The sequence below is a fragment of the Brachybacterium paraconglomeratum genome, from assembly GCF_039541415.1.
GTDB classification, from domain to species: domain Bacteria; phylum Actinomycetota; class Actinomycetes; order Actinomycetales; family Dermabacteraceae; genus Brachybacterium; species Brachybacterium paraconglomeratum_A.
The window spans coordinates 1-57,076 of record NZ_BAABGE010000012.1 but is presented as its reverse complement, the minus strand read 5'-3'; the positions used below and the strand labels follow the sequence as shown (position 1 = coordinate 57,076).

Below are 57,076 nucleotides of genomic sequence, written 5' to 3'. Positions count from 1 at the left end.
GCTCCGCTCCATCAGCGGGACGGCCGCGTGCAGGATCTGCCGTCGGCGCGCATCGGACCTGGCGGCGCGGGCGGCTTCCTCCGGAGCGATCGCTGTGTCAGCGCGGAGCATGACCTCCCCTTCGGTGGGTGAGCGAGCTGGGTGAACATCATTCATCAGAAGTGAATGGTGATTCACTGACGAGTCTGGCGCGGTCGGGGCGGCGCGTCAAGGGGTGGGGATGGCTGACTCGAGTGCGGGGGGCTGCTGCTGCTCGTGGAGCGCACCGGGAGGGATGTGCACGTTGTTGCGTCTTTTTCAGAGTCGGCGTTGAGGAATTGTGGGCTGCGGGATGTGGTCAGATTCCGATATTTCTGAGTGGTGGGCAGATGTGGGCCTGGCCATGGCTGTTGGTTGTCACCGTTCCTCCACAGCGCCTGGTTGTCCACATTCTTATCCACAGCGCTAGGAGGCCCGCCAGAGTTATCCACAGGGATGGAGGGGTGCTGGTTCTGCGATTCGAACCTCCGTACGATCGAGGCATGGACGCGAAGATGCCGAACGACGATGGGGACAGCCCCGGTGGGGCCGAGCCCCGCCATGGTGCTGCCTCGCCGTCAGCGGACGTCCTGAGCTCCGTCGCCACCCAGTACGCAGATATCGATGCGAGTGGACCCGCGCGGGTACTGCTGGCGCAGGTGCTCGCCGCGACGCTCGTGGCCTTCACCGATACCCGCGCGGTTCGCGATCCGCTGCCAGAGACGGCACCCGGCTCCCCGGAGGAAGCACTGGCCGTCCTCGCGGGGCTCGACCATCTGCGCGCCTCTCTCGCCGCGGTGGATGCCACCTGGCAGGTCGCCGCGGAGCAGCGGATCCGCGCGGCCGATCGGGACCGCGGGATCCCTGCGTCGAAGCAGGGCAAGGGGGCGAACCAGGAACTCGGCCTGGCACGTCGGGTCTCGCCGGCCGCCTCGGCCTTCTCGCTCGCCTCGGCGCGGCGTCTCACCCAGCACATGCCCGGCATGGTCGACAGCCTGTGGGAGGGCTCCGTCGCCGAGCAGCAAGCCTCCGTGGTGGCAGCCGCTCTCGCGGGGGCGAGCCCCGACACCTGTGCACGGATCGACGAGATGATCCATGAGAACCCCCATCTCTTGGAGGGGAAGGGCAAGAAGCGCCTCCGCTCAGACATCGACAAGCTGATCCAGAAGCTCGAGCCCGAAACTTCCCGTGCACGTGCGGAGCGCGCTGCCCGGGCCCGGCACGTGACGATGACTCCGCTGGCAGATGGGATGGCGCGCGTGACGGCCGTGCTGCGCGGGATCGACGCCGCTGGCATGATGCGTGCGCTCGCCGCCAAGGCCAGGTCCTTGAAAGCTGCGGGGGATCGGACCCCGGCCCCGGCCCTTGAGGCAGATCTGATGGTCGACGTCATCCTCCACCCGCACCCGCACCCGCACCTGCACCCGACTGAGTTGCAAGAGCGGAGTTCCTCCGACTCCCAGGAGCGAACTTCCGAAGAGTCTCCGGATCACGGCGACGCCCAGTCTCAGGCACCGACGACCTCGGCACCCCGCCAGCCTCGCCCGACCCCGAATCTCGACATCGGAATCGTCATCACCGATACCGCTCTGCTGGGCCGTGATGGAGATGCCGAATGCGCACAGCTCGAGGGATACGGGACGATCCCTGCCCACATCGTGTCCGACACTCTGTTGGGCAGGCCTCCTGGCCAGGTGCAACCAGCCGCTGAACTCCACCCCGACGACGAGGTCTCCGCGGTGTTCCGCCGTCTCTACACCAGCCCCCGCACAGGCGAGCTGGTCGCGATGGAGTCCCAGGCGAGAGCATTCCCTGCAGGCCTTGCGAGGATGATTCGATGGCGGGACACGACCTGCCGTACGCCCTGGTGCAACGCTGTGATCCGCCAGAGCGACCACGTCATCCCGTATCACCGCGGCGGGCCCACCAGCTTTGCGAACGGCCAAGGCCTGTGTGTGCGCTGCAACCTGCTCAAGGAGCTCGGGCTGTGGGTGCTCACGGCTGTCACGTCAGTGGAAGGTGACGATATCGGGGACGTGGATGGCCGCGTCGCGACGACAGCGATCACGCCGAATCCCGTCACACCGAGCCGTGTCGAACCGAGCCCTGCCGAGCCCATCCGTGTCAGGCCGAGTCCCGTCGAACCGAGCCCTGCCGAGTCGAGCCCGAGGCCGCAGGCAGCACCGCGAACGCGGGGGACGGCGGCATCGCAGCGAGAGAACTCTTGGCCCTCGCAGTCACCGCCGGCCGCCTGGATCTGGACCAGTCCACATGGCGCACAGGGCATCTCTCCGACACCGCCGCTGGTGGCCCCGCATACATCGACGGCTGAGGACAGACCCTCCGATGAGGGCGGCTCGGACCAGCCGAAGGGCCAGGCGGCAGACCCACCTGATGCGCCCGGGCCCGCATCTCCGGCGTGAGCGCGGGACGCTTGCACGTCGTCCGGCCACGTCCCGGTGTCGCCTACTCGCCGATGCTCACCACTCCCAGCTCATAGGCCCGGATGACAGCCTGGACGCGGCTGGGCACATCGAGCTTGAGAAGGATCCGGCCGAAGTGTGCTTTGACCGTGGACTCGCTCAGGTGCAGCGTCTGGGCGATCTCCGAATTGGTGAGACCTCGACCCACCAGGAGGAACACCTCACGCTCGCGCTCGGACAGCAGCGAGAGCTGGTCCTCCACCTCACGGCTCGTCGGCCCGGGAAGATGCGGCACCGCGAGCTCGATCAGCTTTGCCGTCACCCGCGGTGAGATCACCGCATCGCCGGTCTGCACCGTGCGCACTGCGGCCACCAGCTCGTCGGGCCGGGTGTTCTTCAACAGGAACCCGGCTGCGCCTGCCTGCAATGCCCCGAAGGCGAACTCGTCGCGATCGTAGGTGGTCAGCACCAGCACTCGGACGTCCGGCACCGCGACCGAGAGCTGCTTCGTGGCCTCGATGCCGTCCATCCCGGGCATGCGCACATCCATCAGCACCACATCGGGCAGGAGCTGGCGGGCCGTGCGCACGGCTTCCATGCCGTCGGACGCCTCGCCCACGACCTCGATATCGGGTTGGGCATCGAGCACCAGGCGCAGCCCGTACCGGATGAGCTCCTGGTCATCGACCAGCAGCACACGGATGCTCGCAGCCGCATCGGCCGGGCCAGCCACGCCAGCCACGCCAGCCACGTCAGCTGCCGCAGCCGCGTCAGCAGGGTCGGCTCCGTCTGCCATGGCAGTCTCCTCGCTCATCGGTTCTCGGCGGGCAGACGCACCGCCACCCGCCACCCGCCGCCGGCGCGAGGGCCGGCTGTGACGTGCCCATCGTAGAAGGCGGCCCGTTCCCGGATGCCGACCAGGCCGCGTCCCGGATCGGTGGCGGGAAGAGCCGGCGCCGAGGTGTCCTCGACCAGGATCGTCACCTCGTCCGCCCCGATCAGGATCCGCACCAGCACGCCCCGCACCTCGCGCGCGTGACGCAGTACATTGGTGAGCGATTCCTGCACGATCCGGTAGATCGTCAGGCCGATGACCGCGCCCGGATCCAGCTCCCCGCGGCACTCCAGCCGTACCGGCAGGCCCGCCGCCCGGAACTCCTCCACCAGTGCGGGAAGCTCCTCGACCCCGAGGGTTGCCGGCAGCGAGGATTGCCCAGAACCCTCCAGACCGCGCACCGGTCCGAGCAGCCGGCGCACCTCACCGAGGGTGCGCCGCCCTGTCTCTGCGACTCGACCGATCGCCCGCTGCGACTCCTCAGGGTGCTGCGAGGCGGAGGCCTCAGCGCCGTCGGCCAGGGCGATCATCACCGACAGGGAGTGCGCGATGACGTCGTGCATCTCGCGGGCGATGCGCTCCCGTTCCAGCGCCGCGGCGATGCTCGCCTGCTGGTCACGCTCACGCTTCATCTGCTCGGCGCGCTCGACCAGCGCGGCGATGTGCCGCCGGCGGTGCCCGATGTTGATCCCCAGCAGGGCTGTGATCAGCGTGAAGGCGAGGAAGAGGAGCGTGAGGCTGAACCAGTCCAGCGGCCAATCCTCGACCGCGGCCCGCGGGGCCAGGCCCAGCAGCGGCGGACCGAGCCGTGTGCGCAGGGCGAGCACCAGTGCGGCGATCACCGCGACCACGGACGTGAGGCCGAAGCATGCCCACGCTTGACGGGCGCTGCGGGTCACCCCGGCGCGATACAGCGCAGGCAGCACCAAGAATGCTTCGGCCATGCTGCCCACCGCGGCCGTGAGCGGCAGCAGCACGAGCATCGCCGTGAACGCCGCGCCGGGATGCCGGGGCCGGACCAGCACGGTGGTGACCCCGGCCAGTCCCAGCAGCATGATCGCCCACGCCGGCGCGCGCAGAGACGACTCGAGGGAGAGGAACCCCAGCGCGATCGCGAGCAGCAGGTAGGCCGGCAGGATCACGACGTCGGTCCGGCCCCACCGCACCACAGGGGTGGTGAGGAGCCGGTCCGCGTCTGGAGGGGTGCTCATGCGTCGCGATTCTGCAGGGCGATCGCTCCCGCCGCCAGCGCGAGCACCACCCAGATCGAGACGATCAGCCAACCCGCAGCGGTGCTGATGTGCCCGTTCCAGATGTCGAGGAACGGACCGCCGGGGGTCTCGACCCGCGCCATGGTGTCTCCGGCATTGCCGAGCAGGGTCACCCGGGCGACGCGCGAGAGCAGGCTGTAGGGGAGCGCGGAGGCGAGGATCGGACCCAGCAGGGTCGCAGCGAAGATGAGGATCGCGCCGACGGTGGTCGAGCGCACCAGCATCCCGATGCCCACGCCGACCACCGCGCACATGCCGAGATAAGCCGCGGCACCGAGCAGCGCCACCAGCACCCCCTGGCCGTTGAGCGGAGCCTCCAGGCCGTGCTTCACATAGAAGGGGTAGGTCGCGGCCCACGCCCCGAACACGGTGACCAGCGCAGTGGCGGTCACGGCGATGAACTGCACGGACGCCTTCGCCCACAGCACGCGCAGCCGCGTCGGCGCCGCCATCAGGGTGGTCTGGATCGAGCCGGAGGAGTACTCCGCGCCGACGGACATGACCCCGAGAATCCCGGCGATGATCTGGCCGAGCACCACCATCGGGATGGTCACGTCCCCGATCGTCCGCTCGAGCGATGGGACCGACGGGACCCCGGAGGATTCCAGGGTGGCGCCGAGGAACAGGCTGCCGCCGAGGCCGACGGCGAAGATCCCGATAAGTGCCAGGACGGCCGAGGGCAGGCTGAGCAGCTTGATCCATTCCGAGCGCAGGGCGTCGCCGAAGGAGGGCCGACGGGCGAGTGCAGCGCTGTGCTGAATCGTGCTGGTCGCAGGGTCGAAGGTGGTCATCGCGTGATTCCTTCCGCTGCGGCGGTGACCGCGCGGTACTCGGCGGCGTCCGCCGTGAGGGACAGGTAGGCCTCTTCGAGGGAACCCTCAAGGGTGGTGAGCTCGAACAGGACCACGCCCGCGGTGGCGGCGATGCCGGCCACCTGTTCAGCGGTCAGCCCTGAGATCTCGACGGCGCCGTCGGCCGTGTGCGAGACGGCGACTCCAGCAGAGACCTCAGAGGATCTCACCGCGGCGGTCAGCTCCGGCCCGTCATGGGAGCGGGCCCGGACCAGGGTGCGGGTGGCGCCGGAGATGACCTCGCGCATCGGCCCGTCGGCGCGGATCCTGCCGCGCCCGATGACGATGAGGTGATCGGCGGTCTGGGTCATCTCGCTCATCAGGTGCGAGGAGAGCATCACCGTGCGTCCCTCGGCGGCGAGCTGACGCAGCAGCGCGCGGATCCAGAGGATCCCCTCGGGGTCCAGACCGTTGACCGGCTCGTCGAGGATGACCGTCTGCGGGTCGCCGAGCAGCGCTGCCGCGATGCCCAGGCGCTGCCCCATCCCGAGCGAGAATCCGCCGACGCGCTTGTGCGCCACGGACTCGAGTCCGGCCAGCCCGATCACCTCGTGCACCCGGGCGGTGGGGATGCGGTGGGTGGCGGCCAGGGCGAGCAGGTGCTTGTATGCGCTGCGGCCGCGATGCGCGGCGCGGGCATCCAGCAGCGCTCCCACCTCGTGCAGCGGCGCGGCGAGGTCGCGGTAGGCCGTACCGTTGACCGTCGCCGTGCCGCTGGTGGGGCGGTCCAACCCCATGATCATCCGCATCGTCGTCGACTTCCCGGCACCATTGGGGCCGAGGAAGCCGGTCACCGTTCCGGGTGCGATGGTGAAGTCGATCCCGTCGACCGCCACCTTCTTGCCGTACTGCTTCGTGAGGGCGTGAACCCGGATCATGTGAGCACCTTTCGTCCTGGCCGACGCTACGGGCGCTCGCGCATCCCGCACATCGGTCTGCGGTGCGGACTTCCGGCACTGACCAGTACCGGGGTACACATGCTCAGCGGGCGCGCCGCCTCCCTGCGGGAGCCCGCGAGCGTCGTCTGAGGATCGGCCTGCTCAGCAGGGAGCGGGGACCTCGGCCATGTGCGGCACCTCTGCTGCGGCCCGCGTCTGCTGGCGGCGGTGCACCGCGTACGACCAGCCGGCGATCCCCAGGCCCAGCACGGCCAGCACCACGCCGGTCCACGCCGGGGCGAGCAGGCCCCAGCCGGCGGCGAGCACGCCCGCGCCGAGCGCAGCGCCGAGGGAGTTGCCGATGTTCAGCGCCGAGTGGTGCAGGGCAGCGGCCAGCGACGGGGCGTCCGGGGAGGCGTCCAGCAGGAACAGCTGCAGCGAGGGGCCCATCATCTGGGAGGTCACGGCGATGGCGAGCAGGAGGAGGATCCCGGCGATCGCGTTCTGGGCGACCAGGCCGAACACGGCGAGGCTGATCGCCATGCCGGTCAGGCCGAAGAAGATGGTGCCGTAGATGCTGCGGTCAGCAAGACGCCCTGCGAGCAGGTTCCCGAGCGTCATGCCGAGACCGAAGACGAACAGCGCGAGCGGCACGGCGCGCTCGCCGAGGCCCATCACGCCGGGGACGATCTCGCCGATGTAGCTGTACACCGCGAACATGCCGCCGAAGCCGATCGAGCCGATGCCGAGAGCGAACCACACCTGGGCGCGGCGGAGCGCACCGAGCTCCCCGCGGATCGAGCTGGTCGAGCCGGCGCCCTCAGGTTCGGGCACCAGGCGCCAGATGGCCAGTGTGGTCGCCGCGGCGATCACCACCACGATCACGTACGCCGAACGCCAGCCCACGATCTGGCCGAGCGCCGTCGAAGCCGGCACCCCGATCATGGTCGCGATCGTCAGCCCCAGCATCACCAGAGACACCGACCGGGCACGGCGGCCGGGAGGGGAGAGACGGGAGGCGACCAGCGAGGCGACTCCGAAATAGGCGCCGTGGGGGAGCCCGGCGACGAAGCGGGCGACCGCCAGCGTCGTGAAGTCCGGGGCCATCGCCGAGAGCAGGTTCCCGAGCCCGATCAGGCCGATCAGCAGCACCAGCAGTCGGGCGCGCGGGATCCGCACCGCCGCGATCGTCACCAGCGGCGCACCCACCACCACTCCGAGCGCGTACAGGGTGATGAGCATTCCGGCCTGGGGGATGGACACCTCGAGGTCGCGGGCGATCTGCGGCAGCAGTCCCATGCTCGCGAACTCGGTGGTGCCGATCGCGAAGGCGCCCAGCGACATCGCCAGGATCACCAGGCGCAGCCGGCCGGGGGACAGCGGCGCGGAGGACGTGGGGGTGGACGGGCCCGACGTCGGGGAGCCCGGCGCCGGGGAGCGCGGCGCGGGCGAAGGGATGGGATGCGAGGTCAAAACAGCTCCGGCGCGGGGATCGGGTGGGATTCGCTGCCGACGCTGGAAGCGGTGAGTACCCCTTGATCGTAGAGGCGGGAGTGCGGTCGGGGCCAGGGAAGGTGAGCGACGCAGTCGTCATGCGCGTGTCGCCTCCGTTCTGCCCAGCCCTGTCGCGCGCCGCGGGGCTGCTCAGCCGCGGGGCTACTCTGCCGCGGGGCTACTCTCCGGTATCCCCTCCCAGCTGTCGCCTGGTCGCGTCCCAGGCGACAGCTCAGAGGGGGTACCTCCGGGTAGTCCTGGTGGAGGGCGGCCCCCTGGACCTGAATCGTTCTGCACTGCCACGCTGGCCCCGGGCGGCGCGAGCGCGGGCTCATGCGCCCCGATCGACAGGAGGGGCCCCGATGGCGGCGATCCCGACCCGCATGCAGGCGATGCGGCTGATGGGCCACGGCGGTCTGGACCAGCTGGTCCACACCCGCGAGGCCCGCACCCCCAGCCCCGCACCGGGAGAGGTGCTGATCGACGTCCACGCCTGCGGCATGAACAACACCGATATCTGGGTGCGTGAGGGTGCCTACGGCAGCGACACCGACCCATCGGAGATCTCCAGCTGGCGGCGCGGCCGCCCCACCCTCGCGTTCCCCCGCATCCAGGGCGCGGACATCGTGGGCCGCATCGCGGCCGTCGGCGGCGGGATCCCCGCCCGCCGGATCGGCCAGCGGGTGATGGTCGACTTCAGCCTCTACCACCGCCCCGAGGGCGATGACTCCCTGGCCGACATCGACTACATCGGCCACGGTCGCGACGGTGGCTACGCCGAGTACGTCGCGGTGCCGGCGGAGAACGCCCACGAGATCACCGCCGACCTCACCGACGCGGAGCTGGCGACCTTCTGCTGCGCCTATCTCACCGCCGAGCGGATGCTGGACCGGGCTCGCCTGGTCGAGGGGGAGCGGATCCTGATCACCGGTGCGTCCGGCGGCGTCGGCTCCGCGCTGCTGCAGCTGGCTCGGGTGCGGGGCGCGATCCCCTACGCGGTCACCAGCGCCGGCAAGGAGCAGGCGCTGCGCGAGATCGGCGCCGAGGAGGTGGTGCTGCGGGAAGACGCGGACCTGGTCGCGGAGGTTGCCCGGGTGGCCGACGGGCCGATCGACGTGGTCGCCGATCTGGTCGCCGGGCCCCTGTTCAACGACCTGCTGCGGCTCCTGCGCCCCGAGGGCCGGTATACGACCGCCGGCGCGATCGGCGGGCCGGTGGTGCAGCTGGACCTGCGCACGATGTACCTCAAGCACCTCGAGCTGCACGGCTCCTCGCAGGGCACCCGCGCCGCGTTCCGTCGGCTCCTCGGCTATATCGAGACCGGGCAGATCCGGCCGCTGCTGGACCGCACCTTCCGCCTCTCCGCGCTGCACGAGGCCCAGCGCGCCTTCCAGGCCAAGACCTACATCGGCAAGCTGGTGGTGGTCCCGGACCGCCACTGGGACACGGTCGGAGCGCCCCATGCGCCGTGAACGCAGCATCACCCTGATCGACACCCAGTCCGGCGGGGACGTGAGCCGCGTGGTCACCGCCGGGATCAAGGAGCTGCCCGGCGACAGCGTCCTCGAGCAGGCCCGCTACCTGCAGCGGGAAGGGGACGGGCTGCGCCGGCTGCTGCTCTCGGAGCCCTACGGAGACCCCGCGATGTCGGTGGACCTGATCGTGGCGCCGCGTCATCCCGAGGCCCAGGCGGGGTACATCATCATGGAAGCGATGGGCTACCCCCTGTACTCCGGCTCCAACACGATCTGCGTCGCGACCGCCCTGCTCGAGAGCGGGATGATCGAGATGACGGGCGGGGCGCAGGGCGGGGGTCACGGCGGGGAGCAGCAGATCACCCTGGAGTCCCCATCGGGCCTCGCCCGGATCACCGCTCGCACCGCCGACGGGCGGGTCGAACAGATCACCACCCAGGGTGAGCCCGCCTTCGTCGCCGAGCGGGGGCTCACGATCGAGGTCCCCGAGTACGGGCCGGTGGGATTCGATCTGGTGTGGAGCGGCGCCTACTACGCGATGATCTCCGCCGCCGCGCACGGCTTCGAGCTCACGGCCGACGAGCAGATCGCACTCGCCGCCTTCGGGGACGCGTTCGTGCGCGCCGCCCGGCCGGGGCTCCGCCAGGAGCATCCGTCGCTGGGGGATGTGGGCCCGCTGCCCTTCGTCCACTTCATGGGTCGGGTGCGCACCCTCGAGGATGGCAGCGTCGAGTCCCGTTCGGCGACCTACGTGCACCCGGGCGTGATCTGTCGCAGCCCGACCGGGACCGGCACCTCCGCGCGACTCGCGCTGCTGGCCGGTGACGGAGTGCTCGGGCCGGGGGACACGCTGGAGACGATCTCCCCGCGCGGCAACCGTTTCATCGGCACCGTGCTCGGGCAGACCGACGTGGGGGACTTCCCCGCCTGGAACTCAACCACCACCGGCTCGGCGCGGCTGATGGCCCGTTCGAAGCTCACCGTGGATCTGGACGACCCACTGGTGGACGCCTCCGATCTGGAGGGGCTGCTGGGGCCCTGAGGCGATGAGGCGATGCTCGCTTCGCGACCGGGCGGGACCACGTCGAAGCGGCCACGGAGAGGTCAGCGTGCGCTGTATAGTCACTGCATGCTGACCAGAGCCTCCCGTCTCGACGTGATGAACCGGCTGGGCCGCGCGATGGCCGACCCCACCCGCTCCCGGATCCTGCTGTCCCTGCTCGAGGAGCCCGGTTATCCGGCCGCCCTCGCCGCGGAGCTGGATCTGACCCGCACCAACGTCTCCAACCACCTGGCCTGCCTGCGCGACTGCGGGATCGTGGTCGCCACCCCCGAGGGCCGACGCACCCGGTACGAGATCGCCGACGCCCACCTCACCGCGACGCTGGGGGCCCTCGTCGAGACCGTGCTCGCCGTCGACGACGGTGCGCCCTGCCTCGACGAGAACTGCACCGTCCCCCCGTGCTGCGATGCGACTGCTGCGGCTTCCGATTCCCTTGAGACCGCCGAGCACCTCAGGGCCGCCGAGGCTGGCGTGGTCTCCCGATGAGCGACGACTGCTGCGGCCCGGTCGTGACGGAGGCGCCGCCCGCGCCGGTCGTCGAGGACGCCTGCTGCGGGACCGTGGCCCCGGCCGTCCCCTCTGCCGTGCTCGAGGTCGAGCAGCCCACCCCCTGGTGGCAGGACCGCTCCCTGGCCCTCCCGCTTACCGCCGGGGTGCTGTGGGTCGCCGGCCTGCTGCTGGGCTGGGCAGGAACGGACCTCCCCGCGCTGATCGCGCACGTCCTGGCGCTCGCCGCCGGCGCCTGGACCTTCGTGCCCGGCACCCTGCGCCGACTGGTCCAGGGCCGCGGCCGCAGCCGGCTCGGCGTCGGCCTGCTGATGACGATCGCGGCCCTCGGCGCGGTGCTGCTGGGCCATGTCGGGGAAGCCGCCGCGCTCGCCTTCCTGTTCTCCCTGGCTGAAGCTCTCGAGGACCGCTCGATGGACCGCGCGAAGCAGGGCCTGCGCTCCCTGCTCGCCCTCATCCCCGAGACCGCTCGCGTGTCCCGACCCGCCGGTCCCGAGCTCATCCCCGCCGCCGAGCTGCGCGCCGATGACCTGCTCCTGCTCGGCGCCGGCGACCGGGTCGCGACGGACGGTGTGATCATTTCCGGCCGCTCCTGGCTCGACACCTCCGCGATCACCGGCGAGTCGATCCCGGTCGAGATGGGCCCCGGAGACGCAGTGCACGCCGGCTCCCTGAACGGCTCCGGCTCCCTGACCTTGCGCGCCACCTCCGACGGCCGCGACAACTCGCTCACCCAGATCGTGCGCCTGGTCGATCAGGCCCACGCCGCCAAGGGAGAGCGGGCGCGCCTGGCCGACCGGATCGCCCGGCCCCTGGTGCCGGTCGTGCTCGTGGTCTCCGCGCTGATCGCGCTGTTCGGCGTGCTCACAGGCGACCCCGGCCTCTGGGTCGAGCGGGCGCTGGTGGTGCTGGTCGCCGCCTCGCCCTGCGCCATGGCGATCGCGGTGCCGGTCACCGTGATCTCCTCCATCGGCTCGGCGAGCAAGCTCGGCGTCGTGATCAAGTCCGGGGTCGCCGTCGAGCAGCTCGGCACCATCCGCACCGTCGCGTTGGACAAGACCGGGACGCTCACCCGCAACGAGCCGCGGGTCGTTGCGGTGGCGACCGTGGGAGGCCGCTGCGAGGAGGAGGTCCTCGTGCTCGCCGCAGCACTGGAGGCCGCCAGCTCCCACCCGCTGGCCGCTGCCGTTCTCGCAGCGGCCGACGCCACGGGAGCGGCCGCCGCGGAGGCGACGGAGGTCCAGGAGGCCCCGGGACACGGCATCACCGGTCAGGTCGCCGGTCGGGAGATCCGAGTGGGCAGTCCGCGCTGGATCGTCCCCGGTGACCTCGCCGTTCGCGCCGAGGAGATGGCCTCGCACGGGATGAGCCTGATCATGGTCGAGGAGGACGGCCTCGTGATCGGGGTGCTCGGGGTGCGTGACGAGCTGAGGCCCGACGCCGCCGAGATGGTCGCTGCCCTGCATGTGCAAGGTATCCGCACCGTGATGCTCACCGGTGACAACACCCTCACCGCTCGTGCCATCGCCCGGGAGGCGGGGATCGACGAGGTCCACGCCGAGCAGCTGCCTGCCGACAAGGCCGCCCATATCCGTCGGCTGTCCGCGGAGGCGCCGACGGCGATGGTCGGCGACGGCATCAATGACGCGCCGGCCCTCGCCTCGGCAACGGTGGGGATCGCCATCGGCGTCACCGGCGCGGCCGCCGCCGTGGAATCGGCCGACGTCGTCTTCACCGGCACCGAGCTGCGTCAGCTGCCTGTCGCGCTCGCGCATGCCCGCCGCGGCCGACGGATCATGACCGGGAACATCGCCCTCGCTCTCGTGATCATCGTCGTGCTCTTTCCCTTGGCGCTGTTCGGGGTGCTGGGCCTGGCCGCAGTGGTGCTGATCCATGAGGTGGCCGAGGTGGTGGTCATCGCCAACGGCATGCGTGCTGCGCGCACGCGGGTCATCACGGGGGAGAGGGGTGCCGCCCGCCCGCGGAGGGCCGTTCGCCCGCGATTGCTGACAGGCCGCGGAGGAGCGACATGACCATCATCGGCATCATCGGCGCGGGCGAGGTGGGCAGCCAGCTGGCCCGGGCCGTGATCACGCACGGCCACCAGGTCGTCATCGCCAACTCCCGCGGACCGGAGACCCTCGCCTCCCTGATCGACGAGCTCGGCCCCTCGGCGCGTGCCGCGACGGCGGCCGGAGCCGCCGAAGCGGGGGAGCTCGTCATCATCGCCGTGCCCCTGATGCTGGTGAACAACATGCCCACCGCCCAGCTCGCGGGGAAGATCGTGCTGGACACCAACAACTACGTGCCCTGGCGCGACGGGGCCTACCCCGCCGTGTACTCCGGGGAGAAGACCGAGCACGAGCTGCGCCAGGAGCAGCCGCCCACCTCGAAGGTCGCCAAGGCCTTCACCCACATCCAGGCGCCACGGCTGTTCCACCTCGCCCGACCAGCCGGAACTCCCGGCCGGCATGCACTGTCCGTCTCGAGCGACCACCCCGAGGCGGTCGATCGGGTGACAGAGCTGTATGACGAGCTCGGGTTCGACACCGTGGACAACAGCCCCTTGGATCAGGCCTGGCGCACCGCGCCAGGGCAGCCGGCCTGGAACGCACACCTCGGCCAGACCCGTGAGGAGCTGGCTGCGAACATCGCCCACGCCGAACCTCGGTGAGGAGTCCGCCGCGAGGCCTCGGCGCTCGACCCGGGGATGACCCTACGGTCACGTTTCGGTAACAATGCTTGGACGCCCTCACTTGCAATCGGTTGCATGGCAGTGTGGTTCTTCAGCGCTTCCGACAGGTGAGGACGAACGATGGCTGTGATGGAGGGGGCGATCATCGCGGGGTGCCTCGTGGTGGAGGTCCTGAACGGCCTGACGGTCGCGGAGAGCCAGGAGGCGGTGCGATGAGCGCGCTGCGCCCACCTCTCGAACTGCGCCCACACCTCGAACGCGAGGTGCTCGGCTGGTGGGACCGGGAGGGAGCCGACGACCGCCTCGGGGGCGTCCGCACCTGCTTCACCAATCGGGGGGAACCGGTCAGCCGCGAGAAATACACCTGGTCGCAGGGCCGCTGGGCCTGGACCTGCGCACTGGTGGCCGAGCAGATCGAGGCCGGTCGGCTGAGCGGCGACAGCGCGCTGTGGCGTAGGCGCTCCCTGCAGACCGCCGACTTCCTCGTAGGCCATGGCTTCCTCCCGGACGGCCGCACCAGCTTCCGCCTCAGCGAGAGCGGTGAGCAGCTGGCGGACGAGGACGGGGAGCTCGCCATCAGCGTCTTCGCGGATCTGTTCGCGGTGCTGGGCCTCGCCGGCGCGGCGCGCACGGCACCCGGCGGGATGCCCGGTGCGGTGCCAACAGCGGTGCCAGCATCGGTGCCAACAGCGGTGCCAACAGCGGTGCCAACAGCGGTGCCAGCATCGGTGCCAACAGCGGTGTCAGCGGCGGTGTCAGCCGCCGGGCCGGCTGCGGGGCAGAACAGCGAGCGCTGGCTCAACCAGGCGCGACGCACCCTGCTCGGCGCCGAGACCTCGATCCGTGACCGGACCGCGAAGAGCGCCCCGTATCCGGTCCCCGCCGGGTTCACGGACCTCGCCGGACCGATGACCCTGCTCCACGTCGCCGCGGAGCTGTACCGGGCGGCGCCGAGCGATGAGGTGCTCGCAGTGATCACCCGTGCCCGGAACTCACTGCTCGGTGGAGAGACATCTTTCCTCAGCACCGAGATCTGGTGGGAGTTCCGCCCCGACCAGCCACGGGACCGGGACACCCTGCTTGCCCGGCACGTCACGCCCGGCCACCTGCTCGAACTGCTGTGGATGCTGGTCCGCGTCGGCGACCAGCACCCGCAGCTGGCGGTGCCGGATGCCACGCTCACCGCCCTCGCGCTGCGGGCCCTGGAGACGGGCTGGGACACGAGCGAGGGCGGTCTGCTGCGCTATGTGGATCGGGAGAGCGGCGGCGCGCCCGTCGGCCGCCTGCTGGAGACCCCCTACGAGGCGCTCGTGCAGCGCACCTGGGATACCAAGCTCTGGTGGGTCCATGCCGAGGCGATGTACGCGACCGCTCTGCTCGCCCGCCGCACCGGCTCTGTGGAGCTCGCCCGCTGGGCGGAGCGGGTGCGCGAGTACACGCTGGGCACCTTCCCGGATCCAGGCGGCCAGGAGTGGCTGCAGAACCGTCGCCGCGACGGCAGTCCGCTGGATGAGGTGGTCGCCCTGCCCGTCAAGGACCCCATGCATATCGCCCGTTCGCTCCTGCTGCTGAACGCCCTGGAGCACGACCCCGCACCGACCGAGGAGAAGACATCGTGAGCATTGCCGAGACCGCCCTGGAGATCCACGCCCACCCCACCCGCCAGGAGATGGGCGCCGCTGCTGCCGCGGCCGCCGCCCCGATCCTGCGCGAGGCGATCGCAGAACGCGGCAGCGCCCGCCTGATGCTCGCCGCCGCCCCCAGCCAGTCCGCCACGCTCCGAGCCCTCGCCGCCACGGAAGGGCTCGACTTCTCGAAGATCGACTGCTTCCACATGGACGATTACATCGGCCTGACCCCGGACGCCCCGCAGGGATTCGGCAACTGGCTCGCGAACGCACTGTTCACCCTGGTCACGCCCCGGACCTTCCACCGCATCGACGTCACCGCCGCGCCCGAGGGCGCCGCCGCGGCATATCGCGAGGCGATGGGGGAGGAGCCCTTTGACGTGACGCTCTGCGGCCTGGGCGTGAACGGCCACCTCGCCTTCAATGACCCGCCCGCAGACTTCGCGGACCCGCTGAGCGCGCGGGTGGTCGAGCTCGATCCCGTCTCCCGCCAGCAGCAGGTCGACGAGGGGCATTTCCCGGACCTCGAGGCGGTGCCGGTCCACGCCATCACCGTCACGATCCCGCGGCTGCTGAACGCGCGCCGTATCGTCGTCTCCGTCCCCGCGGCGGTCAAGCGCCAGGCCGTCCACGACACCGTGAACCAGTCGATCTCCGGTGCGCACCCCGGCACGGCGCTGCGCACCCATCCCGATGTGCACCTGTTCGTCGATGCGGAGGCAGATCCCCGATGACCTCGGAACCCACCCGCACTGCAGGGCCCGCCAGCCCCGCAGCGGCCGCTGGCCCCGCAGCGCTCGCGGCAGAGTACTTCGAGACGATCACCGCGCTGATGGGCCGCATCCGCGACGAGGAGCAGGCCGCGATCACCGAAGCCGCGGAGCTGCTCGCGGAGCAGATCGCCGGGGACCGCCTGGTGCACGTCTACGGTCCGGGCGGGCATTCGAACCTCGCCTCGCAGGAGGTGTTCTTCCGCGCCGGGGGGCTCATGCACGTCTCCGCGATGCTCGACGAGGGCACCCTGCTCTCCAGCGGGGCGCTGCGCTCCATGGCTATCGAGCGCACCCCCGGTTACGGCCGGATCGTCATCGAGGATCACCAGCTCGGCGAGGGCGACCTGCTGATCCTGGTCAACGCCTACGGGATCAACGCCGCGCTGATCGACGCCGCGCTCACTGCGAAGGAGCACGGCTGCACTCTGATCGGCGTCTCGAGCCGCGAGCACGCCGATTCCACTGCGCCCGAGCATCCCGCCCGCCACCCCTCGAAGCAGAACCTCCACGACGTGGTGGATCTGCACCTCGACACCAAGGTCCCCATCGGCGATGCGGTGATCGAGATCGATGGGGTCGCCGAGCGCACCGGCGCGGTCTCCACCTTCGCGAGCGCCTTCGCGATGAACTGGATGATGATGAGCACCGTCGCCGCGCTCGCCGAGCGGGGCATCGACCCGCCGATCTGGCGCTCCGGGAACGCGCCCGGCGGCGACGAGGCGAACGGCCAGTTCATCGCCCGGTTCAAGGGAAGGGTGAAGCATCTATGAGCACTCTCGTGCGCGGGCTCGACCCCGCCACCGGCCAGCTGCTCGAGGTCACGATCGACACCGCGATCACCCGCATCGACCGTCGGCCCGCGGCGCCCGGAGAGGCCGGGGAGGCAGGGCGGGAGCTTCCCTATCTCGCCCCGGGGCTCATCGATCTGCAGGTCAACGGCTTCGCCGGGATCGATGTGAACGGGCCGGAGGTCACCGCCGAGAGGATCCTGGAGATCACCGCGGTGCTCGCACGGCGCGGCGTCACCACCTGGGTGCCCACTGTCATCACCGGCTCCGAGGAGGCGATCTGCCGTTCCCTGCGCGCCGTCGCCGAGGCCCGTGCCACCTCACCGCAGCTCGCCCATGCGATCCCCTTCGCCCACGTCGAAGGCCCATTCCTCTCGGCGCAGGACGGCCCGCGCGGAGTCCACGACGCCGCCCAGATCCGCCCGATCGACGCCGACGAAGCCGCCCGCTGGCAGCAGGCCGGGCCCGTCGGCATCGTGACGCTCTCCCCGCATACGGACGATGCCCCCGCGCAGATCGCGCGCATCGTGAATCTGGGGATCCACGTCGCAGTGGGGCACACCCACGCCAGCGGTCCCCAGCTCACCGCTGCTGTCGATGCCGGGGCGACCCTGTCCACGCACCTCGGCAACGGGATCTTCCCACAGCTGGCCCGCCACCCGAACCCGCTGTGGACCCAGCTCGCCGAGGACCGCCTCACCTGCGGTCTGATCGCCGACGGGCACCACCTCCCTGCGGAGACCCTCGAGGTCATGCTCCGCGCCAAGGGCGTCGGCCGGGCCTTCCTGGTCTCCGACGCGACCGAGCTTGCCGGCAAGCAGCCCGGCCGCTACGAGACCGCGGTGGGCGGAACGGTCGAGCTCAGCGCCGACGGCCGCCTGTCGCACGTGGGCACCGAGCTGCTGGCCGGGGCGGCGTCCGACGTCGCCACGGGCCTGCGCTTCGTGCTGCGCGCGACCAGCCTGTCCCTGCGGGAGGCGCTCGTGCTGGTCACCCGTACCCCGGGCGCGGTGCTCGGCCGCGAGACCACGCTGCACGTCGGCGCCCCGGCGGACCTGGTGACGCTCGATGCCGACGGGACCGTGCAGTGCATCTGGCAGCACGGCACGGAGCTCACGCCCGCATGAGCGGGCGCCAGGGAGGGCGCCGGATCTCGGTCGGAGCCGCTGTTCGGGCGCCGGGGTGAGAGGGGATGTGAGGAGACGGGTGCATCCTCCTGAGGGCGACGCGCCTATCCGGCGGTAATCGGCCTCGTGAGCGTTGCTGCTGTGGCGTCGGCCGTGGAAGCATCGGTGGCGGGAGGGGGCTTCCCGGTACTGTGCAGGTGAGCCGGTCGCAGCAGCCCGGCACCCGCGCGCCTGCCGTTCCGGTGAGCGGGTCTACGACTTGAGGGGATCCCCATGGAACAGATCACCGTCGCCGGCCACCCCGACCCGATTCCCGCTTCTCCGGTCGCTGAGCGACTCCTGAAGGAACGGCTCGCGACCACCCGCCAGAAGCGCGGCGACGAAGCGGCCGACGCCCTCGAGGTCCTGGTCGGCCAGCGGATCGGCACCCTGCTCGAAGGCGGGATGCCGAGTATCGATGTCGCGACGATGCGCTCGATCGTCGACTTCGTGGAGACCCCGGTCGAGGACGAGAGCACCTCGAACCTCGGGCGCATGGTGCAGGGACTCAAGGACAAGGCCGCCCAGCGCGGGAAGCGGACTATGGGCTGAGTCCGAGCGTCTCACGCGCTCATCGAGGGTTCTCCTTATGGCGCTCATAAGTTAGCGTGTTCGGATGATCCTCACCGGCCTCCTCCTCGGCGCCGTGCTCGGCTATGTCCTGCAGCGTTCGCGGTTCTGCGTCACCGGCGCCTTCCGCGACCTCTACATGACCCGTTCCGCGCGCTACTTCACCCCCTTCCTCCTTGCGATCGCGATCCAGGCCGTCGGCGTCGCCGCGCTCACCGGCGCGGGCGTCATCGCCCCCGAGCCCGCGTCCTTCGCCCCGCTCGCGGTGATCGGCGGCGGCCTGCTCTTCGGCGTCGGCATCATCATGGCCGGAGGCTGCGCGACCGGCACCTACTACCGCGCGGGCGAGGGCCTCATCGGCTCCTGGGTGGCGCTGATCTTCTACATGCTCTTCGCGGCGGTCATGAAGTTCGGCCCTCTCGGCGGCTTCACCGAGGCCGCCCGTGCCCGCACCACGGCCGACGCGACTCTCCAGGAGACCCTCGGAGTGAGCGTCTGGGTGCCCACCATCGCGTTCTCCGCCCTGGTCGCCGTGCTGGTGGTGCGCCAGGTGCGCAGAAGCGCCGCACGCAACGCCGGCAAGAAGAGCGTGCGCCTGCCCGCCCGCCGCAGCGGCCTCGGCCACTACCTCGCTGACATCCCCTGGAACCCCTGGGTGGGCGGGGCGCTCCTGGGCGTCATCGCGATCGCCGCGTGGGTGCTCTCCACGGCCGCCGGCCGCAACGGCGGCCTCGGCATCACCACCCCGTCGGCCAAGATCATCACCTTCCTCACCACCGGGGACGTGACCCTCGTGGACTGGTCCGTGATGCTCGTGCTCGGCATCCTGGTGGGCTCCTTCATCGCCGCGAAGCTCGCCGGCGAGTTCCGCTGGCGGGTGCCGGATGCCAGGACCATGCTCAACAGCGCCGGCGGCGGCGTCGCGATGGGCGTGGGCGCCGCGCTCGCCGGCGGCTGCACCATCGGCAACTCGCTCGTGGAGACCAGCCTGTTCAGCTACCAGGGCTGGGTCTCCTTCGCCGCGATCATGCTCGGCACCTGGGCTGCCGCCTGGTTCTTCCTGGTGCGCCCGCAGAAGGCCGCCGCGAAGAACCGTCCCGCCCCCGTGCTCAGCCCCGCCGCCTGACAGCGGCCTCACACACCACCCCGACAGAGAGGACCTCTCATGCCTGCCTACACCCTTCAGACCAACGGCGCCGTCTGCCCCTTTCCGCTGATCGACGCGAAGAACGCGATGGAGCAGCTGACCACGGGCGATGACCTGATCATCGGCTTCGACTGCACCCAGGCCACCGACTCCCTGCCACAGTGGGCCGCGGACGACGGCCACGAGGTGGTCGCCTTCGACCGCGTGGGCGAGGCGGGCTGGACGATCACGGTGCGCAAGGGCGCCTGACTGCCGCCTTCCGCCGCTGGTCGGCGGATCGGCAGGCGCTCTCAGCGCACCGGGCCCCGCATCGCCACGTGGACCGTCGGCTCCTCCTCCTGGCCCACCACGACCACGTAGGCGATGGGCTCGTGCGCGCCGGTCGCCACGCGATCGCCCTTCTTCTGCACGCCCTCGCCCAGTCGCGCCACCACGACCTGCAGGTCATCGCCCTCGGCGCGGGAGTCGATGCCGCCGGGGAAGTTCTCCTCCACCCAGTCCTCGACCTTCAGGGTGGGGCCGCTGAAGGTGATGATGGGGTCCCACCGGTCGGCGTCCTGGAGCGGGCTGTCGACGATCTGCATGTCGAGGTCGGGTGCCGTGAAGCCGCCCTCGGACAGGAGCATGCCGGGGTCGTCGGCGATGCTCGGCACGTCGGTAAAGCTGCAGGCTGAGGCGAGCAGGCTCATGGCCGCGCAGGCCACGGCACCATGGAGGAAGTGGCGTCGGATCACGGGGCGGTCCCTTTCCAGAGCTGCGCACATGCAGGAGCGTGGTGTGGCGGGGGTGCTCGACGTCCCTGGCGCAGCGTAGGTGCGACGGTACTCGCGGCGTCCCGCCGGCCGTGGGACGCTGGAGACCGCGTACCCGCCCCCACAGAACGGAGCACCGATGTCCTCCCGCTCAGGCACTGTCGTCCGCGCCCTCCTCGGGGCGGTGGTCTCGATCGCCATCATCGCCTTTGGATTCGCATGGGCGACGACCGGCGTCTCGCTCGAGCAGAGCGTGCTCTTCGGGCTGATCGTGGTGGTAGCAGGGCTGCTCCGCCTCGGCGATGCGGCCCGGCAGGTGTTCCGGACCGTGGACGGCGCGGACTGAGAGCTCTCGAGCCCAGACCGGAGCTCCCGAGCCCACACCGACCGCCAGAGACGACGGAGAGAGACCACCATGGATGACGCCGCACGCTGGAACGCACTCCCGCAGCGACTGCCCGACTGGTTCCGCGACGCCCCGCTGGGCATCTTCATCCACTGGGGCGCCTACTCCGTCCCCGCCTGGGCGGAGCCCACCGCCGAGCTCGGCGCGGCAGATGATGGCGCCGACCGGCTCACCCACAACTCCTACGCCGAGTGGTACTTCAACACCATGCGCATCGAGGGGTCCCCGGCCGCCGAGCATCACCGGCAGGTCCACGGCGGAGCGCCCTACGACGACTTCCTCGACCAGTGGCAGGTGGGCGCCTTCGACCCGTCCGCCTGGAGTGACCTCTTCGCTCGCGCCGGTGCGAGCTACGTCGTGCTGACCACCAAGCATCACGACGGGATCACCCTGTGGGATGCTCCCGGCACTGGGGACCGGAACACCGTCCGGCGTGGGCCGCGCCGAGACCTCGTCGGCGAGATCGCCGCAGCCACCACGGAGGCCGGGCTGCGCTTCGGGGTCTACTACTCCGGCGGCCTGGACTGGAATGTGCGGCCGACGGAGCCGCTGGTCGAGGGCAGCGAGGTCGCCGGCTCGAAGCGGCCACGCGATGACGAGTACGGGACGTACTGCAGCGCCCAGGTGCGCGACCTCATCGACCGCTACGGCCCGGACGTGTTCTGGAACGACATCGGCTGGCCGGATCAGAACCTGCACTTCGGGCCGGGCGGGCTCGGCGAGCTGCTGGAGCACTTCTACCGCGAGCGCCCCGAAGGGCTGATCAACGACCGCTTCTCCGGTGCGCATCACAACTTCGTGACCACCGAATACCAGTCCGGGGAGATCCCCGAGGGCCAGGTCTGGGAGAACTGCCGCGGCATCGGACTGAGCTTCGGCTACAACCAGGTCGAGGACGCCGCCCAGTACATGAGCGGCGCGCAGGCGGTGCGGCACGTGGTCGACGCCGTCTCCCGCGGCGGGCGGGTGCTGCTGAACGTCGGGCCTCGGGCCGACGGGTCGCTGCCCGAGCCGCAGAGGCAGGTGCTCGAGGAGCTCGGTGAGTTCATGGCCGAGCATCGGGCGCAGCTCACCGGTGCCCGCGGCCTCGGCGAGCTCTCGCTCCCGGGCGCTGCGTGGGCACGTGCGGTGGAGAAGGACGGGCAGTGCCATGTCTTCGCCTCGGGGGAGGCGGGGACGCTGCGGGTTGCTGCGGCGGATCTGTCGGTCGGCTTCGACTGGCCGGCATCAGGCGTCGAGCTCGTGCTGGAAGGGCCGGATGCGGCGCCGGTCTCCGTCTCCGCGCGGGCTGCTGGCGCTTCCAGTCGCTGAGCCCGGGCACCGGTCCGTCTGAACCGCGGTTCCTTCGTCGGACCCCCGCGCTACCGTTCCTCCATGACGACCACGACCACCGCTGCTGACCGCGCCGCCGGAGCCCTGCTGGGCCTTGCCTGCGGCGATGCCGCCGGCGTCCCGTACGAGTTCGCCTCCGCCCTCTACGACCCGCACCAGGGTCCGCAGATGATCGGCGGCGGGCTCGGCCCGTACGAACCGGGGGAGTGGTCCGACGACACCCAGATGGCGCTGTGCATCGCGCGGGTCGCGGCGTCCGACGTCCCACTCGACTCCCCGGAGGGGCTCGACGCGATCGCCCAGGGCTTCCTGGACTGGTTGCAGCGCGGTGCGAGCGACGTGGGCACCCAGACGCGCCAGGTGCTCAGTGCACTGCACAGGGATGACGGCCATCCCGGTCTTGCCCAGCGGATGACCGCCGTCGCCGCGGAGCTGCACGCCCGTTCCGGTCGGACCGGAGGCAACGGCGCCCTGATGCGCACCGCCCCGGTGGCCCTCGCCTTCCCGGATGATCCCGAGCGCACCGCCCGCGCGGCACGATCCATCGCCGAGCTCACCCACGCCGACCCGCTGGCCGGCGACTCCTGCGTGCTCTGGTGCGAAGCGATCCGGCGCTCCGTCGTGGACGCCATGCGCGGCCGGCCGGAGGACGGCCTCGAGCTGCTCCCCGCAGAGAGCCGCGAGGCGTGGGCGGCGCTCGCCGAGGGGACCTGGCGTGCGGGCGCTCCAGCATCGCTGTCTCCCAATGGGTTCACCGTCACCGCGCTCTTTGCCGCGCTGCACGCGGTGGAGCAGGCGGCCTCGGCCGACGAGGACGGGCCGACGGCGACCTTCCGCGCGGGCATCGCCGCAGCCGTCGCGCTCGGGGATGACACCGACACCATCGCCGCGATCACCGGGTCGCTGCTGGGGACCTGGACGGGCGCCGAGGAGATCCCGCAGGAGTGGACCGACATGGTCCATGGCTGGCCGGGGTATGACGGGCCCGGACTGGCTGCGGTGGCGACGATGATCTTTCGCCACAGCTGATCAGGAACGGGCTCCCGAGCAGAAGCGCCACGAGCGCACCACCCGAAGACACCGACAGCATCGCCGCGATGTGTTCGAGTCCTCCGCACGTGTCAGGGCTGCCTGGAGCAGGAGCAGCGTACGGAATTGTCCGGGACGATTTCCGATTTCGGCCATTCACCCCATTTGAGAGGTTCCCCGCCTAATCTGAGATCAATCACCCCAGGATGCGGAGGGTTTTTATGTCTCGTACGGAACCGAGTGCTCACCCGGACGGTCCTGAGCCCGCAGCGGCGCCTGTTGCGGCGACCTCCGAGGTGCAGGCTTTGCCGGACGGCCCGCACGAGGCGGCCTCCGAACGCCGACAACGACTCGAACACGCTGCGACCGGAGGCCGCGCCGGGATCGCTGCGGCGCTCAACGAGGCGCGACAGCGGCAGGGGCTGTCCTACCGGGCCCTCGACAAGCGTTCCGAGATCCGGGTGGCCACCCTCCAGGGCTGGCTCTCCGGGAAGTACGCGCCGCAGGTGGGGATGCAGCAGGACTTCATCCGACTGGTCGGCGTGCTCGATCTTGCGGATCCTCCGAATACCCCGGGTGCCGTGAGCGCGATCAACTGGTGGGAGGCGATGCAGGAGCCGGCCGCCAGGCCTGTCCGTCCTGCAGACAGTTCCCCGCCCTATCCGGGGCTGCTCCCGTACGACCTCTCCACCGCCCACCTGTTCGCCGGGCGCGAGCGGCCGCTCGCGGATCTCCGCGGTCGGCTGCAGCGCCGGCTCGACGGGCGGGAGCGACCGCTGCTGCTGGTGACCGGGCGCTCCGGGGTCGGGAAGTCGTCTCTGGTGGCAGCCACCGCCGCGCAGTTCGCCCCCGAACTGCCGACGGTGATCTTCTCACCCTCGACCGAGGCGCTCGAGACCCTGAGATCGCTGACGCCCGCTGTTCAACGGATCGTGGTGATCGATCATGCCGAGATGCTATGGACCAGCTGCCCGCCGGAGCTCGCACAGCAGCTGCTCGACGAGGTCGCGACCGTGCAGGAGACGCTCTCGGGGGTTGCCCTCGTCCTGGTGATGAGGGCCGATTCGATCGCCCCGGCCACCGACGTGCCGGTGCTGCGGGACGTGCTCGAGCATGCCCACTTCGTGCTGGGCCCCATCGAGCGGAGTGACGTCGTGCGGATCCTGGAGACCCCGACCTCCGGTCGAGGGGTCACCGTGGAGCCCCGAGTCGTCGACGTGGTCCTCCGCGATCTCGGCGTCGACTTCCCGCACTCCGCACGTGGAAGGAACGACGGTGCACTCGTGGGCGCGCTGCCGCTGATCTCCCAGACCATGCGGATGCTGTGGGAGGAACGGCGCACGGCCGACGCGATCACGATCGCCGACTACCACCGCACCGGAGGCATCGCGACCTCGGTCGAGACCACGGCGGAAGCGGCATACGAGCGCCTATCGCCGTCTGCGCGAGCGGTGTGCTGGCCCGTCCTGCAGGAGATGATCCGGCTTGACGAGGACCGCCCGGTGCGGACACCGGTCGCGAAAGAGGCCTTCGCCCAGACATCGGAGCAGGAGGTGCTGAGGGTCTTCCTCGAGTCGCATCTGCTGCTGAGCAGCGATTCCGGCATCACCATCGGTCACGACCTGCTGTTCACCACCTGGCCCCGCCTGACGGAGTGGCTCGTCTCGGCCAAGGACTCCTCTGCCGCCCGGCGCATGCTCACGCGATACGCCCACTTCTGGCACGACTCCGGCCGGCCCGACGATCTGCTGCGCACCACGGACGCCTCCTTCATCCTCGATGCCGAGGATGAGGCCGCCGATGACGATCCGTCCCGAGCACCTCTGCCACGCGTCGAACGAGACTTCCTGGTGGCAGGAAGGGAGACCCATAACGCCCAGCTCCGGGAGGCTGCAGCAGAGAACTCGACCCTGAAGAAGTCGGCACGACGATTCCGCCTGGTGACCGCGTTCGCCAGCTCCTTCGCCGTCGTCGCCCTCCTGCTCGCAGTCACCGCGGCCATCAGCGCCGAGCGTCTCAACGACGCCCGCTCCACCGCGCTCGGCAGCGAGATCGCGAGCAGATCAGAGGTCGTGGCCGAGACTCTGCCCGCCCAGGCGGCACAGCTGGCCGTGGCTGCCTTCGGGATTGATGACAACGCCTCCACCAGATCCCGCCTGCTCTCACTGAGCACCACCGCACTGCCCCGGAACCTGCAGGCCACTGCCGGCCCCGGCGCTCTCGCCGCACTCCCGGACCTGGTGGCCCACGGTGGTTCCGACTCCTCCGTGCTGCTGATCGACCCGGCCACCGGTGACATCCTCCAGCGGATCGCGACACCCGCCACGCACACCTATGCGCTGAGCCTCGTGGAGACCGGCGGGCGCGTGCTGCTCGCGGCCAGCGGCGAGGACGCCTCCGGTGACCCCGCCCAGGGCTGCGTGTGGGAGGTCAGCGCGGAGCCGCGCAAGCTGGGCTGCCTCACCGTGCCCGCCAAGTCTGATGCCGTGACGGTGCTGCCGGACGGCAGCGGGGTCCTCTTCGGCTCCGCGGACGGCACCATCCAGCGGATGCGTCTGCAGGGCGACTCGGTCGAGGCCCTTGCTCCGCTCCGCGGCCCTGTCGGGGCAGATGCCGAACCGTCGGCGGTGATGGGCCTGGATGCCGCCGGAGCCACGGTGATCGCCGCCGCGGAGGACGGCACCGTCGCCACGCTGAACGACCCTCTCGGTGCTGGCACCTGGTCGGCACCGCTCCAGACCGGACTGGTCCAGTCGGTCGATCTCTCCGCAGACGGCACCCGCTTCGCCGTTGCAACCCGGGACCACACGATCGTGCTCGGGGAAATGACCGGCGGCGGAGAGCTGCGGCAGACGGCCGTCTCGAGGGCGTTCGAGTCCTGGGCGAACCAGTCGGTGTTCCTGCCCGACGGACGGATCGCCGCCGTCGGCTCCGATCAGACTCTGCGCATCATCGACGAGGACGGTGGGGTGACCCGCACCCAGACGCTGGCCTCGCTGCCCACCCAGCTCGCCGTCTCCGACGACGTGCTCGCGACCTTCACGGTCGACGGCACGGTGTTGCTGTGGCCGCTCGAGCATTTCCTCACGCAGGATCCCCGGGGCCGCGTGTTCGAAGTGGTCTCGGATGACGCCGGGATGCTGACGGCGAGCCTGGGCTCGGACGACGGACTGCTGCAGGTCGAGCGATTGGGCGAGGACGGCCAGCACACCGCACTCGCCGTGCCGGAGACCGAGATCGAGACCCGGTACGGGATCGATGTCAGCCCCGACGGGGTATTCGTGGCCAGCGCAGGACGGGGAGGTCTGCACCTCTGGCGCGTGGGCGAGACGGCGCTCAGCGAGCCGACCATCATCGACCCGCTTCCCGGCGCGCTGATCATCTACGTGAAGTTCTCTCCGGACGGGTCACGCATCGCCATCGGCGACCAGTCGGAGGACACGGTCGTGGTCTACGACCTCGAAGAAGATCCCGCGGCGGAGGGAGCGCAGGTCACGCTGACGAAAGCCGCCGAGATCCCGGTGCTGGCGGGCGGCACCATGGTCTTCGCAGATCGGGACAAGCTCGTGGTCGAGGACGGCAGCTGGAACTTGCTGGTCTGGAACCTCGTCACGGATCAGGAGGTCACCTCGGTGAGCCTCGAGGGGGAGCGTCCCGTCATGATCCTCACCCGTCCCGGCCACCCGGGACAGATCGCCTTCGCGACCGAATCCCGCAGCGTGGGGATCCTCGACATCACCGATCCCGCCGCTCCGCAGATCATCTCTCATGCTTCTGACCTGACCGACACCCCGCGCAGCCTGGACTTCAGCCCGGACGGCGAGACTCTCGCCATCGCCGCGGTGAGCCATGTCGATCTCCGCGCCGTCAGCGAAGACGGCTCGGAGATCGGAGAGTCCCAGCTGCGCCTGATGGGCCCGATGCGCACCGAGATCGCAGACGTCTCCTTCCTCCAGGGCGGGGAGCGGATCGTCGGGTCGACCTACAGCGGTCACCTGTGGTGGTGGGATCTCGACGCCGACAGGGTCGCCGCGCAGATCTGCGCGGCGGTGGGAACGCCGCTCACCCAGGAGAAGGCGCGGCAGCTCGCGCCGAGCCTGCCGGAGGGCAGCCTCGCCTGTGAGGCGTGACCTTCGCCCGGCGTGCGGCACTCAGGGATGCGCATCCGTGCAGGTCATGACCTGAACTTGAGTCGGAACCGTACATCCTCGAACGCCTCCTGCGGCACGCAGCCGGAGGGAAATCTCCTGGGCTGAGAGCAAGAAGGAGTCCCGGTCAGTCCCGGACGGAGATATGCCGCTTTTCGGCCGGAACCCTGGATACGTTCCTGCCAAGGACGACGGCACGGGTGGTCGTCCTGATCTGCAGAACTGGTCTGCAGGACAGGGACGGCGAAAGGAATCGTGAGGAAGATGAGCTCTCCTACTCCGGGGTACATCGTGTGCGGGATCGGCATTGCGCTGATCGTGATCGGATTCATCTGGGGTTTCGTGATCGGGTACTACCCGAGCGACCTCCCCGTGCTCCTCGGCCTGCTGTTGGTCGGAGCCGGCATGGCCTGGGGAGGCCAGCGGATGTTCCAGACGGCGAAGCGCCAGAACACCGAGCGCGAGATCGCTCAGCGCGACGCGGGGGTTCACTGACATGGCAGGCATCGACGACAAGATCGCCGCATTGGCCTTCACGACCACCAGCAGTCGGCCGCGTGAACGGGTCGAGGAGCTCATCGGTGACGCCGCGCAGATCGCTCGCGCGACAGGGCCGAAGGTCGTTCTCTCCGACGGCGACCAAGGACGCATCGACGGAGTCGTGAAGAACTTCGCAGGGGTCACCCTCGCAGCGTTCTCGATCTCCCTCACCACCGATGGCCAAGGCACGACGACCGTGGCGTTCGCCATCGATGACTATCTGCGGACGCAAGAGAAACTGCTGATATTCATCCCTGTCTCCCCGTGGGGCGCCCCCGGATTCAAGACTCTCCGCGCATTCAGCGAGTACCTGCGCGAGAAGCTCCAGGCAGATACAGCGCGGATCTGAGCCCTCGGCCGCCGCACTCCTGAACCCGTATTCCTGAGCCCGCACTCCTGGACCCGCAGAGAAGGTTCTGATGACCGAGAACACTCCCCAGCACTGGACTCCTACGCCATCCGGCGAGGGGAATTCTTCTTCGCCGGTACCGAAGGGGACATTGCCCCCGCCCCCGCTTCCACCGCTGCCCGGGACCGGAACTTCCGCGCCGGCCGGTGGATATCCCGAGCCCGCCGCCGCTCCGTCCGGGGTGATCCCGGTGCGTCCGCGGAGGGGATGGCTGGTCCCGGTGATCGTGGTGGCGGTGGTGCTCGCTCTCGTCGTCGCGGTGGTCGGCGTGATCCTCGCGGCTCGCCTGCTGGGTGGCATGGCGGGGAGCGGATCGGTGCCCACAGTGGAGAGCATCCGGGAGCGTCCCGAGGAAGCATGGACCTACTCGTACCAGGGACGGGATGGAGGGACCGACATCTCGGGCCTGGTGCCGGTCGGAGAACGGGACTTCGCCGGGATCTTCCTGTCCGGAGGGGAGGACAAGCCGAGCCGGGTGGCGCTGATCGACGGGGAGACCGGCGAGGAGGCGTGGTCGATCCCGCTCGAGTCGCTCGGCGTGGACGCCGTGACTGCATGGCCCGAGCTGCTCCCCGTCTCACCTGAAGGGCACCTGACCGTCGCCGTCACGGACTACGTCTTCGACAGCACGGGTGAGTTGGATTGGGCCGCCACAGAGCTGCATCTTGTGGCGATCAACCCCGTCGACGGGGCCGTCGTCTCCGAGACTGTCCGTGAGGGGTATGCCTTCAGTGCGACGGAGTACTCGTTCGCAGAAACCGAGAGGCTCTCCGATACGGCACCTCGAGTGGTGGTGGCGCTGCGCTTCGGAGGTGTCGTGCGGTTCGACACCTCGGATCTCGACGGGGAGATGGTGTGGTCGGCGAACATCGAGGGCGTCGACGGTGCCGAGATCGTCGGGGACTACGTCCGGGTGGAAACGGACACTACGTATTGGTGGCTGGATGCCGACACCGGCTTCGAACCGGACTGGTTCGATGGCGAGGGATCGGGGGCGGCGTATCTCCCGACGTTCGAGTCGATGATCCTGCGCTTCGAGTACACGGAGTCCGGCATCTTCTACCTCGACGGGCTCGATGAGTCCGGGGACGTGCTGTGGACCGCCGAGCCGGATACCTTCCACACGGTGGCCTCTCCTGAAGGACGGATGCTGTTCTTCTCGGAGTCGAAGGAGGGTGACGTCGCGTCGTCTCATTACCTGATGCGCATCGACCCCCTCACGGGAGAGGAGATGTGGGACCGGGAGTACGAGGATAGTTTCTATGACCTCTCACGTCAGACCGTCAGCGGGCACCTCGTCATCTCGGATGCGGATCGCCCAGTGCTCATCGACGCGAAGACCGGGGAACGGACTCATCGGCTGCGCGGCGCTCCGATGATGTTCGCCGCAGACGTGCTCTACACCGTGGACGAGGACCAGCTGCGCGCCTGGAACCCGGACAGCGGAGAGGAGCTGTGGTCCCTGCGCCTGCGCTCGGGAGGCGAAGTCCTGAACATCGGATCGATGCTCCTCACGGTTGACGGCGAGCGCGGCCAGTTCACGAGGCTCCGATGAACGCCTACTGGCACGCGCTGCGCCGAGAGGCGGAGGATCCGTCGACCTCCGCCCACCGTCTCGCTGAGCTCGCGCTGCAGGATCCGAGCCTGTGGGAGCTCATCGTCCGCAACCCGAGCTGCGACCCTTCCTATCGGGAGTGGATCTTCGCGCAGCGGCCTGACCTCAGCCTCGCGGCGGCGGCTCCAGCGGCGGTACCGGCAGTCCTTCAGCCGGAACCGACCCTCCCCGCAGCTCCGACGCGGACGAGGCGGGGACCGCTCATGCTGCTGACCGCTCTGGGGGCGCTGGCACTGGTGCTCGCGCTGGCGGGGGTGGGGACGCTCTGGTGGATCACCAGCGACGAGAAACCCTGGGGCCAGAGTCCTGTGGCCGTCGACCGAGACCGGTTGCCGGCAGGGAGGGACAACGCGGAAGGTGCCTCCGACGAGACTGATCCCGGGGCTGATGCCGGTGCCGAGGCTGCGACTGATCAGGAGGGGCAGACAGAAACTGAGACCCACACTGAGACCGCGACGGAGGGCGGGACGGAGACGGAGACCGTCGCCGGCGACGATGACGATGTCCTGCTCATCTCCTCCCCGTCCCAGAACATCGCCTGCGAACTCGGGGGCTCGTACGTGGGGTGCTCGATCGCCGAGAGGTCGGCCGAGACCGACTGCTCCGGCGAACGCGTCGCCTCCTTCCTGATCTACGACGGAACATTCCCGATGCCGATGTGCGGGATCGAGTACCTCGGCACGCCCGGCGACCCGGTGGTCAGCCTCGGCTACGGAGAATCGGTGACCGTTGTGAACACCACCTGTCTCTCCGAGCCGACCGGAATGACCTGCTGGGACACGGAGACGGGACATGGCATGACGCTCAGCCGCGACGACGTGACGCTGTTCTGAACACGCCGCGGTTCATCGGGCACCAGCGCTCTGGTGTTCCCCCGCAGAAGGACACCGACGATATGAGGAGCATCGGATGAGACGGTCACTCGCAGTCCTCGCCTTGACGGCGTTGGTGGTCACGGCGCTGAGCGGCTGCTCCGACGGTCGCTCCGTCGCGGCGTTCTGCGATGTCCACGCCACCTACGAGGAGCGCTACGAGACGTCGATGAGCGAGGCGATCGAATCGTTCGAGGACAACCCGCTCGGCGCCATCGCGCAGGGCAGCACCGCCATCGGGGACCTCGTGAACATGTGGCACGAGCTGGCCGCCGTAGCGCCGGAGGAGATCCGCGCCGACACCGAGCGCGTGGCGGAGCTCATGGAGGCACAGGTCGGGGCCGACGTCCCCACGGTGGTGCAGAACTATCTGATGATGCAGGGCCCGGCGCAACGCGTGGATGCCTTCATCGTCGAGAACTGCTGACCGACGCACGCCTGGGCCCGGGCCAGGAAATGAACCAGAACGAGAAGGAGTCCGTCATGAATGAACGACCACTGGGCAGTTCCTATCTGCTCAGCGACGAACGGCTCGGGGCCGGCGCAATGGGTGTCGTCCACCGGGGCCGGGACCATCAAGGCCGACCCTTTGCAATCAAGTCGCTGCGCCCGGAATTCACGGAGGATCAACTGCTGGTGCAGAAGTTCGTCCAGGAACGCTCTGCCCTGATCGGGGTGACCCATCCGCATGTGGTGGTGATGCATGACCTGGTGGTCGAGGGGGACACGCTCGCGATCATCATGGAGCTCGTGGAGGGGCACGACCTCCGGGCCGAGTTGGCGGCACGCGGTCCGCTGCCGCCCGCGGAGGTCTCCAGCATCGGAGGGGCAGTCGCCTCAGGCCTTGCCGCGGTGCATGCGGCACGCCTCATCCATCGCGATCTCAAACCCGAGAACGTGCTGCTCGACACGGCCGACGGACGGCGGGTGCCGAAGGCCGCTGACTTCGGCATCTCCCGGATCGCGGATGCCGCGGCGGCCACCCGCTCCACCGTGCCGATGGGCACGCCGAACTACTCCGCGCCCGAGATCGCGGAGGGCAAGGTGCCCACCGGTGCGGCGGATGTGTACTCGCTGGGGATCATGCTCTACGAGCTCGCCTGCGGGGTGACCCCGTTCCAGGGCGGCAGCCAGCTGGCGGTGATGCGTCGCCACGCCGACGACGGAGTTCCCCGCCCGGAGGGGATTCCTGAGGACCTGTGGCGAGCGATCGTGGACATGACCGCGAAAGACCCGCTCGCGCGCCCGACTGCGACGCAGGTCGGGCCCTATCTCACGGAGCTGGGGCAGCGTCTTGCGGGTCAGCCGTCGGCCCCGCAGCTCGCCGACCCCTTGCCGACGGTGCCGCTGCTGCCCCGGCCGGACACGGGCCCCACTGCGCCGCTGCCCGCAGATATCGCCACCTCTCCCACCATCGCCCTGGCGTCACCGACGGTGCAGATGACCCCGGTGGTGACTGCCGACCAGCAGACCGGACCCGTTCCTGCGCCACCGGGCACAGTGCGGCAGGCGGCCGGTCAGATGGCTGGTCAACCGACAGCGGCTGCGCCACGAGGCCGCGCCCGCGGTCTGCGCCGGTTCTTCACGGTGGCCGCAGTGCTGCTGGTCATCGGGGGTGCTGGAGGAGTCTTCGCCTACTCGCAGCTGCGACCGGGCGATGAGCCGGATCCGGCTGCCGGATCCTCTTCCCCTGCAGGGGAAGGCGTCGCCGGCGACGCAGAGGAAGAGGGAACGACGAAGGATCTTGCCGGCGGAGCAGCTGCGGAGGTCGATGACCCCGCTGGTGAGTCAGGTGACGCGCCTGCAGAGGAACCCTCCAGCGCAGCGCCCACGCCGTCGCCGACCCCGACCGCCGAAGTGGTCACCGTGATGCCGGATCTGGTCGGCACCTCGCTCTCCGAGGCGAAGCTCGCACTACCGGGCACCGAGATCTCCGTGGTCGAACAGCTCGATCCGGAGAGCGCCGACAACACGATCCTGTCCCAGACCATCCCGGCAGGGGAGGACCTGCCCGGGAGCATTGCGGTGACCGTCGCGAGGCAGCCGGTGACCGTGCACCTGGACACGCTCGAGATAGCCGATGGGGACGGCTTCTTCCCCGATCTGGCGCACGTGGACGGCGACACCTACCCACGGTCGATCGTCTCGGGAGGGTGGTACGACGACGGCTTCGGTGAATGGAATCTCGGGCGCGGCTACCGTGAGGTTGCCGCCCTCGTCGGCCGCTCCGATGATGCGACGGGAGCGGGCGAGACCATCCAGGTCGACGCGTACCTCGATGGTCGCAATGTGTGGTCTGAGCGAGTACAGGTGGGAAACCCGGCAGAGATGCGAATCGACGTGACCGGTGGGCTGCGGCTCCGCATCGAGTTCACCTCGCTCGACGAGGAGAGGGCACATCTGGTCCTCGGAGACATCCACCTTCTGGGACTTCCCGAGGAAGTGCCAGAGCCCGCCGATGGGTGACCTCTCGCCTGCGCGAGCGGCTGCCCCCGGGGCCCTCCTGCGCTGGACCGATGGCGAAGTGACGCTCGCTCCCGGCGACAGCGTGCGCGTGGGGCGAGCCGACGAGCACCGGGTCAGGGTGATCCATCCGCAGGTCTCGCGCTCCCACGTGAAGATCCACCTCCTCGACGACACCTGCGAAGTGACCGATCTGGACAGCACCCACGGCACCTTCCTCGCGGGGGAGAGGATCAACGGCTCCGTGACCAGATCCCTTCCGATGTCCGTTCAACTCGGACCGAAGGGGCCGCTGCTCCACCTCACGCACGCGGCCGCGGCGTCGACGGCCAACGCTGTCCTCGCTCCGGGAGGAGCGCAGGAGCTGGTGATAGGACGTGACCCCGGATGCGACGTGAGACTCGATGACCTGCTGGTCTCGCGCCGGCATGCCCGGATCAGCCTGGCTGGTCCACGGCCCGTGGTGGAGGACCTGGGCAGTGCGAACGGGACCTACGTAGACGGTCAGCGTGTCGTCCGCGCCGAGCTCTCGCCGGACAGCATGCTGATGGTCGGCGGCTCGCGCCTCCGGGTAGACGGCACCGGCGTGCACCCTGTCGACGGCACGGAGATCAGCTTCGCCGCCGTCGGTCTCGGCGTCACCCTGCCCAGCGGCCGCACGTTGCTCGACGATGTCAGCTTCACCCTCACTCCGGGCACCCTCATGGCCGTCATCGGAGGATCCGGCACCGGCAAGACGACCCTGCTGAACGCGCTGACGGGCGTCCAGCCGGCGACCTCCGGCCAGGTCCTCTATGACGGGCGGGACCTGTCCCAACACCTGGAGAGCCTGCGCGGCAGCATCGGCGTCGTCCCGCAGGAAGATGTCGTCCATCAGCACCTCACGGCCCGGCAAGCGCTCGGCTACGCCGCCGAGCTGCGATTCGACGACGGGGTCCCAGCCGCCGACCGTGAGCGACGGGTGGGGGAGGTGCTCGAGGAGCTCGGCCTCACCGAGCACCAGCACACCCGCATCAGCTCCCTCTCCGGCGGGCAGCGCAAACGCGTCTCTGTCGCGATCGAGCTGCTCACCCGGCCCTCCCTGCTCGTCCTGGACGAACCCACCTCCGGACTGGATCTGGATCTCGTCGCCGAGGTCATGGAGACGCTTCGGCGACTGGCGGACGACGGTCGCACGGTCCTTGTGGTCACCCACTCCCCGGAGGGCTTGGACCTGTGCGACAGGCTGCTGATCCTGGCTCCGGGTGGGCGCGTCTCCTACTTCGGTCACCCGAGTGAAGCGCTCCCGCATTTCGGCGCCGAGAACTTCCGCCACGTCGTCGCCGCGACCAAGACCGATCCGGATGGCACCGTCTCGCGGTTCCGCGCTTCGGCTGGATACGCACGCGATGTCCACACTCCGATCGGCCGGTTGGCAGGGACCCGCAGCGGAACGGGTGAGGCGTCGCGCTCGTCGTCTCTGCGGCGGCAGATTTCGGTGGTGGCGAGGCGCCAGCTGCGGATCCTCTGGGCCGACCGCGCGCTCGCCGGGTTCGTGGCGGCCATGCCCTTCATCCTCGCCGCTCTGGTGCTGGTGGTCCCCGGGGAGCAGGGCTTGGCCCCGCCGGGCGCCGAGGAGCTGCCCTCGGGGCAGCCCAACCAGATCCTGATCGTGCTCACCCTCGGCGGGGTGTTCATGGGGCTGTCCTCGAGCATCCGGGATCTCGTGACCGAGCGGGCGATCTTCGTGCGAGAACGTTCCATCGGGCTCTCGCCGGCCGCCTATGTCCTCGCCAAGCTCACCGTGCTGGGGCTGCTCACCTTCATCCAGACCGTTTTGCTGGTAGCTGTGGTGCTGCAATTCCGGGATGGCCCTGAGAGCGGTGTCCTCCTCGGCTCCGCCATAGAACTCGTGCTCGCCCTGTGGCTGTGCGCCCTGTCCAGTGCCGCGCTGGGCCTGCTGGTCTCCTCCCTGGTGGGATCCGGAGAGCAGACCATGCCGGTGATGGTGGTGCTCGTGATGGTGCAGTTGGTGCTCAGCGGCGGGCTGTTCCCGGTCACGGACCGGGCGGTGCTCGAACAGCTCGCTTGGCTGTCCCCGTCGCGCTGGGGATTCGCGGCGATGGGCGGGACCTCCGACATCACGGCGATCTCCCTGATCGGCGAGGATCCGCTGTGGGAGCCCAGCGCGTGGATCTGGCTCGGGTGCCTGCTGATGCTGTGCGTGCTCATGGCAGTGATGAGCTGGGCGACCGCGCACCGGCTGGCGAAGCGGTATCGGATCCGCGGGCGCTGAGGTCCGTGCAGCTGCCGCTGCCTCGTGGTGCTTCTCCGCGGCTCATCACCGCCCCCGCTCACCGCCCCCGCGCCGCCACCCTCGCCACCAGCCCCGTCGGAGCCAGTCGCGCCACCGTGTAGATCGCCTTGTACCGCCGACTTGGCACGGACACGGCCTTCCCACGCGCCACGTCTCGCAGTGATTCCTCGACCACTCGCGGGGCCTCGAGCCACATCCAGTTCGAGATCCCCTCCTTCCCCTTCGCCAGGCCCAGCCGAGCGTGGAAATCGGTGTGGGTGTAGCCGGGGCAGACGGCGGTGACGGTGACGCCGCGCGAGCGGTACCGGCTGTTCGCCCAGCGGGAGAACATCACCAGCCAGGCCTTGGCGGCGCCGTAGGTGGAGCGCGGGGTGACGGCGGAGACCGAGGAGATGTTCAGGATCGTGCCGGAGCGGCGCGTGAGCATGCCCGGCAGCACCGCGTGCATGAGCCGCATCGGCACCTCGTCGTGGAGGCGGAGGTGGCGCACCTCGTCCTCGATGTCGTTCTTCTCGAAGGCGAGCGGGAGGCCGAACCCGGCGCTGTTGATCAGCGTCTCGACGGGACGCGCAGGATCGGTGAGCCGGTCGACGACTGCGGCGATGCCCTCCGCTGCGGAGAGGTCCGCGCCGAGCACCTCGACCTCCGCAGCACCTGCCCGCGTCAGCTCGGCAGCCAGCTCCTCGAGCCGGGCGGAGTCCCGGGCGACGAGGACGAGGCGGTCGCCGCGGCGGGCGAGCTGGCGGGCGTATTCGGTGCCGAGGCCGGAGCTGGCGCCGGTGATCAGGGACGTCGATGTCATGGTGGAGAGACTAGTGGGCGCTGCTCCTCTTCTGTTCCGGCACCGTTTCGGGAAGAGTGGGTCCATGACCATTGATCACCTGCTCGCTTCCGACGCCCGTCTGGAGAAGGTCGCCGAGGGATTCACCTGGGCGGAGGGCCCCGCCTGGATACCGGCCCGCGGTGTGCTGCGCTTCAGCGACATCCCAGCCAATCGAGTGCTCGAGTTCTCGGAGGCCAGCGGCGTCACCCGCGAGATCAGCACCGACGCCGAGTTCACCAACGGCCGCACGCTCGGCCGGGATGGGTCGGTCATCGAGTGCTCGCACGGTCGGCGAGCCGTCCAGATAGACCGCACCGCCTCCCAGGACGGGGCGCTGTATGCCCCGGAGGTGCTGGTGGACCGCTTCGGCACTGCCCGCCTGAACTCACCCAACGACGTGGTCCAGAAGTCCGACGGGACGATCTGGTTCACCGACCCCTCCTATGGCATCAAGCGCCCTGACGAGGGTCATGCGGGCGAGGAGGAGTACGGGGACCGCTACGTCTTCCGCTTCGATCCGGCCGATGGTTCATTGCAGCCGGTGGTCATCGACATCGAGGCACCCAACGGCCTCGCCTTCTCCCCGGATGAGAGCGTCCTGTACGTCGCGGACTCCTCGCTCTCCCCGGCGGACCGCGACCGGCCGAACCCGGCCCGGCCCCGCGGCCACTCGATCCACGCCTACGACATCGTCGAGGGACGGCATGCGAAGAACGGCCGCCCGCTGATGGAGGTGAGCCCCGGCCTGCCCGACGGCTTCCGCGTGGACGCCGCGGGGAACCTCTGGTCCTCCTCCCTCACGGGCATCCAGATCTTCACCCCGGCCGGTGAGAAGCTCGGCGAGATCCCCGTGCCCGAGAAGATCGGCAACTGCTGCTTCGGCGGGGCCGACGGGAAGATCCTCTACATCTGCGCCTCCACCAGCATCTATCGCATTGCGACCACCACCACGGATGCCGCCGCGCGGCGGTGAGGGCGTCACTCTTCGCGCACCGCGCGCTCGGCTGGCGGGGTTCCTTGACACCGCCTTTTTCCACAGGGCTTCGCTGCATGGTGCGGGTGGACTCTAGGCTGATCCTCAGAACGAGGCGCAGGATGCGCGGCCGCGCACCATGACGGACCACGGAGGGCAGTCGAGGATGACGACGATCAAGGTTCGCTCCGGAGTGTTCGGGAAGACCTTGGGCGAGGCTCTGCGCATCGCCAAGCCGGGGGATCGGATCCTGCTCAGCCCCGGTGAGTACGTGATCGACGGGTTCTCGGTCTTCGACCTGAGCTTCCGGGGGACCGGGGATCCCTCAGAGGTCGTGCTCGAGACGAAGGTCGAGGTCACCGGCAGGGCCTCGTTCGAGTCCCTCACCCTGCGCGCCCCGCACTTCTCCAATGCCGTGCACATGCCGCATCCGGGGACGACTGCCGTGCTCGAGCGCTGCCTCATCCACGCGGACCCGGCAGGGAAATACCCGGGGCTGTTCAGCAAGGGCAGCTCGCTGAGCCTCACGGACTGCGAGGTCCGCGGCGCCGACGGAGCCGAGACCATCACCCTGCAGGCCGGCACGAAGTTCACCGCCGTCCGCTCCTCGTTCGGGCACCTGTTCGCGCGGGCCAGCACGGTGGAGCTCACCGATGTCGCAGCAGCGAGGATCACCGCGGTGGAGCGTTCACGCGTGCTCGCCGGCACCCTCGAGCTCGCTCCTCCGCCCGGCCAGCGCTCGCTGGTGCTGAAGGGTGAGAGCGTGTGCCGAGTGAGCGCGCTGAGCGCCCCCAGCGAGGCGTGGGAGGGCTACTGCGAGGAGAGTTCCCTGGAGATCGGGCAGGCGCAGCTCCCTGAGGGGAAGCAGTACCTGGTGATCACCAAGGGCGCGGGGATCGTCCGCTCGGACAGCCCCGTGGTGACGAGCCGGGACGTCGAGGCGCCGGCACCGCCGAAACAGGTGCACTGGCCGCTCTCCTCCGCACGGGCCTTCAGGCGCGAGATCCTCCCGCAGGCCAGTAAGGGGGACACGATCGTGCTGGATGAGGGGGATTATTACCTCGACGAGTACGAGCACGCGCTGGACTTCCGTGTACAGCTGCGGGGCAGCGGCTCCGGGCGGACGTTCCTCCACGGCTGCCTCGCGGTGTCCGAGCAGTCGGAGGGCTCGGTCTCGGGGCTGACGCTGCGCGCCCGCCCCACCTCGAACGCCATCAAGACACAGGCCGGCAGCACCCTCACCCTCGAGGACGTCGTGATCGAGCAGGCCCCCGGCCTCGAAGTGCCTGCCGTATACCTGGCGAAGGGGTCGAGCGCCACGATCACCGATTGCCGCGTGGTGGTCGCGGACCAGGAACGGGCGCACGTGGATGTCGACAGCGCACACCTCGTCGCCGACGGCAGCGATCTCGGATGGCTCTGTGTCGCCAACGGCAGCACCGCCGTGCTCCGGGACTGCGATGCCCTCGTGGTCCAGGCGATACGCGGCGCGGAGATCACCGGCGAGGTGACGCTGCTGCCGAACGAGGCCGGCAAACGCCAGGTGGTCGCGACCGACGGCGCTTCGATCCGACTTGGCCGGGTGGACACCGAGATCGAGATGCTCGAGATGGCCTCCCTCGCGTCCGAGCTGCATGTCGAGGAACTGCTCACCCCGCCGGGGGCGGGCACCTACGTGCTGCGGGAGGATGGCGGCACCGCGGAGGTGCACGGCCGCGGCGTGGAGTACCTCGGGGAGGGAGCCTCAGCGGAGGCCGCGCTCCGCACCGCGAGGGCCGCCACCCCGGAAGCCCCCGCCGCACCCGCAGGCACCGACGTCCCTCGCGGGGAACCGCAGCAGCCCGAGCCGGCGCTCGCCGACGAGGACGAGCCGGCAGCAGTGGGCACCGCCGGTTCGTCGGCCGGCGGTTCGTCGGCCGCCCGAGAGAACCCCGCCCAGGACGACGATCCGCTGGCCGAGATCATGGCGCTGTCGGGGCTGGCCACGGTGAAGGAGCAGATCGAGGGCTTCACCCAGCTGGTGCGATTCAACCAGATCCGGGCTCGCAAAGGGCTGCGCACCACCGAGATGAGCATGCACTCGCTCTTCCTCGGCAACCCCGGCACCGGCAAGACCACGGTCGCGCGGATGCTGGGCCGGGTGCTGCACCAGACCGGGGCCATCAGCTCCGACACCTTCGTGGAGGTGGGGCGCAAGGACCTGGTCAGCGACAGGATCGGCGCATCGGCGAAGAAGACCACCGACGTGCTCGACTCGGCGCGCGGCGGGGTGCTGTTCATCGACGAGGCCTACTCGCTCCACCAGGAGAACAACAACGAGTTCGCGCAGGAGGCGGTCGATGCGCTGATCACCTACCTGGAGAACCACCGCGATGACGTGGTGGTCATCTTCGCCGGCTACGCGGACCGGATGCAGGACTTCCTGCGGATGAACCCCGGCTTGCAGTCCCGGGTTCCGAACCGTTTCGACTTCGAGGACTACACGGCGCAGGAGATCGCCGAGATCGGCTACCAGGACCTGCAGGCGAGCGACTATGTGGTTGATCAGGACCGCTACCGTCGCACCATCGCAGCGCTCTACAGCCGCAGCACGGACCGCAGCAACGGCCGCTGGGTGCGGAACCTCAACGAGCGACTGGTGCGGCAGATGGTGAGACGGGTGATGTCCGCCCCCGAATCGTCCGACGAGGACCTCACGCATCTGCGGGACGAGGACCTGATCGCGATCGGCGGTGGCAGCAACGAGACCAAGGACCGCACCGTCGAGACGCTGCTGGAGCAGCTGGACCAGATGGTGGGGCTTGACCCCGTGAAGACCTGGGTGCGCAGCCTGGTCAACCGAGTCTCCATGGACCGCCAGCTCCTCGAGCTCGACGGCAGCTCCCAGCGACCGAGCTACCACATGGTCTTCTCCGGCAACCCCGGCACCGGCAAGACCACCGTCGCCCACCTCATCGCCCAGCTCTTCCACAACCTCGGCGTGCTCGCACAGCCGCAGGTCAAGGTGGTCGAGCGCAGCTCGTTGGTAGGCAGCTGGATCGGTCACACCGAGCAGCGCACCGCCGCCGCGGTCGATGAGGCGATGGGTGGGGTGCTCTTCGTGGACGAGGCGTACCAGCTGACCGGGGAGGGGTCGGCGAACGATTTCGGCAAGCTCGCCGTCGAGACGCTGATGACCCGGCTCGAGAACGACCGCGACCGCTTCGTGGCGATCTTCGCCGGCTACACGGACCAGATGGACGAGTTCCTGACCGCGAACCCCGGGCTGCGCTCACGCATCCCGCTGGTGATCGAGTTCCCCGACTTCACGCCGCAGGAGGTGGCGCGCATCGTCTCGACGACTCTCGCCGCACGCTGGCAGTTCGATGCAGAGCTGCTGGAGCAGGTCGCGGCGGAGGCGTACGGGAGCGTGCCTGAACAGGACCGCTCCAACGGCCGCTGGGCCCGGAACTTCGCCGAACGCCTCGAGGCCCTGCACAGCGATCACGTCGCCGCGCAGGGCATCACCGGTGACGCCGTGAGGAGGATCGAGGCGGAGGTGATCCGCCAGGTTGCGGCGCGAGGCTGAACAGGCGCGGGAAGCTGGCAGCTGTCGACGGCGCCTCCCGCACGTGACCAACGCCCCGTCGGCCGGGAGGCCGGGTCGTCATAGACTCGATTGGTGCCTGGCTCCTCTGCTTCCGCCCCTGACTCTCCGCTGGACGACCGCCGCGAGAGCCCTGAGCTGACCGCGGAGGAGATCGCCACTGCGCTGCGGGTGCTCCGGCACGCGCCGGCCATGCCGGACGACGATGCGGATCTCGTCGCCATCAAGCGCGCCTCCCGCAACTTCGAGAAGAAGCTCGCGAAGACCCGCCGCGGGGTGAAGACCTGGGCCCAGCGCAAAGAGGACCGCGCCGTGATCGCCGCGACCGCCACCGGTTCGCCCCTGCGGATCGATGACGAGACCAAGGGGATCCCGCTGGTCTCCCACGCGCAGGGCGCCTTCGCCGGCGAGCTGAACAAGTCCCGCGGCTGCTACATCTGCAAGCAGGACTACACCCTGGTCGATGCCTTCTACCACTGGCTCTGCCCGGACTGCGCCGCGATGTCCCATGCCAAGCGCGACCAGCGCACCGACCTCACCGGCAAGCGCGCGCTGCTCACCGGCGGCCGCTCCAAGATCGGCATGTACATCGCGCTGCGACTGCTGCGCGACGGCGCGCACACCACGATCACCACCCGCTTCCCGAAGGATGCGGCGCGGCGCTTCTCCCAGACGGAGGACGCGGCCGACTGGATCCACCGGCTGAAGATCGTCGGCATCGACCTGCGCGACCCCACCCAGGTGATCGCGCTCGCCGACGACGTCGCCGCCGCCGGCCCGCTGGACATCCTCATCAACAACGCCGCCCAGACGGTGCGCCGCTCACCGAGCGCCTACTCGGCCCTGGTCGAGGCGGAGGATGCCCCGCTGCCCACCGACCTCGCGCTGCCGGAGATGAGCGCCTTCGACCGCATCTCCCAGGCGCATCCCGCCGCGATCGCCGGCGTGCTGCAGAACCAGTCCGTCCCGCAGCATGACGGGGAATCGCTCGAGCATGCCCGGGCCGCGCAGACCGCCGCCTCGATGACGGCCCTCGCGTTGCGCGCCGGCAAGGCCAGCCTCCAGGAGCACCTCGCCGGCACCGCAGTCGACGCAGGCGGGCTGCTCCCGGATCTGCAGACCAACAACTCCTGGACCCAGACGGTGGACCAGGTCGACGCGCTCGAGATGCTCGAGGTGCAGCTGTGCAACGAGACCGCGCCGTTCCTGCTGATCAGCAGGCTGCGCGCCTCGATGCGCGCCGCCGTGCAGGCCGGAGCCCGCCGCGCCTACATCGTCAACGTCTCGGCGATGGAGGGCCAGTTCTCCCGCCGCTACAAGGGTGCCGGCCATCCGCACACGAACATGGCCAAGGCCGCGCTGAACATGCTCACCCGCACCAGCGCAGGCGAAGCCTTCGAGACCGACAAGATCCTGATGACGGCGGTGGATACCGGCTGGATCACGGACGAGCGCCCCCACCAGGACAAGCTGCGCATCGCCGCCGAGGGCTGGCATGCCCCGCTGGATCTCGTGGACGGCGCAGCCCGCGTGTATGACCCGATCGTGCGCGGCGAGGCCGGCGAGGATCTGTACGGCTGCTTCGTGAAGGATTACAAGCCCAGCCCCTGGTGAGTCACTGAGGTGGCAGGCCCCCGGGTGCTGGGCCGCATGGCCGAGCCCCCGCGCCGTCAGGCCCGCCCGCCGAGCCCCACCACGTGCTCAGGGAGCCGCTCGTTGCTGCCGTACATGAAGTGGTTGGCCATGTTCTCGGAGAACCGGCTGGCCTCCGGGGTACGGCCCAGGGCCTCTGCGACCTCGCGGATGTGGATCGGAGCGGCGCCGCAGCACACGCCGAGGTAGTTCACGCCCAGTGCGTAGGCCTCCTCGGCGAAGGCCCGGATCTCGTAGCGGTTGGTCAGCAGGGGGTCCAGAGCGGTGGGGAAGGTGCGCCCGTGCGGGGAGGGGACGGTCGCCGCGTCATCGGAGAGGTTGAAGAACGTCGGCTCCTCCTCCGTGGTCCGGTACGGGATCGGCAGCGCACCCACATGGCAGGACACCGCCTCACGGATCTGTCGCAGCCAGGGCATCAGGGTGGCCGGGCCCCGGAAGCAGTTCAGCCCGACGACGTCGGCCCCGCCCTGCTCCAGGCGCTGGGCGGTCTCGACGATCCCCGCGCCGTCGGCCATCTCCTGGAACGCCATCGGTGCGAGGGTGAGCACCACCGGCAGCCCGGAGGCCTTCGCGACTTCGAGGGCGGTCAGCGCCTCGCCGGCGTAGTAGAAGGTCTCGCCGATGATGATGTCTGCGCCCTCTTCGACGGCCCAGCCGACCATCTCCTCGAACATGCCCCGCACCTCGGTCTGTCGGGCGGGGTCCGCCGGGTCCCAGATGTTCGAGTTCGAGATGTTGCCGGCCATGAGGTTCCCGGGCGCCGCGTCGGCGACTTCGCGGGCGATGCGCAGCGCGGAGCGGTTCAGCGGCTCCAGCAGGTCCTCTTTGCCGATCACCCGCATCTTCTCGCGGTGGCCGTTGTAGGTGAACGCCTCGACGATGTCGGATCCGGCGCGCTGGAAGTCCCGATGCAGGGTCTGCAGGGCCTCCGGGTGCTCGAGGGCGACCTCAGGGACGAACTCGCCGGCGGTGAGGTAGCCGCGCCGCTCGAGCTCGAACAGGAAGCCCTCCGCGCAGATGACAGGGCCGGCGTCGAGGCGCTCGGTGAGGATGTTCCGGGTCATGGTCGTCTCCGTGGTGTGGCGGGCGGGGGCCGTACCGGGCGAGAGTAGCTCGATGCCGCGGCGCTGTCTCGTGCATGGCCGTGTGTGAACGGGGCGTCGGCCTCTGCTGGTGCTCCCCGCTCAGGCCCCGCCCTCAGTCATGCTCGCCGGCGGCAGCCAGTCCGCCCCGAGCAGCTGCGCCACGCCCTCGAGCCCCGCAGTGTCGCCGCCGACGGTGTCCGAGGCTGCGGCGATCCGCTCCACCATCACCTTGCTGACCTGCTCCTCGACGGTGTTCTCGGCGTAGGCGATGTGCCAAGGGGAGACCTGCTGGTCGCGGTGGGTGCGGCCGGTGACCTGCCTGCCCGCGATGCCGGAGAAGCGGGCCTGGTGGAAGACTCCGACGCGGGGCTCTGTGCTGGCCTGGCGGCCGCCTTCGAGCGTCTCGCCGGCGTGGAGGCTGATCGAGGCGACCGTGGTGAAGACGCACACCTTCGCCTGCCCGGTCTGGAACTTCAGGCGTTCCGCTTCGACGTCGAACCGGCCCTGGCCGTAGATCGTGGCGACTTCGAGGCCGGAGTCGCGCAGCCGCTCGGCGATGGGATCCGCGGCGGTGCCGACGAACTCGACCGAGCAGGCCACCTGGCGTTCAGCCTCGACCTGCTGGGAGATCCAGGCAACGGTGGAGTCCACGCGGAGCAGTCCGGCCTTCTGCCGGAAGCGCAGCAGCGCCGCGCGTCCTTTGGCCGTGTTCCTACCGCGCCGGGCGATGTCCATCTCGCGGCAGAACTCTCCCCATTCCGCCTCGTAGGCATCGTGCTCGGTGGGCGTGAGCGCCACCGGCATCCCGGAGATCGGCACCGGCCCCCACGGCGCCGCCCGGTGCAGCATCGCGGCGGGATGTGCGTCCTCGAGCCAGCCGCGCACCAGCGCGAGATCCGCGGCGCGCCGGGTCGCATCGGTGGTCCAGGCCGCACCGTAGCGTCCCTTCTCCAGCCCGATCCCGTGGCGCTCGAGCGCGGCGGCGAACGTGGTGGCGGGCTGGGTCGCCGTGAGCCATTCCTTCATCGGTTCGTCATGGGCCTGGGCGTAGGCCGGGGCGAGGTAGGGCAGCTCGAGCGGGGTGTGGCCGGGCGTCGCGGTGGTCGTGATGACGAACGGCGCCGTCTCGTGCGGCTGCTTATGGCCCGCGATCTGCGCCCAGAGCTTCCACCGCTTCGTGGTGGTGCGGCGCAGGGCGTGGGCTTCGTCGGCGATGATCACGTCCCACTCGTAGTCCTTCACCTTCTCCAGGCGGTCCCAGGTGATCACCACCCATTCCAGGCCGCTGTCGCCGAGCGCCGTGATGGTGCGGCACCAGTGCCCGATGGTGATCGCGGCGGGCCGGTCCGCGACCACGAGCACCCGCTGTGCACCGCGCAGATCGCCCACCGCGCTCGCGCCGAGCACGGCGGAGATCGTCTTGCCGACGCCCGGCTCGTCGGCCAGCAGGAACTGCCGCCCACCGGCTGCGGCGCGCTCGGCGATCGCGTCGGCCGCCTCGTACTGGTTCTGGCGCGGCTCGAGGTCGTGGGCCGGCTCGGGGTTGAGCGCGGGCTCGTCGGGGTTCAGGGAGTTCTCGAGGAACCGCCCGAGCGTGTGCGGAGCAGGAGCGTAGGGAGCGAGATGCGCGGGCAGGGTGCGGCCGACGTGCAGGTGCATCTTCACGGCCGGATGCCAGGCGGCGCCCTCGACCTGCGTGCCGTAGGGGACGTCGAGGATCCACGTGCGCTCGCCGGGGCCGACGAAGGGCAGCTCCCGCGGGGTCTGTCTCGTCCCTGACCGTCGCGGGGACCTGCGGTGACGACGGGTGGTGGATCGGCGAGAGGTGGGCACCCTGAGAGGCTATCGGGGTCACGGCAGGGAGTGGGGACAGCTCGCGCGCATCCCCGAATTCCACAACGACCCTGTACTAGAACTAGTAGTTGCGCGTACCGTGGTTCCATGACCGACGTGACGCGCACCGAACTGAACCAGCAGACCGCCCGGGTCCTTGCGCGCGTCCAGGCGGGCGAGGAGGTCACGGTGACAGATCGGGGGCGGCCGATCGCACGGATCACGCCGGTCGAGTCCGACAGGCGTGCCCGGCGTCTCGCCGGCGGTACGCTGCGGACCGCCTCGGAGCACGGCATCCCGACGATCTCCTCACCGATCCGTGACTGGAGCACCGAGCAGATGATCGAGGACATGCGCGGGGAGCGATCATGATCTATCTGGACACCTCGGCGGTCTACAAGCTCCTCAGCCGAGAGCCTGGGGTGGTGGACGTCGAGAGCCTCTTTGCGGCAGGGACAGCATTGCTCTCCTCCCGGCTGCTCGAGGTGGAGCTCCATGCGACCGTCGATCGTCGCGGTGGTTCTCACGCGGACGTCGACGCCATCGTGGCCCGGATCGACCTCGATGCCGTCGACGGCGAAGTCATCGACCACGCCCTCTCGCTCCGCTCGGGCCTGCGTGCGATGGATGCGCTGCACCTGTCCACCGCGCTGCTGTACGGGGAGGCGATGGACGCGATTGCGACCTTCGACCGCGAACTGGCGGACGCGGCACAGCAGTTCGGGCTGGAGGTCCTGCCCGGCCAGGGGTGAGCGGCCGCCGAGCTCAGCGCGTGACGTAGGTGTACTCGGCGGAGAAGCCCTCGAGGGGGTTCTGGGCGTCGGCCACGGTCTCCAGCGTCGCGCGCGTCTCGTTCTTGGGGGAGGAGATCAGTGCCAACTCGAGGTCCTCGACCACGAACGGGTCCGATCCATGGGCGAGATGGTACGTGCCGAGGCGTCCCGCAGGGCGATGGCCCGGGCCTCCCGCAGCGTTCGAGCGAGAGCCTCGGAGTCATGAAGAGAGCCGACGGGATCGCCCGCGCCACGCAGCACCGCACCCCATGGCACGCGGCGCGGGGACACCCACCAGCCGGTGAATGCCCCCGCGCCGCTCGCCCCGTCGGCACCACAGCCCTGGAGCCAGGCGCAGATCCGCCTAGCGCGGGTCAGCCCGGTGCAGGCCACCCAGGGCAGGCCACCACAGTGCGGCTCAGCGCACCGGCGCCGCCGCGGCGGAGACCTTCCCGTCCGCGTCGAACGAGGCGACCACGTGCAGCTCGGCACCGTCGGCCAGCAGCTGGGCGAGCCCGTCGACCTTCAGGTTCACGCGCCGCTCACCGGCGGGCATCGTGCGCTCCATCTCAACAAGCACCTGTTCCCCGTCCCAGACCATCACCTTCGCGGTGCCCTTGACCGGGGCCTCGAAGACGACGGTGATCCGGTCCTTCTTCGTCGAGACCGAGCTGATCTCGAGGAAGCCGTCGGTGGGGCTGTGCCCGCCGAGCGGGACCTTGTCGCCGGCGCTCTGCAGGATCGACTCGGGAGAGTCGACGGAGAGGGCCGCAGTCGAGGGCACGATCGGCTCCTTCGGCTCGGAGCCGGCGTCCTCGAGCCCGTCGAGAGTCACCAGGCCCCAGCGCCACGGGTCGGCCCGCACCCCGCGGAAGGTGGACCAGCCCACCCGGACCTGCACGGTCTGGTTCTGGGTGTCCGAATCGTTGATCAGCACGTTGAACCCCATATGGGCGGGGTCGATGCCGTCGGGGAGCACGTCAAAGGGGATCTTCGCCTCGATGTCGTAGCCCGAATACTCCTCTTCGGTCTCGGCCATCGTCACGGCCACCTCCATCCCCGGGGCGGTCTCGGCGATCTCCCCCTGGTGGTTGTCGCGGTCGCGCCCGGCCCCGACGGGACCGGTCATCGACCCCAGCGACGGCATGATGCCGGCGATGAAGGTCTGCGCGGTGTTCGCAGCGGTGCCGCGCGGATCCACATAGATCTCCACGGAGTCGGTGCGGCGCTGGCGCTTGTTGTCATCGATCGGGAGGATCGTGCCGCGCACGTCGTCGGTGACCGAGACCAAGACATACAGATTCTCGTCGTCGAAGGTGAGCCAGGCCTGGCCGGTGACGGACTCGGAGGTGTCACCGGGGTCTCCGGCGCCCTCCCAGATCGCGTCGACCGGGATCGCGTCCCCGGGGTATTCCTCCTCGTCGCGGATGCCGTCGATGCTCGGTGCGGCGGTGGCACGCTGCGCGGAGAAGCTCGGCACCAGGTTCATCGTCACCGTCCGCTCCGCTGCGCTGCTCTCGGACTCGGCGCGGATCGTCACCGGCCAGGAGCCCGCGTCCTCCGAGCGGTTGGCGGCGGGCAGCGAGGCATCCGTGCTGGTCACCTCCACGGTATGAGTCACTTCCTCGCCGGGGCCGACGGAGGCGATCTCGAGCTGGGCGGGGGAGACCTCGAAGCCGTCCGGCACCGTGATCTCCACCGTGCCGCCCCGCGCCTCGGACGAGAGGTTGCGGGTGATGATCTCCAGTTCCCGCGTGCGGCCCTGACCGACGGCGAAGAGCTCGGGCACCAGGGCGTCCAGCTGGGTGATGCCCAGCTCCTGGGTCCAGTCCCGGAACTCGCCGATCTCCTCGAGCGGCGCGATCGTGGACTCGAGCGCTCCGCCGACCCGCACCGGAGCGCTGTTGGTACCGGTCATCACGCCAGAGGTGACAGTGACCGAGACTCGGGCCGTCTCACCGGCCGTGAGTCCCGCACCGGCCGTGAGCTCGAAGGTCGCCTCGTGGGTGGCGCCGGCCGCAAGTGCGGGAAGTGGCTGCTCCGCACCGCCCTGCCAGCCCTCGGGCGCGGTGAGCGCGAGGGAACCGGCCTCGAGCCCGGCGCCGTCGGGGGCGGTGACCGTGACCCAGAGGGCGCGGGGCTCGCCGCCGACGAACTCGTACCGTTCGGGGTCGATCGAGATCCGGGTCCCGTGGGGGAGCCCACCCTCGATCTCGAGCGCCGCCCCGCGGAGGGCCGCGTCATCTCCGCTGGTCGGATCGACGAGCGGGGTGCGGGAGTGGAGCACGGTCAGCCAGGTGACGCCGATGTCCGCCGGCGCGGAGGGGCTCGCGGCCCGCTCTGCCCAGCCCTGGCTCGCGTAGGTCCACATCGCTTCGTCCTTCACGGCGGACCAGCGCTTGCCATGCCGGGCGCTCTCGGTGCCGTCCCAGGCGCCGAACACGAGGTCGCTCGCCACGGTGGGCGTGTACCCACCGGCGACCGCGTCGGGTCCCTTCGGCCCGGTGCCGTTCGCGCCGCTGCGCAGGATCCGGTCCGGCGTCCACGGGGCGAAGCCCTCCTCGAGATGCTCGGGGAACGCCTCGGGATCGCCGGCACTGAGGTACGCCTCCAGCGCGTACATCGCGGCCTGCTGATGGTTGCCATGGTTCCCCTCGACGGCGGAGGGGTTCATCGTCACGATGACCTCCGGCCGGGTCGCCCGCACCACCCGCACGACTCTGCCCAGCAGCTCATCGCCGCCCCACACCTCGCGGGACAGGGGAGCGCTCGCGGTGTAGAAGAAGTCCAGGGCGTCGAGGTTGTAGACGTGCTCGATCCCGGCCAGATGCACGGCGTCGCGCTCCTCCGACTCGCGCAGCAGGCCCAGCGGCGGGCCCTCCTCGAGACCGACGGCATTGCCGCCGCCCTCACCGCGGGTCGCGGTGATGACGCCGACCTTCATGCCGTGCAGCTCGTTCCACTGACCGAGCGCGGCGAGCGTGCCCGCCTCGTCGTCGGGGTGGGCGCCGATGAACAGGACGTCGAGCTTCACGGTCTCCGGGGCCTCCTCGGCGAGAGCACGCTCAGCAGCGCGACCTGGCGGCAGTCAGCGGATGAAACAGTCTCACCGATGCCCGGCCGGAACCACTGACCGTGTCGGAGTCCGTCGATCTCCTGCACAGGCTCGTCGTTCGCAACGCCACCCAGCCAGAGATCGTTCGGCTGTACTCCATCCTGCGCGTGGAATCGCTCTATCCGGGGCATCTCGCTCATGACTACTTCCGGGACCGCGATGCGTCTGTCCTGCGAAGCTTCGCGACGCTGTTCACGGGCCACGTCACCACCCCGGAGGCCTTCGCGCGGCAGCTCCTGGCCCTCATGGGCGGGTTGGAGGAGCAGTGGATGCGCGATCCCGGAGGAATCGACTTCGTGGCGGAGTGGGATGCCGCGATGGCGACCCTGCTCGGCGGCGCACTTCTCTAGGGCCGAGGGCGTGGACTGGGGCGGTGCTGTCCGGAAGGTCCTCGGCACTTCACGGCCGGGGATTCACCGAGCCTCGAGGGTGAACATGTCCTCGGATGCCAGGCCTGCCTGGTGGGCGGTCTGCGGTCCGTAGTGGAAGTTGCCGGCGTTGTGGTTGCGTCCGTTGGTGCCGAAGGTGAACTTGATCCCGGCGCTCTTCGCCAGCTTGAGGAAGGTCAGGTTCGGCACGCGGACGTTCTCCGCGATCTCTAGAGCGATGTCCCGGGCTCGGGCCAGGTCGATGATCATGCGCATGCGGTCCGGGGTCCAGATCTCGTCGTAGTGCCGGGCGAAGTTGATCGGCAGGTAAGTGGGTCGCGCGAAGATGTCGATGGGTTCGTGGGTCAGGACGTTGGCGATGTGGTCCAGGTGCACCTCGAGGAAGGCGACCATGTCTTCGATGAAGTTGTCATGTCGCCAGATGTAGAGCCGGTCGTCCTTCCACGGCACGGTGTCGGCGTCCATCAGGACGTAGTCCAGCTCAGAGAGGGCTTCCTTCGAGAAGCGGTCGGCCCAGCCCACGTACATCGGCTGGAGCCGGATGTGGACGGGGTGTTGGCGCAGCTGCGCGATGTAGGCGCGACTGAGCGCGTCCGTTCCCGGGATAGGGCACCGTTCTCGAGCGCCCGGGCGGGGACTCCTGGGTGCGACGGCCGGGTCAGTCCCCATAGCGCAGCTCGGCCCGTCGATCGGCCGAGCAGTTGGAGGGTCGCGCGGCCGACGGACCGGACGTCTCCCACGGCCCGGCCGAGGCTCATCGCTTCGGTACCGTGCTCGTGAAGCGATGCGATCCCGGTGTCACCTCGCGCCGCGTCCCGTCGGGCAGTTCGACCACGCCGCTCGTCCCCAGCGGAAGGGCGATCCGAAGCTCCATGACCCCCTCCGTGACGCTCCACTCGGAGAAGACGAGTCCGTAAGGGCTCTCATGTCGGGCCTTCGCCATCGAGAGCGGACCGGGTGACGGGGCGAAACGGATTCGGCGATACCCGGGAGCGAGAGGTGCGAGTCCGCCGATCACGCGTTGCATCCAGTCGGCGATCGACCCGAGCGCGTAGTGGTTGAAGGAGGTCATCTCTCCCGAGTTCACAGTGCCGTCGTCGAGCAGGCTGTCCCAGCGCTCCCAGATGGTGGTGGCGCCCTTGTCGACCATTGACAGCCACGACGGCGTGCTGCGTTCCATGAGCAGCCCGAAGGCCTCGGCGAGATGACCGGTCCGTGAGAGCGCGTCGGCCACGAGGTTCACTCCGGCGAACCCGGCACCGATCCGATGGTCGGCTTCGCGGACCAGCCGAGCGAGGGCCTCGCCGGCCGCCGTCAGCGCCTCGGGGTCGACGAACAGCTCGAACTCGATCCCGAGGGCGTAGGCGGTCTGCGTCTCATTCCTCAGCCGGCCCGGTTCCGTTCCCCACTCGGCGAGGAAGGCGTCTCGCACCTCCTCGGCGAGCGCGCTGTAGTGCGCCGCTGCACCGGCATCACCCAGTTGCGCGGCAGTCTGCCCCACCCGCTGGGCGGAGCGGGCGAAGAAGGCCGTCGCGACGAGGTATCGGTCGGTGAGCGCTTCGCCGGGGGCATCCGGCGGCGCATTGGGATCGAGCCAGTCGCCCAGTTGGATGCCGGTGTTCCACAGGCGCTCGGGCCCCGCCAGCTGCTCGACCTGATCGACCCAGGCCCGAGCACTGTCGAATTGGGCAGCGAGCACCCCGTCGTCGGCGTACCGCTCCCACAGCGTCCATGGGGTCAGCGCGGCGGCATCGCCCCAAGCCGCTCCAGGGCGGGCCGGGTTCCAGAACGGGCCGCCGGGAATCACCGGCACATACCAGGGCACGGTGCCGTGACGACGCTGCTCCACGGCGAGGTCCTTCAACCAGGAGGAGAGGAAGCCCGAGACGTCGTAAGCGCTGAGGGCGGTCGCGGATGCCGGGCTCACCACCGCCGACGTCTCCGTTGCCGGCTATGACGGCATCGCGCTCGCGGACCACCCGCTCATCTCGCTCACCACTGTGGAGCAGGATGGTCGAGCCCTCGGCGCCCACGCCGCACACCTGCTGCTGGAGAGGATCGGCGGGCGTGCCGACCCGACGCACATCGAGCTCACGCCGAGGCTTGCGGTGCGTGAGTCGACGAGCCCCGCGAAGTCGTGATCTGGTCAGAACATCGTGGAGCCTCGGGGGAACGCCGGCGGTGGGCGGTGAGGACGAACTCAACCCATTCACTCGCATCGCGGTCGGGGCTCCAGCGCCCACCATCGACGCGAGCTAGCACCTCGTAGTAGGCGGCGGTGTTGCGGCCCAGGCACTCCTCGATGCTGACGAACTCGGCGTCGGTCACCTGCTCGCGGTACGGCATCAACGACTGCACGATCCGGGACATGCGGCCGTTGCCGTCGGCGCAGGGATGGATCGGAGGGCGCCCTTCGGTCGGCGAGGCCGTGCGAGGGCGTGGCGGAGGTCGCGGCGGATCTCATCCAGCGCGCCGAGTACGGCGTCGTCGTCTGTGGTCACCGGCGGAACCTGATGAACATAGGTATCTCCATGACAGTTATTAACTGTCACGGAGGGCATGCCCGGCGCCGAGTACCTCCCGCCCCTGATGCCGCCCAGAAGAGCTCGCCACGGGCGTCGACACCGGAGAACTCTGTGCGGGAGAAGTTCAAGCGATTCCTCGCCGGACGATGACGACCAGCGAGGGTCAGCTCAGCCGAACCCCGCCAGCACCCCACGCACCACGAACCCCGGATCCGCCGCGTCCATGATCGCCCGCACCAGCGCGACACCGGACACCCCGGTGGCCGCCAGCGCCGGGACATCGTCCGGCGTGACCCCGCCGATGGCCACCACCGGCAGTGACGTCGCGGCGACCAGGGTCCGGTATCCCGCCGTCCCGAGGGGGTCGCGGCCGGAGTCCTTGGTGGGCGTGGGCCGGAACGGTCCGGCGCCGAGGTAGTCGATCTGGCCGCGCAGCGTCTCCGCGGCGCGGACGAGGTCCAGGGTGCCGGTGGTCAGCCCGATGAGGGCGTCCGGCCCTAGCAGGGTGCGCGCCGCGGCGACCGGCAGGTCGTCCTGGCCCAGGTGCACCCCGTGGACCTCGGCTCCCAGGGCGCGCGCCGCGAAGGCGACGTCGGCCCGGTCATCGACCAGCACCCGCGTCGCCGGGCGGGCGGCGTGCACGGATTCCGCCACGGCGCAGGTCAGCTCGAGCAGCTCGGCCGCCGTCGCGTCCTTGGCCCGGACCTGCACCACGCCGGCCCCGGCAGCCGCGGCGGCGGCGGCCACCTCCACGGTGCGCCGGCCGGTCCCCGAGGTCACGAGGTAGCAGCGCAGGTCCAGAGGAGGGTCGACGGTCCGCGCCGGCTCCCGCACCGCGCTCGCCGGCACCGCGCTCACCCGCCCGTCGTCGTGGCTCATCGGCCCACCTCGTTCAGTGCGTCCAGCAGGTGCATCCGGAAGGATCCCGGGCCGGTGGCTCGTGCGGCGGCGAGCTCGCCGGCCAGGTCCATCCAGGTGGTGGCGGCCAGCGCGGCGCGGAAGGGGTCCGGCTCGACCGCGGTGCAGGCGGCGGTGAGCGCCCCGAGCAGGCAGCCGGTGCCGGTGACCCGGGTGAGCAGTGCGGCGCCGCGGTGCACGCGCGCCCGGCGGTCAGCGTCGAGGATCAGGTCGACCGGGCCGGAGACGGCCACGGCGCCTCCGGTCCGCTCCACGATCTGCGCCGCGGCGCCGGCCGCGGCGGTGGGCGCGGTCGCGGAGTCCGCGCCGCGGCCGCCGGTCCCGGCACCGGCCAGGGCGAGGATCTCGGAGGCGTTGCCGCGCACCACGGCCGGCCGCGAGGCCACCAGCTGCCGGGCCAGCGGGGTGCGCACCGGGGCGATGCCGATGGCGGTGGGGTCCAGCACCCAGGGGCGCCGCTCGGCGACGGCCACGGCGACCGTGGCGGGGATGCCCTCAATGGCATCGGTGCTCAGCGTGCCCAGGTTCACCGAGAGCGCGTCAGCCAGCGTGGTCACGGTGGGAGCCTCGGCGAGGGTCTCGGTCATCATCGGGCGGGCGCCGGCGGCCAGCAGCCCGTCGGCCACGAGCGCCATCGAGACCGTCGCGGTCAGGCAGTGCACCAGCGGCTGCTGCTCGCGCACGGCGGTCAGGACGCCCGCCACGGGCTCGAGGTCCGGATCCGTGACGGGGCCGGTGCCGGTCCGGGCGCCGCTCATCGGGTGCCCCCTCCGTCGGACTCCACCGGGGGGCGGGGCACGACCCCGGCGGCGACGGCGTCGATGTCACGGTCGATCTGCCGCGGTGACAGGCGCGGGCCGAGGGCGGCGCCGAGCACCAGGAGGGTGCCGCCGAGCGCGACCAGAACCATCACGGAGCCGTTCCGGCCCAGGATCGGCTCGAGCAGCGGCAGGTAGAACGGGTACAGCGCTGGGAGCACCAGGGAGAGGCTGTAGCCCATGCCGTAGCCGGCCGAGCGGACCTCCGTGGGGAAGCGTTCGGAGAGGTACGCCGAGACCGGGCCGTAGGCCGAGACGGTGATGACCTGCAGCGCCGCCGCGGCGACGGCGGCACCGAGGAACGTCGGTGCGGTGACCGCCACCGACCACAGCAGCGGCCCGGCCAGCGCCGCGACCGCGCCCCACAGCACGAACAGCCGGCGCCGCCCGCTGAGGGTGGACAGGTGGCCGGCCAGCGCCATCACCAGCGCCTGCGCCACCGACGCGATCCCCATCACCACGGGCACCGCAGTGGTGGGCAGCGCACCGTCCGAGGCCAGGCGGGCGGTCAGCAGCAGCACGGTGGTGTTGGTCAGCAGCCACAGCCCCGTCATCAGCAGGAACACCTGCCAGAACGCCGGTGCCCAGCGACCGGCGAGCACATCGCGCACGCCGGGCCGCGGCCGCGCCGGTCGGGCGGCGGCCTCCCGGGCGCGGCGGTGGAAGACGGGGGCGTCGGTGACCTGGCGGCTGTAGTAGACGAACATGCCCAGCGACAGGGCGGCGCCGAGCACGAACAGCAGCCGCCAGCCCCAGGCCGCGTAGGCCTCCGGGCCCAGCAGCACCAGCAGCCCGGCCACGGAGAACGCGATCGTCGCCTGCGCCCACGGCGCCATGGATAGGATCAGCCCGCTCATCAGCCCGCGCCGCCGCGGGGTGGACCATTCCATGGCGAGGGGGATTGCCGCGGAGTACTCGCCGGCCACGAAGATCCCGCCGAGGAACCGCAGCGCCAGGATCAGGGCGATGGTGCCGCCGCCGAGGATCTCGTGGGTGGGCATGGCGGCGATGGCCAGGGCGCACAGCGCGGTGCCGGCGATGGCAACGCGGGTGGTGCGGGTGCGCCCGAGCCGGTCGGCGATCGCCCCGAACACGATCCCGCCGACGGGCCGGCCCAGCAGCATCGCGATGACGATCAGCGCCCCGGTGGAGGCGGTGCCGGCCGGCCCGGCGAGCACCAGCATGGCCGGGGCGAGGGCGGTCAAGGGCAGGAAGACATGGATGTTGTCGATCCAGTTGCCCACCACCCCGGCGCGCAGCGCGGCGCGTCCCTCCGGGGGCAGGGTCTGCGGCGGCGCAGCGGCCGACGTCGGGGTCGCGCGGCTCATCGGGCGCTGCCGACCAGCGTCGCGGCGCGGGGCGCGGTCATCCCGCCGGCCGCGGCGGGCGGCTCGAGGCGAGTCGCCTGCTCGAAGAACTCGAGCTCGTGCCGGCAGGCCGTGAGATAGGCGCGGGCCGCCTGAGCGCGGACGGCCGGCGAGGACTCGGCGAGCTCGCGCTCCAGGTGACGCAGCGCGGACTCGGTGGAGGTGACGAAACCGGGGTCACGATAGGTATCCAGCCAGGCGGCATACGGGTGCTCGGCCGGGACGGCGGGCAGGGCGGCGCCGACGTGGGCGTAGAGCCAGAAGCAGGGCAGGACGGCGGCGACGCCCACGGCCCGGTCCTCCGCCAGCACGGTGGCCAGCAGGAAATCCGTATAGGCGCTGGTCACCGGACTGGGCGAGGGCTCGTTGCCCGCGCCGAGCCAGCTGCGGTGCAGGCCGGCCTCCACGGTCAGGCATCCGGTGGCCGACCCGGACCAGAAGATCTGGGCGTCGGCCTCGCATGAGCGCGCGGCGAGGGCGGCCAGCGCACGGGAGTAGCGGCTGAGGTACAGCGCGTCCTGGGCCAGGTAGAACTCGAAGGCGTGCGCGGGCAGGCTGCCGTCCACCAGCGCGCGCACGAAGCCGGAGTCGGCGATGGCGGCAGTGAGCTCCGCCCCCGCCGCCCAGAGGCCCGCGGTCCAGGGCCCGGCCGGGTCGACGGCGGCCGGGACCTCGGGCCGAGCGGCCTCGGCAGGCCGCGCGAGCACCAGGTCCTGCGGTGACTCCAGGCGGTGGGGGAGGTCCCCGGGACCGGACCAGGGCTCGGCGGATCCGGCGGCCTGCAGCCGGCGGGAGCGGTGCGCGTGATCCACCGGCCCATGGCCGGAGCCGACCCGCAGCGCCTCCCCGTGGGAGATGGCCTCGTGCAGCCAGGTGGTGGCCCAGGCCAGGGCGGCGCCCGGGGTGTCGCCCCGGCCCAGACGGGTGGCGAGCGCAGAGGCCAGCGAGCAGCCGGTGCCGTGCGTGGCGTCGGTGTCGATCCGGCGGGAGGGCACGGAGATCCGGGTGCCGTCCGGCTGCACCCACGTGTTCGTCACCAGGGCGTCGGCGAGATGGCCGGTCTTGACCACCACCGCCACCCCGGTGCGGGCCGCCCAGCGGGCGGCCTGGTCCAGGGCGCCGGCCTCGTCGACCGCACGGGGCATGCCGGCGATCACCGCGAGCTCATCGATGTTGGGGGTGATCACGGTGGCGCGGCGGCAGAACTCGACCATGGCGTGCTCGGCCTCGGGCTGCAGCAGGCGGTCACCGCTGGTGGCGACCATGACCGGGTCGACCACCAGCACGGCCGGCGGGTTCTCCTCGCACCAGGCGGCCACGGTGTCGATGACGTCGGCGGCGGCGAGCATGCCGGTCTTGACCGCTTCGAGGGTGACGTCGTCGCTCACGGCATCGAGCTGGGCGCGGAGGAACTCCGTGGGCGGCACGTGGAGGTCCCGGACGCCGTGGGTGTTCTGGGCGACCAGCGCGGTCACCACGGACATCCCGTACCCGCCGGCGGCAGTGATGGATTTCAAGTCCGCGGCGGTCCCCGCGCCGCCGGAAGGATCGGTGCCGGCGATCGACAGCACGCGGGGAACGGAGGGGAGAGGGGTCGGGCATGCAGACGTCACGCGGACATCCCTTCGCTAGTCCTAACTAGATCAGGTTCCACGGGTGTGTTCTCAGCGCCCTGCGGCGCACCCCGTGTCCGCCGCCGAGTATAGGGGCTCTTCACAGATGACGGTGTAGTTCGGTTCTGAATCCTCCGGTGTCGAGTAGGGCGCGGATGACG

At 70.3% G+C, this 57,076-nt stretch carries 49 protein-coding genes and 1 riboswitch (1 of these 50 cut by a window edge); of the genes, 31 read left to right on the top strand and 18 right to left on the bottom strand.

Annotation, left to right across the window (positions count from 1 at the left end):
• Positions 1–111 carry the 5' end (the start) of a TetR/AcrR family transcriptional regulator gene (locus ABD893_RS16870; protein ID WP_345083149.1) on the bottom strand. It extends 558 nt beyond the left edge of the window, so 111 of the gene's 669 nt are visible here — the first part of the coding sequence; it begins with the start codon at positions 109–111; the stop codon falls past the left edge of the window.
• 410 nt (positions 112–521) lie between these two features.
• Between ABD893_RS16870 and ABD893_RS16865 the strand changes: the two genes are divergently transcribed.
• On the top strand, positions 522–2,441 hold the full coding sequence (locus ABD893_RS16865) for an HNH endonuclease (RefSeq protein WP_345083146.1): 1,920 nt from the start codon (positions 522–524) through the stop codon (positions 2,439–2,441).
• 43 nt (positions 2,442–2,484) lie between these two features.
• On the opposite strand, the gene ABD893_RS16860 is transcribed toward ABD893_RS16865, so the two are convergent.
• The 5 genes from ABD893_RS16860 to ABD893_RS16840 form a co-directional block, all read right to left on the bottom strand.
• Positions 2,485–3,237, bottom strand: coding sequence for a response regulator transcription factor (locus tag ABD893_RS16860; RefSeq protein ID WP_345083143.1), 753 nt, complete (start codon positions 3,235–3,237; stop codon positions 2,485–2,487).
• A 14-nt stretch (positions 3,238–3,251) separates the two neighbouring features.
• Positions 3,252–4,487, bottom strand: coding sequence for a sensor histidine kinase (locus tag ABD893_RS16855; protein WP_345083140.1), 1,236 nt, complete (start codon positions 4,485–4,487; stop codon positions 3,252–3,254).
• Positions 4,484–5,338 carry an ABC transporter permease gene (locus ABD893_RS16850; protein WP_345083137.1) on the bottom strand — a complete coding sequence of 285 codons (855 nt, stop codon included), beginning with the start codon at positions 5,336–5,338 and terminating at the stop codon, positions 4,484–4,486. Before ABD893_RS16850 ends, ABD893_RS16855 begins: the two co-directional genes overlap by 4 nt.
• Positions 5,335–6,276 carry an ABC transporter ATP-binding protein gene (locus ABD893_RS16845; RefSeq protein WP_345083134.1) on the bottom strand — a complete coding sequence of 314 codons (942 nt, stop codon included), beginning with the start codon at positions 6,274–6,276 and terminating at the stop codon, positions 5,335–5,337. The genes ABD893_RS16850 and ABD893_RS16845 overlap by 4 nt, the downstream gene beginning before the upstream one ends.
• 162 nt (positions 6,277–6,438) lie before the next feature.
• Positions 6,439–7,749 (bottom strand): MFS transporter, encoded by a 1,311-nt coding sequence (locus ABD893_RS16840; RefSeq protein WP_345083131.1) that lies wholly within the window; start codon positions 7,747–7,749, stop codon positions 6,439–6,441.
• Between the two features lie 383 nt (positions 7,750–8,132).
• Between ABD893_RS16840 and ABD893_RS16835 the strand changes: the two genes are divergently transcribed.
• From ABD893_RS16835 to ABD893_RS16780, 12 genes are all read left to right on the top strand, one after another.
• Positions 8,133–9,242, top strand: coding sequence for an alcohol dehydrogenase family protein (locus ABD893_RS16835; RefSeq protein ID WP_345083128.1), 1,110 nt, complete (start codon positions 8,133–8,135; stop codon positions 9,240–9,242).
• Positions 9,232–10,287 carry a proline racemase family protein gene (locus ABD893_RS16830; protein WP_345083125.1) on the top strand — a complete coding sequence of 352 codons (1,056 nt, stop codon included), beginning with the start codon at positions 9,232–9,234 and terminating at the stop codon, positions 10,285–10,287. Before ABD893_RS16835 ends, ABD893_RS16830 begins: the two co-directional genes overlap by 11 nt.
• An 87-nt stretch (positions 10,288–10,374) precedes the next feature.
• On the top strand, positions 10,375–10,794 hold the full coding sequence (gene cmtR / locus ABD893_RS16825; protein WP_345083122.1) for a Cd(II)/Pb(II)-sensing metalloregulatory transcriptional regulator CmtR: 420 nt from the start codon (positions 10,375–10,377) through the stop codon (positions 10,792–10,794).
• Positions 10,791–12,848, top strand: a complete 2,058-nt coding sequence (locus ABD893_RS16820; protein ID WP_345083119.1) for a heavy metal translocating P-type ATPase — start codon at positions 10,791–10,793, stop codon at positions 12,846–12,848. Before cmtR ends, ABD893_RS16820 begins: the two co-directional genes overlap by 4 nt.
• Entirely contained in the window at positions 12,845–13,489 is a 645-nt protein-coding gene (locus ABD893_RS16815; protein WP_345083116.1) for an NADPH-dependent F420 reductase, read from the top strand. The genes ABD893_RS16820 and ABD893_RS16815 overlap by 4 nt, the downstream gene beginning before the upstream one ends.
• A gap of 233 nt (positions 13,490–13,722) precedes the next feature.
• Complete coding sequence (locus tag ABD893_RS16810) at positions 13,723–15,129, top strand: AGE family epimerase/isomerase (RefSeq protein WP_345083113.1); 1,407 nt, start codon at positions 13,723–13,725, stop codon at positions 15,127–15,129.
• Positions 15,126–15,872, top strand: coding sequence for a 6-phosphogluconolactonase (locus ABD893_RS16805; RefSeq protein ID WP_345083109.1), 747 nt, complete (start codon positions 15,126–15,128; stop codon positions 15,870–15,872). Before ABD893_RS16810 ends, ABD893_RS16805 begins: the two co-directional genes overlap by 4 nt.
• Positions 15,869–16,681 carry a sugar isomerase domain-containing protein gene (locus ABD893_RS16800; protein WP_345083106.1) on the top strand — a complete coding sequence of 271 codons (813 nt, stop codon included), beginning with the start codon at positions 15,869–15,871 and terminating at the stop codon, positions 16,679–16,681. The genes ABD893_RS16805 and ABD893_RS16800 overlap by 4 nt, the downstream gene beginning before the upstream one ends.
• Positions 16,678–17,826: an N-acetylglucosamine-6-phosphate deacetylase gene (locus ABD893_RS16795; protein ID WP_345083103.1), complete on the top strand. Its 1,149-nt coding sequence runs from the start codon at positions 16,678–16,680 to the stop codon at positions 17,824–17,826. Before ABD893_RS16800 ends, ABD893_RS16795 begins: the two co-directional genes overlap by 4 nt.
• A 273-nt stretch (positions 17,827–18,099) precedes the next feature.
• Positions 18,100–18,417: a hypothetical protein gene (locus ABD893_RS16790; RefSeq protein WP_345083100.1), complete on the top strand. Its 318-nt coding sequence runs from the start codon at positions 18,100–18,102 to the stop codon at positions 18,415–18,417.
• 64 nt (positions 18,418–18,481) lie between these two features.
• Entirely contained in the window at positions 18,482–19,561 is a 1,080-nt protein-coding gene (locus ABD893_RS16785; RefSeq protein ID WP_345083097.1) for a YeeE/YedE family protein, read from the top strand.
• Between the two features lie 39 nt (positions 19,562–19,600).
• Positions 19,601–19,831: a sulfurtransferase TusA family protein gene (locus ABD893_RS16780; RefSeq protein WP_345083094.1), complete on the top strand. Its 231-nt coding sequence runs from the start codon at positions 19,601–19,603 to the stop codon at positions 19,829–19,831.
• A gap of 41 nt (positions 19,832–19,872) precedes the next feature.
• Here the strand turns inward: ABD893_RS16780 and ABD893_RS16775 are convergent, their stop codons facing one another.
• The gene (locus ABD893_RS16775) at positions 19,873–20,316 is read right to left on the bottom strand and encodes a hypothetical protein (RefSeq protein ID WP_345083092.1); all 444 of its coding nucleotides are present in this window, start codon (positions 20,314–20,316) and stop codon (positions 19,873–19,875) included.
• A gap of 157 nt (positions 20,317–20,473) precedes the next feature.
• Here ABD893_RS16775 and ABD893_RS16770 point away from each other — a divergent pair, with 157 nt between their 5' ends.
• The 11 genes from ABD893_RS16770 (at position 20,474) to ABD893_RS16720 (ending at position 35,423) form a co-directional block, all read left to right on the top strand.
• The gene (locus ABD893_RS16770) at positions 20,474–20,680 is read left to right on the top strand and encodes a hypothetical protein (protein ID WP_345083089.1); all 207 of its coding nucleotides are present in this window, start codon (positions 20,474–20,476) and stop codon (positions 20,678–20,680) included.
• 69 nt (positions 20,681–20,749) lie between these two features.
• Positions 20,750–22,051: an alpha-L-fucosidase gene (locus ABD893_RS16765; protein WP_345083087.1), complete on the top strand. Its 1,302-nt coding sequence runs from the start codon at positions 20,750–20,752 to the stop codon at positions 22,049–22,051.
• A gap of 63 nt (positions 22,052–22,114) precedes the next feature.
• On the top strand, positions 22,115–23,101 hold the full coding sequence (locus ABD893_RS16760) for an ADP-ribosylglycohydrolase family protein (protein WP_345083085.1): 987 nt from the start codon (positions 22,115–22,117) through the stop codon (positions 23,099–23,101).
• A gap of 221 nt (positions 23,102–23,322) precedes the next feature.
• Complete coding sequence (locus tag ABD893_RS16755) at positions 23,323–27,231, top strand: NACHT and WD repeat domain-containing protein (protein ID WP_345083082.1); 3,909 nt, start codon at positions 23,323–23,325, stop codon at positions 27,229–27,231.
• Positions 27,232–27,513: 282 nt separating this feature from the next.
• Positions 27,514–27,744 (top strand): hypothetical protein, encoded by a 231-nt coding sequence (locus ABD893_RS16750; RefSeq protein ID WP_345083080.1) that lies wholly within the window; start codon positions 27,514–27,516, stop codon positions 27,742–27,744.
• A 1-nt stretch (position 27,745) separates the two neighbouring features.
• Entirely contained in the window at positions 27,746–28,138 is a 393-nt protein-coding gene (locus ABD893_RS16745) for a hypothetical protein (RefSeq protein ID WP_345083077.1), read from the top strand.
• A 70-nt stretch (positions 28,139–28,208) separates the two neighbouring features.
• Positions 28,209–29,753, top strand: coding sequence for an outer membrane protein assembly factor BamB family protein (locus ABD893_RS16740; RefSeq protein WP_345083074.1), 1,545 nt, complete (start codon positions 28,209–28,211; stop codon positions 29,751–29,753).
• Positions 29,750–30,646, top strand: coding sequence for a variant leucine-rich repeat-containing protein (locus tag ABD893_RS16735; RefSeq protein WP_345083070.1), 897 nt, complete (start codon positions 29,750–29,752; stop codon positions 30,644–30,646). Before ABD893_RS16740 ends, ABD893_RS16735 begins: the two co-directional genes overlap by 4 nt.
• Positions 30,647–30,722: 76 nt before the next feature.
• Entirely contained in the window at positions 30,723–31,112 is a 390-nt protein-coding gene (locus ABD893_RS16730; RefSeq protein WP_345083067.1) for a hypothetical protein, read from the top strand.
• Between the two features lie 56 nt (positions 31,113–31,168).
• Entirely contained in the window at positions 31,169–33,151 is a 1,983-nt protein-coding gene (locus ABD893_RS16725) for a serine/threonine-protein kinase (protein ID WP_345083064.1), read from the top strand.
• Positions 33,152–33,209: 58 nt separating this feature from the next.
• A complete protein-coding gene (locus tag ABD893_RS16720; protein ID WP_345083061.1) occupies positions 33,210–35,423 on the top strand; it encodes an ATP-binding cassette domain-containing protein in 2,214 nt (737 codons plus the stop codon).
• 58 nt (positions 35,424–35,481) lie between these two features.
• Here the strand turns inward: ABD893_RS16720 and ABD893_RS16715 are convergent, their stop codons facing one another.
• Positions 35,482–36,246 (bottom strand): SDR family NAD(P)-dependent oxidoreductase, encoded by a 765-nt coding sequence (locus ABD893_RS16715; RefSeq protein WP_345083058.1) that lies wholly within the window; start codon positions 36,244–36,246, stop codon positions 35,482–35,484.
• A 64-nt stretch (positions 36,247–36,310) separates the two neighbouring features.
• On the opposite strand from ABD893_RS16715, the gene ABD893_RS16710 reads away from it, so the two are divergent.
• The 3 genes from ABD893_RS16710 (at position 36,311) to ABD893_RS16700 (ending at position 42,440) form a co-directional block, all read left to right on the top strand.
• Complete coding sequence (locus tag ABD893_RS16710) at positions 36,311–37,240, top strand: SMP-30/gluconolactonase/LRE family protein (protein WP_345083055.1); 930 nt, start codon at positions 36,311–36,313, stop codon at positions 37,238–37,240.
• A 166-nt stretch (positions 37,241–37,406) separates the two neighbouring features.
• Entirely contained in the window at positions 37,407–40,808 is a 3,402-nt protein-coding gene (locus ABD893_RS16705) for an AAA family ATPase (RefSeq protein WP_345083052.1), read from the top strand.
• A 210-nt stretch (positions 40,809–41,018) separates the two neighbouring features.
• Entirely contained in the window at positions 41,019–42,440 is a 1,422-nt protein-coding gene (locus tag ABD893_RS16700; protein WP_345083163.1) for an SDR family NAD(P)-dependent oxidoreductase, read from the top strand.
• A gap of 56 nt (positions 42,441–42,496) precedes the next feature.
• Here the strand turns inward: ABD893_RS16700 and ABD893_RS16695 are convergent, their stop codons facing one another.
• Together ABD893_RS16695 and ABD893_RS16690 are read right to left on the bottom strand one after the other, a co-directional pair.
• Positions 42,497–43,543, bottom strand: a complete 1,047-nt coding sequence (locus ABD893_RS16695; protein ID WP_345083049.1) for a homocysteine S-methyltransferase family protein — start codon at positions 43,541–43,543, stop codon at positions 42,497–42,499.
• Positions 43,544–43,663: 120 nt separating this feature from the next.
• Positions 43,664–45,397: a DEAD/DEAH box helicase gene (locus ABD893_RS16690; protein WP_345083046.1), complete on the bottom strand. Its 1,734-nt coding sequence runs from the start codon at positions 45,395–45,397 to the stop codon at positions 43,664–43,666.
• 108 nt (positions 45,398–45,505) lie between these two features.
• On the opposite strand from ABD893_RS16690, the gene ABD893_RS16685 reads away from it, so the two are divergent.
• Together ABD893_RS16685 and ABD893_RS16680 are read left to right on the top strand one after the other, a co-directional pair.
• Positions 45,506–45,769, top strand: a complete 264-nt coding sequence (locus ABD893_RS16685) for a type II toxin-antitoxin system Phd/YefM family antitoxin (protein ID WP_345083043.1) — start codon at positions 45,506–45,508, stop codon at positions 45,767–45,769.
• Entirely contained in the window at positions 45,766–46,149 is a 384-nt protein-coding gene (locus ABD893_RS16680) for a type II toxin-antitoxin system VapC family toxin (protein WP_345083040.1), read from the top strand. Before ABD893_RS16685 ends, ABD893_RS16680 begins: the two co-directional genes overlap by 4 nt.
• A gap of 439 nt (positions 46,150–46,588) precedes the next feature.
• On the opposite strand, the gene ABD893_RS16675 is transcribed toward ABD893_RS16680, so the two are convergent.
• Entirely contained in the window at positions 46,589–49,204 is a 2,616-nt protein-coding gene (locus ABD893_RS16675; RefSeq protein ID WP_345083037.1) for a sugar-binding protein, read from the bottom strand.
• Positions 49,205–49,305: 101 nt separating this feature from the next.
• Here ABD893_RS16675 and ABD893_RS16670 point away from each other — a divergent pair, with 101 nt between their 5' ends.
• The gene (locus ABD893_RS16670) at positions 49,306–49,635 is read left to right on the top strand and encodes a hypothetical protein (protein WP_345083035.1); all 330 of its coding nucleotides are present in this window, start codon (positions 49,306–49,308) and stop codon (positions 49,633–49,635) included.
• 63 nt (positions 49,636–49,698) lie between these two features.
• On the opposite strand, the gene ABD893_RS16665 is transcribed toward ABD893_RS16670, so the two are convergent.
• Together ABD893_RS16665 and ABD893_RS16660 are read right to left on the bottom strand one after the other, a co-directional pair.
• Complete coding sequence (locus ABD893_RS16665) at positions 49,699–50,202, bottom strand: hypothetical protein (RefSeq protein WP_345083032.1); 504 nt, start codon at positions 50,200–50,202, stop codon at positions 49,699–49,701.
• A 226-nt stretch (positions 50,203–50,428) separates the two neighbouring features.
• On the bottom strand, positions 50,429–51,601 hold the full coding sequence (locus ABD893_RS16660; RefSeq protein WP_345083029.1) for an alpha-L-rhamnosidase-related protein: 1,173 nt from the start codon (positions 51,599–51,601) through the stop codon (positions 50,429–50,431).
• Here ABD893_RS16660 and ABD893_RS17105 point away from each other — a divergent pair.
• A complete protein-coding gene (locus tag ABD893_RS17105) occupies positions 51,573–51,815 on the top strand; it encodes a substrate-binding domain-containing protein (RefSeq protein WP_425548397.1) in 243 nt (80 codons plus the stop codon). The two genes, ABD893_RS16660 and ABD893_RS17105, sit on opposite strands and share 29 nt — an antisense overlap.
• Here ABD893_RS17105 and ABD893_RS16655 read toward each other — a convergent pair.
• The 5 genes from ABD893_RS16655 to ABD893_RS16635 form a co-directional block, all read right to left on the bottom strand.
• A complete protein-coding gene (locus ABD893_RS16655; RefSeq protein ID WP_345083026.1) occupies positions 51,766–52,044 on the bottom strand; it encodes a hypothetical protein in 279 nt (92 codons plus the stop codon). The two genes, ABD893_RS17105 and ABD893_RS16655, sit on opposite strands and share 50 nt — an antisense overlap.
• Positions 52,045–52,367: 323 nt before the next feature.
• Positions 52,368–53,078, bottom strand: a complete 711-nt coding sequence (locus ABD893_RS16650) for a thiamine phosphate synthase (RefSeq protein ID WP_345083023.1) — start codon at positions 53,076–53,078, stop codon at positions 52,368–52,370.
• Positions 53,075–53,875 carry a hydroxyethylthiazole kinase gene (gene thiM, locus ABD893_RS16645; protein WP_345083020.1) on the bottom strand — a complete coding sequence of 267 codons (801 nt, stop codon included), beginning with the start codon at positions 53,873–53,875 and terminating at the stop codon, positions 53,075–53,077. Before thiM ends, ABD893_RS16650 begins: the two co-directional genes overlap by 4 nt.
• Complete coding sequence (locus ABD893_RS16640; RefSeq protein WP_345083017.1) at positions 53,872–55,263, bottom strand: MFS transporter; 1,392 nt, start codon at positions 55,261–55,263, stop codon at positions 53,872–53,874. Before ABD893_RS16640 ends, thiM begins: the two co-directional genes overlap by 4 nt.
• Positions 55,260–56,915 (bottom strand): bifunctional hydroxymethylpyrimidine kinase/phosphomethylpyrimidine kinase, encoded by a 1,656-nt coding sequence (locus tag ABD893_RS16635; protein ID WP_345083014.1) that lies wholly within the window; start codon positions 56,913–56,915, stop codon positions 55,260–55,262. The genes ABD893_RS16640 and ABD893_RS16635 overlap by 4 nt, the downstream gene beginning before the upstream one ends.
• Positions 56,906–56,999, bottom strand: a riboswitch (TPP riboswitch). Its footprint overlaps the gene before it by 10 nt.
• Positions 57,000–57,076: the final 77 nt, after the last annotated feature.

Excerpts from the sequence above, each read along its gene's own strand:
- cmtR (WP_345083122.1), top strand. The coding sequence starts at position 10,375 with ATGCTGACCAGAGCCTCCCGTCTCGACGTGATGAACCGGCTGGGCCGC.
- ABD893_RS16845 (WP_345083134.1), bottom strand. The coding sequence starts at position 6,276 with ATGATCCGGGTTCACGCCCTCACGAAGCAGTACGGCAAGAAGGTGGCG.
- ABD893_RS16830 (WP_345083125.1), top strand. The coding sequence starts at position 9,232 with ATGCGCCGTGAACGCAGCATCACCCTGATCGACACCCAGTCCGGCGGG.
- ABD893_RS16650 (WP_345083023.1), bottom strand. The coding sequence starts at position 53,078 with ATGAGCCACGACGACGGGCGGGTGAGCGCGGTGCCGGCGAGCGCGGTG.
- ABD893_RS16865 (WP_345083146.1), top strand. The coding sequence starts at position 522 with ATGGACGCGAAGATGCCGAACGACGATGGGGACAGCCCCGGTGGGGCC.
- ABD893_RS16750 (WP_345083080.1), top strand. The coding sequence starts at position 27,514 with ATGAGCTCTCCTACTCCGGGGTACATCGTGTGCGGGATCGGCATTGCG.
- ABD893_RS16765 (WP_345083087.1), top strand. The coding sequence starts at position 20,750 with ATGGATGACGCCGCACGCTGGAACGCACTCCCGCAGCGACTGCCCGAC.
- ABD893_RS16695 (WP_345083049.1), bottom strand. The coding sequence starts at position 43,543 with ATGACCCGGAACATCCTCACCGAGCGCCTCGACGCCGGCCCTGTCATC.
- ABD893_RS16785 (WP_345083097.1), top strand. The coding sequence starts at position 18,482 with ATGATCCTCACCGGCCTCCTCCTCGGCGCCGTGCTCGGCTATGTCCTG.
- ABD893_RS16855 (WP_345083140.1), bottom strand. The coding sequence starts at position 4,487 with ATGAGCACCCCTCCAGACGCGGACCGGCTCCTCACCACCCCTGTGGTG.
- ABD893_RS16795 (WP_345083103.1), top strand. The coding sequence starts at position 16,678 with ATGAGCACTCTCGTGCGCGGGCTCGACCCCGCCACCGGCCAGCTGCTC.
- ABD893_RS16715 (WP_345083058.1), bottom strand. The coding sequence starts at position 36,246 with ATGACATCGACGTCCCTGATCACCGGCGCCAGCTCCGGCCTCGGCACC.
- ABD893_RS16730 (WP_345083067.1), top strand. The coding sequence starts at position 30,723 with ATGAGACGGTCACTCGCAGTCCTCGCCTTGACGGCGTTGGTGGTCACG.
- thiM (WP_345083020.1), bottom strand. The coding sequence starts at position 53,875 with ATGAGCGGCGCCCGGACCGGCACCGGCCCCGTCACGGATCCGGACCTC.
- ABD893_RS16705 (WP_345083052.1), top strand. The coding sequence starts at position 37,407 with ATGACGACGATCAAGGTTCGCTCCGGAGTGTTCGGGAAGACCTTGGGC.
- ABD893_RS16800 (WP_345083106.1), top strand. The coding sequence starts at position 15,869 with ATGACCTCGGAACCCACCCGCACTGCAGGGCCCGCCAGCCCCGCAGCG.
- ABD893_RS16680 (WP_345083040.1), top strand. The coding sequence starts at position 45,766 with ATGATCTATCTGGACACCTCGGCGGTCTACAAGCTCCTCAGCCGAGAG.
- ABD893_RS16760 (WP_345083085.1), top strand. The coding sequence starts at position 22,115 with ATGACGACCACGACCACCGCTGCTGACCGCGCCGCCGGAGCCCTGCTG.
- ABD893_RS16755 (WP_345083082.1), top strand. The coding sequence starts at position 23,323 with ATGTCTCGTACGGAACCGAGTGCTCACCCGGACGGTCCTGAGCCCGCA.
- ABD893_RS16815 (WP_345083116.1), top strand. The coding sequence starts at position 12,845 with ATGACCATCATCGGCATCATCGGCGCGGGCGAGGTGGGCAGCCAGCTG.
- ABD893_RS16685 (WP_345083043.1), top strand. The coding sequence starts at position 45,506 with ATGACCGACGTGACGCGCACCGAACTGAACCAGCAGACCGCCCGGGTC.
- ABD893_RS16770 (WP_345083089.1), top strand. The coding sequence starts at position 20,474 with ATGTCCTCCCGCTCAGGCACTGTCGTCCGCGCCCTCCTCGGGGCGGTG.
- ABD893_RS16700 (WP_345083163.1), top strand. The coding sequence starts at position 41,019 with ATGCCGGACGACGATGCGGATCTCGTCGCCATCAAGCGCGCCTCCCGC.
- ABD893_RS16780 (WP_345083094.1), top strand. The coding sequence starts at position 19,601 with ATGCCTGCCTACACCCTTCAGACCAACGGCGCCGTCTGCCCCTTTCCG.
- ABD893_RS16740 (WP_345083074.1), top strand. The coding sequence starts at position 28,209 with ATGACCGAGAACACTCCCCAGCACTGGACTCCTACGCCATCCGGCGAG.
- ABD893_RS16710 (WP_345083055.1), top strand. The coding sequence starts at position 36,311 with ATGACCATTGATCACCTGCTCGCTTCCGACGCCCGTCTGGAGAAGGTC.
- ABD893_RS16640 (WP_345083017.1), bottom strand. The coding sequence starts at position 55,263 with ATGAGCCGCGCGACCCCGACGTCGGCCGCTGCGCCGCCGCAGACCCTG.
- ABD893_RS16745 (WP_345083077.1), top strand. The coding sequence starts at position 27,746 with ATGGCAGGCATCGACGACAAGATCGCCGCATTGGCCTTCACGACCACC.
- ABD893_RS16860 (WP_345083143.1), bottom strand. The coding sequence starts at position 3,237 with ATGGCAGACGGAGCCGACCCTGCTGACGCGGCTGCGGCAGCTGACGTG.
- ABD893_RS16810 (WP_345083113.1), top strand. The coding sequence starts at position 13,723 with ATGAGCGCGCTGCGCCCACCTCTCGAACTGCGCCCACACCTCGAACGC.
- ABD893_RS16735 (WP_345083070.1), top strand. The coding sequence starts at position 29,750 with ATGAACGCCTACTGGCACGCGCTGCGCCGAGAGGCGGAGGATCCGTCG.
- ABD893_RS16820 (WP_345083119.1), top strand. The coding sequence starts at position 10,791 with ATGAGCGACGACTGCTGCGGCCCGGTCGTGACGGAGGCGCCGCCCGCG.
- ABD893_RS16665 (WP_345083032.1), bottom strand. The coding sequence starts at position 50,202 with ATGTACGTGGGCTGGGCCGACCGCTTCTCGAAGGAAGCCCTCTCTGAG.
- ABD893_RS16850 (WP_345083137.1), bottom strand. The coding sequence starts at position 5,338 with ATGACCACCTTCGACCCTGCGACCAGCACGATTCAGCACAGCGCTGCA.
- ABD893_RS16790 (WP_345083100.1), top strand. The coding sequence starts at position 18,100 with ATGGAACAGATCACCGTCGCCGGCCACCCCGACCCGATTCCCGCTTCT.
- ABD893_RS16835 (WP_345083128.1), top strand. The coding sequence starts at position 8,133 with ATGGCGGCGATCCCGACCCGCATGCAGGCGATGCGGCTGATGGGCCAC.
- ABD893_RS16655 (WP_345083026.1), bottom strand. The coding sequence starts at position 52,044 with ATGTCCCGGATCGTGCAGTCGTTGATGCCGTACCGCGAGCAGGTGACC.
- ABD893_RS16725 (WP_345083064.1), top strand. The coding sequence starts at position 31,169 with ATGAATGAACGACCACTGGGCAGTTCCTATCTGCTCAGCGACGAACGG.